The organism is Desulfatibacillum alkenivorans DSM 16219 (assembly GCF_900142135.1).
GTDB classification, from domain to species: domain Bacteria; phylum Desulfobacterota; class Desulfobacteria; order Desulfobacterales; family Desulfatibacillaceae; genus Desulfatibacillum; species Desulfatibacillum alkenivorans.
The window spans coordinates 57672-115342 of record NZ_FQZU01000005.1; the positions used below are offsets into that span (position 1 = coordinate 57672).

The 57671-nt window shown below is 54.5% G+C and carries 38 protein-coding genes (2 of these 38 cut by a window edge); 23 read left to right on the forward strand and 15 right to left on the reverse strand.

Going from position 1 to position 57671, the window contains the following annotated elements; genetic code table 11:
* The 5 genes in view from BUE18_RS06090 to BUE18_RS06110 are tightly spaced (at most 56 nt apart) and all read right to left on the reverse strand, a layout consistent with a single transcriptional unit that may run on beyond the window.
* Window positions 1-226, reverse strand: partial view of an ATP-binding protein gene (locus BUE18_RS06090; RefSeq protein ID WP_073473950.1) — the 5' end (the start) only. It extends 230 nt beyond the left edge of the window; the window shows 226 of its 456 coding nt (coding positions 1-226); the start codon lies at window positions 224-226; its stop codon lies off the left edge, out of view.
* Between the two features lie 29 nt (window positions 227-255).
* Window positions 256-807 (reverse strand): cyclic nucleotide-binding domain-containing protein, encoded by a 552-nt coding sequence (locus BUE18_RS06095; RefSeq protein WP_073473952.1) that lies wholly within the window; start codon window positions 805-807, stop codon window positions 256-258.
* Window positions 776-3295: an ABC transporter ATP-binding protein/permease gene (locus BUE18_RS06100; protein WP_073473954.1), complete on the reverse strand. Its 2520-nt coding sequence runs from the start codon at window positions 3293-3295 to the stop codon at window positions 776-778. Before BUE18_RS06100 ends, BUE18_RS06095 begins: the two co-directional genes overlap by 32 nt.
* 56 nt (window positions 3296-3351) lie before the next feature.
* Window positions 3352-4743, reverse strand: a complete 1392-nt coding sequence (locus tag BUE18_RS06105) for a glycosyltransferase (protein ID WP_073473955.1) — start codon at window positions 4741-4743, stop codon at window positions 3352-3354.
* Window positions 4743-5471: a hypothetical protein gene (locus BUE18_RS06110; protein WP_083610813.1), complete on the reverse strand. Its 729-nt coding sequence runs from the start codon at window positions 5469-5471 to the stop codon at window positions 4743-4745. The genes BUE18_RS06105 and BUE18_RS06110 overlap by 1 nt, the downstream gene beginning before the upstream one ends.
* 186 nt (window positions 5472-5657) lie before the next feature.
* On the opposite strand from BUE18_RS06110, the gene BUE18_RS06115 reads away from it, so the two are divergent.
* The 3 genes from BUE18_RS06115 (at window position 5658) to BUE18_RS06125 (ending at window position 8669) form a co-directional block, all read left to right on the forward strand.
* A complete protein-coding gene (locus BUE18_RS06115; RefSeq protein WP_073473957.1) occupies window positions 5658-6380 on the forward strand; it encodes a class I SAM-dependent methyltransferase in 723 nt (240 codons plus the stop codon).
* Window positions 6381-6389: 9 nt separating this feature from the next.
* Entirely contained in the window at window positions 6390-7784 is a 1395-nt protein-coding gene (locus BUE18_RS06120; RefSeq protein ID WP_073473959.1) for a glycosyltransferase, read from the forward strand.
* A gap of 237 nt (window positions 7785-8021) precedes the next feature.
* Entirely contained in the window at window positions 8022-8669 is a 648-nt protein-coding gene (locus BUE18_RS06125; protein ID WP_073473961.1) for an OmpA family protein, read from the forward strand.
* Between the two features lie 256 nt (window positions 8670-8925).
* Here BUE18_RS06125 and BUE18_RS06130 read toward each other — a convergent pair whose 3' ends face one another.
* Window positions 8926-10104 (reverse strand): THUMP domain-containing class I SAM-dependent RNA methyltransferase, encoded by a 1179-nt coding sequence (locus BUE18_RS06130; protein ID WP_073473963.1) that lies wholly within the window; start codon window positions 10102-10104, stop codon window positions 8926-8928.
* 171 nt (window positions 10105-10275) lie between these two features.
* On the opposite strand from BUE18_RS06130, the gene BUE18_RS06135 reads away from it, so the two are divergent.
* The gene (locus BUE18_RS06135) at window positions 10276-10737 is read left to right on the forward strand and encodes a PaaI family thioesterase (protein ID WP_073473965.1); all 462 of its coding nucleotides are present in this window, start codon (window positions 10276-10278) and stop codon (window positions 10735-10737) included.
* 75 nt (window positions 10738-10812) lie between these two features.
* On the opposite strand, the gene BUE18_RS06140 is transcribed toward BUE18_RS06135, so the two are convergent.
* From BUE18_RS06140 to BUE18_RS06160, 5 genes are all read right to left on the reverse strand, one after another.
* Complete coding sequence (locus BUE18_RS06140; protein WP_073473967.1) at window positions 10813-12621, reverse strand: acyl-CoA dehydrogenase; 1809 nt, start codon at window positions 12619-12621, stop codon at window positions 10813-10815.
* A gap of 237 nt (window positions 12622-12858) precedes the next feature.
* A complete protein-coding gene (locus BUE18_RS06145; protein WP_073473969.1) occupies window positions 12859-13623 on the reverse strand; it encodes a Smr/MutS family protein in 765 nt (254 codons plus the stop codon).
* A gap of 176 nt (window positions 13624-13799) precedes the next feature.
* Window positions 13800-14003: a hypothetical protein gene (locus BUE18_RS06150; protein WP_073473970.1), complete on the reverse strand. Its 204-nt coding sequence runs from the start codon at window positions 14001-14003 to the stop codon at window positions 13800-13802.
* A gap of 258 nt (window positions 14004-14261) precedes the next feature.
* Entirely contained in the window at window positions 14262-14666 is a 405-nt protein-coding gene (locus BUE18_RS06155; protein ID WP_073473973.1) for a hypothetical protein, read from the reverse strand.
* 503 nt (window positions 14667-15169) lie between these two features.
* Window positions 15170-15532, reverse strand: a complete 363-nt coding sequence (locus BUE18_RS06160) for a hypothetical protein (protein WP_073473976.1) — start codon at window positions 15530-15532, stop codon at window positions 15170-15172.
* A gap of 130 nt (window positions 15533-15662) precedes the next feature.
* Between BUE18_RS06160 and BUE18_RS06165 the strand changes: the two genes are divergently transcribed.
* The 4 genes from BUE18_RS06165 (at window position 15663) to BUE18_RS06180 (ending at window position 21052) form a co-directional block, all read left to right on the forward strand.
* Complete coding sequence (locus BUE18_RS06165; protein WP_073473980.1) at window positions 15663-16382, forward strand: enoyl-CoA hydratase; 720 nt, start codon at window positions 15663-15665, stop codon at window positions 16380-16382.
* Between the two features lie 172 nt (window positions 16383-16554).
* Window positions 16555-17001 carry an ATP-binding protein gene (locus tag BUE18_RS06170; RefSeq protein ID WP_083610814.1) on the forward strand — a complete coding sequence of 149 codons (447 nt, stop codon included), beginning with the start codon at window positions 16555-16557 and terminating at the stop codon, window positions 16999-17001.
* Between the two features lie 116 nt (window positions 17002-17117).
* A complete protein-coding gene (locus BUE18_RS06175) occupies window positions 17118-18311 on the forward strand; it encodes a hypothetical protein (RefSeq protein WP_073473983.1) in 1194 nt (397 codons plus the stop codon).
* 266 nt (window positions 18312-18577) lie between these two features.
* Window positions 18578-21052: a PAS domain S-box protein gene (locus BUE18_RS06180; protein ID WP_073473986.1), complete on the forward strand. Its 2475-nt coding sequence runs from the start codon at window positions 18578-18580 to the stop codon at window positions 21050-21052.
* Here BUE18_RS06180 and BUE18_RS06185 read toward each other — a convergent pair.
* From BUE18_RS06185 to BUE18_RS06195, 3 genes are all read right to left on the reverse strand, one after another.
* Entirely contained in the window at window positions 21049-23019 is a 1971-nt protein-coding gene (locus BUE18_RS06185) for an ATP-binding protein (protein ID WP_073473988.1), read from the reverse strand. The genes BUE18_RS06180 and BUE18_RS06185 overlap by 4 nt on opposite strands.
* Window positions 23020-23067: 48 nt before the next feature.
* The gene (locus BUE18_RS06190; protein WP_170868284.1) at window positions 23068-24198 is read right to left on the reverse strand and encodes an ABC transporter substrate-binding protein; all 1131 of its coding nucleotides are present in this window, start codon (window positions 24196-24198) and stop codon (window positions 23068-23070) included.
* A 100-nt stretch (window positions 24199-24298) separates the two neighbouring features.
* Entirely contained in the window at window positions 24299-36148 is an 11850-nt protein-coding gene (locus BUE18_RS06195) for a right-handed parallel beta-helix repeat-containing protein (RefSeq protein ID WP_073473994.1), read from the reverse strand.
* Between the two features lie 745 nt (window positions 36149-36893).
* Between BUE18_RS06195 and BUE18_RS06200 the strand changes: the two genes are divergently transcribed.
* From BUE18_RS06200 to BUE18_RS06225, 6 genes are all read left to right on the forward strand, one after another.
* A complete protein-coding gene (locus BUE18_RS06200; RefSeq protein ID WP_083610816.1) occupies window positions 36894-37328 on the forward strand; it encodes a BLUF domain-containing protein in 435 nt (144 codons plus the stop codon).
* Between the two features lie 450 nt (window positions 37329-37778).
* Window positions 37779-39959 (forward strand): acetate--CoA ligase alpha subunit, encoded by a 2181-nt coding sequence (gene acs / locus BUE18_RS06205; protein ID WP_073473997.1) that lies wholly within the window; start codon window positions 37779-37781, stop codon window positions 39957-39959.
* Complete coding sequence (gene pgi, locus BUE18_RS06210; protein WP_073474000.1) at window positions 39913-41562, forward strand: glucose-6-phosphate isomerase; 1650 nt, start codon at window positions 39913-39915, stop codon at window positions 41560-41562. The genes acs and pgi overlap by 47 nt, the downstream gene beginning before the upstream one ends.
* Window positions 41563-41604: 42 nt before the next feature.
* Window positions 41605-42705, forward strand: coding sequence for a 6-phosphofructokinase (locus tag BUE18_RS06215; RefSeq protein ID WP_012610163.1), 1101 nt, complete (start codon window positions 41605-41607; stop codon window positions 42703-42705).
* Between the two features lie 447 nt (window positions 42706-43152).
* Window positions 43153-43836, forward strand: a complete 684-nt coding sequence (locus BUE18_RS06220) for a DnaJ domain-containing protein (protein WP_073474003.1) — start codon at window positions 43153-43155, stop codon at window positions 43834-43836.
* Window positions 43837-43946: 110 nt separating this feature from the next.
* Entirely contained in the window at window positions 43947-45359 is a 1413-nt protein-coding gene (locus BUE18_RS06225; protein ID WP_073474006.1) for a citrate/2-methylcitrate synthase, read from the forward strand.
* A gap of 264 nt (window positions 45360-45623) precedes the next feature.
* Here BUE18_RS06225 and BUE18_RS27445 read toward each other — a convergent pair whose 3' ends face one another.
* Window positions 45624-45893: a hypothetical protein gene (locus BUE18_RS27445; protein ID WP_139264631.1), complete on the reverse strand. Its 270-nt coding sequence runs from the start codon at window positions 45891-45893 to the stop codon at window positions 45624-45626.
* A gap of 133 nt (window positions 45894-46026) precedes the next feature.
* Here BUE18_RS27445 and BUE18_RS06230 point away from each other — a divergent pair, with 133 nt between their 5' ends.
* The 9 genes from BUE18_RS06230 to BUE18_RS06275 form a co-directional block, all read left to right on the forward strand.
* On the forward strand, window positions 46027-46818 hold the full coding sequence (locus BUE18_RS06230; RefSeq protein WP_073474009.1) for an MASE3 domain-containing protein: 792 nt from the start codon (window positions 46027-46029) through the stop codon (window positions 46816-46818).
* Window positions 46815-47714, forward strand: a complete 900-nt coding sequence (locus BUE18_RS06235; RefSeq protein WP_073474011.1) for a sulfite exporter TauE/SafE family protein — start codon at window positions 46815-46817, stop codon at window positions 47712-47714. The genes BUE18_RS06230 and BUE18_RS06235 overlap by 4 nt, the downstream gene beginning before the upstream one ends.
* Window positions 47715-47989: 275 nt before the next feature.
* Window positions 47990-51631, forward strand: coding sequence for a flagellar hook-length control protein FliK (locus BUE18_RS06240; protein WP_073474013.1), 3642 nt, complete (start codon window positions 47990-47992; stop codon window positions 51629-51631).
* A 17-nt stretch (window positions 51632-51648) separates the two neighbouring features.
* The gene (locus BUE18_RS06245) at window positions 51649-52341 is read left to right on the forward strand and encodes a flagellar hook assembly protein FlgD (RefSeq protein WP_073474015.1); all 693 of its coding nucleotides are present in this window, start codon (window positions 51649-51651) and stop codon (window positions 52339-52341) included.
* Window positions 52342-52418: 77 nt separating this feature from the next.
* A complete protein-coding gene (locus BUE18_RS06250; protein WP_073474017.1) occupies window positions 52419-54500 on the forward strand; it encodes a flagellar hook protein FlgE in 2082 nt (693 codons plus the stop codon).
* 391 nt (window positions 54501-54891) lie between these two features.
* On the forward strand, window positions 54892-55653 hold the full coding sequence (locus BUE18_RS06260) for a motility protein A (RefSeq protein ID WP_073474021.1): 762 nt from the start codon (window positions 54892-54894) through the stop codon (window positions 55651-55653).
* A gap of 63 nt (window positions 55654-55716) precedes the next feature.
* Entirely contained in the window at window positions 55717-56502 is a 786-nt protein-coding gene (locus BUE18_RS06265) for an OmpA/MotB family protein (protein ID WP_170868285.1), read from the forward strand.
* A gap of 12 nt (window positions 56503-56514) precedes the next feature.
* Window positions 56515-57294: an OmpA/MotB family protein gene (locus BUE18_RS06270; protein ID WP_073474025.1), complete on the forward strand. Its 780-nt coding sequence runs from the start codon at window positions 56515-56517 to the stop codon at window positions 57292-57294.
* 15 nt (window positions 57295-57309) lie between these two features.
* Window positions 57310-57671, forward strand: the 5' portion of a protein-coding gene (locus BUE18_RS06275) for a flagellar basal body-associated FliL family protein (RefSeq protein WP_073474027.1). It continues 139 nt past the right edge of the window; 362 of the gene's 501 nt are visible here — the first part of the coding sequence; it begins with the start codon at window positions 57310-57312; its stop codon lies off the right edge, out of view.

The window sequence follows — 57671 nt, forward strand, 5'->3', positions numbered from 1 at the left end:
TGTGAGGAGGCGTAAAGGAGAGGGTCATGTTGATGTCATGCTCCTTATCATCTTCAAACCCGTAGTGGACGATGTTTACAAAGACCTCTTCCAAAGCCAGCTTAAGTTGAAAAAGCGCCTTGCGGGAGCCCCCCTTGGATGCGAGAAACTCCTCGATTTTCTCATGCAGTTTTTCGAGTTCGGCCAGTTTGTTCTTTAATGAGACTTTGATTTCGCCGACTGTCATTAGCTGGACCTTTGTTCGCGATAAAGGGTTCAGTCAAAGATGACGCCCAGGTTTTTTTTGCACGCTTCGCAGTCCGGATTCCTGGAGGTGAGAAACACCTTTTCCCTGGCATGGATTTTTTGGACCAGCGTTTTAATGATTTTGGGCAATATGGCGGGGAACTGCTCCAACGTGGTACGGAACTTCTCCCGCTCCATTAAAAAGCATTCCAAGTCGGTTACCGCCCGGAAGGAGAACAGCCTGGGCGTCTCGCCCAGAATGGCCGTGGCGCCGACCATTTGTCCCGCCCCCACGGTGCGGATCACTTCCTCCGGTCCGTCGCCTTTATACACAAGCTCTCCCGTGCCTGCAAAAATGTAAAAGGCCTGGCCGTCGTCCTCGCCCTGCTGGAACAAGACGTCGCCGGCCTTGTATTTTTCCCTGGAGCTCATGAGCGCAAAGACTTTCAGGCTTTCTATGGGCAAAGCCGAAAACAAGTCTATCTGGCGAAGGATATCCAGGTTTTGGGAGAACTCACAAGTCAGGCCTGATGAGTCCTGGCACTTGTGATCAGGAGTCTTGTCTACCATGTGCGAGCTCATACAGCATTCCTTTCTTGTCCATGAGTTCCTGATAAGTTCCCATTTCAACGATGTTTCCGGCCTTCATCACGGCTATTTTATCATAATTGACCGTTATGTCCAACCGGTGAACAACTGCGATCAGCGTGCTCTTGCCCTTCCAGCGCCGCTCTATCTGATTTTGTATGCGGGCCTGGGATTTGTTGTCAAGGGCCGAGGTCGCTTCGTCCATGATAAGCACGGGCGGCGCTTTGAGGAAAGTCCTGGCGATGGCGATTTTTTGACGCTGGCCGCCGGACATGTTTTCGCCTCGGGTGCCCACCCGGAATTCCATGCCGATTTCCACCACCGTTTCCAGCAAGTCTTCTTCCACAAGGAAGCGAATGATGCTCTGGTTGATCTTATCCTGGACTTCAGGCCGTGAGGTGGTGGTCTTCCCGAACAGGATGTTGTTCAAAATGGTCTGGGAGTATATGTACTGGTCTTCCTGGAAAAAGGAGACGGCTTTGGGATCGTCTTCCATGATTGCGTCTTTGAACATGGCCCGGCCTTCCAGGATGAGATTTTCCAGCATGCCAGGCAATGAGACCATTTTGTGCTTCCCCGGGATGTAGCGCAAGCCAAGTTTAAGGAACATCCACTTGTCTTTGGCGTCCATTTCATGAAGCCGCTGCTTTTTGGTGCGCTCCAATAGCTCTTTGTACTCCGCTAATTCCAAGGGGGATAAGGGGCTTAATTCGAAAAACACTTTGTCGGCCGGCATATTCCCCAAAATATCCACCGTCTGGTTGGCCAGTTGCTCTCCCAGGCTGGCCAGGGGCCGGAAAATATCCGCCTCCTGGAGGAACTGATAAAAGTATTCGTTCTCCTCAAGCCCGTCTTCGGTCAGGGAGTCCTTGTTCGGCGCGCCGAATATCAGGTTGTCCAGGATGCTGGAGTGGTACAGGTATCGATCCGGATGAAAGAACTCCACATAGTCGTCCAAAATATCCCCAAAGTTCTCCTTGAACTTCTTTCGCACGTCAACCAGTTTGGAAACCAATTCAGGGTATTGGTTCGGGGCGACCATGGTGTTGAGGCCGAATCGAAGCACGTCTACGAAAACGCCCGTCTGTTGCAACACGTTGATGATCTGGTCCAGATTGGGCATGTTTTCCTTGTCGCCCCCGATATTGGCGGCGGCCTCGCACGAGTAAACCACGTTCTCGCGGATAGTGCCGTCGAAAATGAACGGCGACTGCGAGACAAGCCCCACATTATTGACCATGTCGGATTTGGTCAGCTTTTCTATATCCTTGCCGTCAAGCGTGGCCTTGCCGCCTGTGAATTTGTACAACTGGGCCAGGCACATGGCCAGGGTGCTTTTTCCCGACCCGGAGAACCCGACAAGGGCCAGGTGCTCTCCATGCTTAAGCTCCAGATTGATGTTGTCAATCAGTCGGATCCCTTCTTCCGTGACAAAAGAAAGGCGTTCAGCCTTGATGCTGCCGTCCAGGGTGTAAGGCTTTCTGCCGTCTTCCGGTATGATCTCGTGCTCAGGCATGAGGTCAAAATAGCTCATGGTCTTCTTATAGCGGACAATGGCGTCCTGATACACCTGATAAAAGGCGATCAACTCCTTCCAGGGGTCGTAGAGTTTTTCCTGGGCGGATAAAAAGGCCACCAGGGCGCCCAACTCCAATCTTCCGGACATTGCAAGATAACCGCCCAGGAGGAAGATCAGGAAAGGGCTCATGTTGGTGAAAAAGTTGTTCACAATGTTAACCGCTTGTTTGTACAGGGTCCAGACAATGCGAATTCTGAACAACTTGTCTACGATGGAGTCGTAGCGCTTGTTTTCAATATCATAGGAGCCGTTTCCGTGGATCTCGTGGATTCCGGTAATGGTCTCCGTGATCTTGCTGGAAAGATCCCGCGTGGCGTCAACCCGTTGTCTATTGGCGGTGTTCACCTTTTTTTGCAGCAAGGGCACCAGAAACAGCACTACCGGATAGATGCTGAGAGAGATAATGGCTAACCATGGGTTGAGAATAAAGAGATACACGGCGAAAGCCACAAGAGTCAGAATGTTTGTCACGGGAATGGCTATGGACGTGCCGACGAAATCCCCGGAGGACACCAGTTCGGTAACCAGGGAGGTGACTACCATGCCTGGCGGGGTTTTGCGGAAAAAGCTCATGGGAAGAGTCAGGATATGGTGGTAAAGCCCTTTTCGCATGCCTTCCAAAGCACGCTGACCGATATAGGTCTGGAGCATGTTGATGGCGAACTTCATGCCCGTAGCCAAAAGCACCGCTGCCAGGTATATGCCGCAATATATGTAGAGCATGTCCATCTTTTTCAGGGCGATGGCGTCATTGATGATCCGCTTTTGCATTTCCAGAGGAACCACCCTGGCGGCTACCGTGATTGCAATGCACAAAACGGTCAGCAGATGCCATTTAACGTTGCCGGGCAGAATCCAGGAGTAAATGGAGCGTTGGATGATGGGCTTTTTGTTTTCCGCCATGATATGTTATTTCTCCCTGTTGAGAGTATATGTGGACCTGACTCGCGTCGGCCGGCCTATGCAAGCAGGTCGCTCAATAGGCGTTCTGCGCATTTCCGGTAGGTGTACTCTAAGGCGGCCTCTTGGCCTTTTCGCCTGAGCGCCTCTCGCTCCTCCGGATTATTCAGGTAATACACGGCCAACTTTTTAAGCTGCTCCGGCCTTTCATATTCGGGGACGGAATCGCCGAACAGGGGCTTCAGCCCCGCATTTGGTTGTGAAATGACAAACCCTCCGCTGGCCAGGATGTCGAATACCTTGTTGGACACGAAACCTTCCCGGGCCATGTCAGGGTGGTGGTCGTTCAGGGTGATGCGCGTTCCGGCGTATAGTTCCTCCAGCCGGTCGTATTCCCAATACTTGCCGCCGTAGTACTTTTCGGGCAAAAGCCGGTCCCAATAGTAGCCCCAAACTTTAAAATCCAGACCCGCGGCCAGCATGTCCGCCACCACGCCTCTGCCGTCCGGTCTGCTTAATCGGGCGTTGCCCAAAAACACTATGTCGTAGACGGGCTCTGTTGTGTACGGCGTTTTGGAAGTGCAGGCGGGCAGGAGTTCCGGGTTTAAGTATCCGTATGCCTCCAGCTTGGGTATAAAATTTACAGCAGCGCAGGTTATTTTGTCAAACCGCCTGAGGATTTCAGAGTCGATTATATCGGGATGGCTGTAATTCCATACAATGTTGTAGGTGTGCTCGGGCATGGATTTCGGCGGCAGGCCCAAAAAATGGAGGATGATGTCCGGGTTTTCCTGCGAGACAACCAACCCCATTTGTGTGAACTCCTGCTCCAGCTTCACCTTCACCCAATAGTCGCCCCATAAAGGCAGCATTTCCGGGTCTTTTTCCTTGTCCGAAGGAGACCGGACGGCGATAACCAGGGGCCGATCCTTTTTTCGGAGCCTAAGGAGTTTTTCTTCCGTCTCAGGCCGGACGCTTCTCCCTTCCATTAGCAGCAAAACGTCCTTGGCGCCCTTGTGCTTCGGGTCCGTCTCCAAGATGCTTTTCAGCAAGGCCGCTGCTTTGTCCGATTCCCCCAAAACGCGCAAGGACAAAGCCTGCACAAAGGCCATGGAGCAATAGTCAAATCCAAGCTCCAAGGCCTGGACGGCCCTTTCCAGAGCTTTTTCAGGGTTTCCAAAATAGAAATTAAGCTCCGCAAGACAGGCCAGGGCGTGGGGCTTGAGGGCTTCGCTGAATGGCTCCTCTTTCAGGATTTGCATGGCCTGGGGGGCCCGCCCCTGAAACCTGAGTTTTTTCACCTTCTCAAGAAGTTTTCTTTGATCGCCGAGATCCTTGTTCATAGCTTCGTTCAGGCTTCTTTTAAACGCCGATAACTCCCGGGCCAAACGCCCGCATATTCTTTGGTGCAGGCTGCGGCCGGAGGGGGGCTTATTCAGGAATAGATTCATCAGCCGGCGCGCCGCTTGCTGAATACAAACGCATGATTATAAAAATGTTTCAGGTTTTGAAACTGTCCGCAGTTTTTATAATATTGCAGGCCGAAACCCATGGCTTCCATTTTTGCAATGAGGTCCTTGTCCGATATTCCCCATTGCCAGATATTGTGAATGTCCCGGATTTTTCTCTCATGCTGGGGATGTATTTCGTCCAGCCTGTCAAACAAGCCTTTATAATTGGGATGCTCCGGGTCATGGGGAACGTTGGCGAAATACTCTTTTTCGCCAAGGTCCAGCAGACGGACCGTATGCCCCTCCCTGGTCCATTGCTGATTGAATATGACGAAACAGGAGCAAATCCGGGAGTACATTTCCAATATCTGGTCCCAATCCGGGCTGACCTGGTGCAAAAGCACGTCAAACATAAATACGGCGTCCACCGGGCCGATTTTTTCCACGACCTCTTGTCTGCCGAAGTTATCCTGGATGGTTTGCAGGGCGGGATGTTTTTCGGCTTTGGTCAGGGCCTTGTCCGTAAAGTCCGTATCCACGAGAAAGGCTCTTTTTATGTCGTGGTTTTTAAATGCGTGAAAAGTATATTCTCCGTCTACGTCCCAAATGCCGCCAAGGTCTGCAAAGGAGCACGGCGAGGGGGACAGCCTGCCCAAAGCAAAATCGATGATTTCCTTCTTATCCAGGACGGTTAACTGCGCGGGCTTCAGGTTTTTGTATAAACTCATGTTTTTTCCGAAAGATCGCTCCCTTGACGGGAAGCATGACAAATGTTTCCGGCTGTGCTAAGCCTTGGGCTTCATGGAAGTTTTGAGCTTTTCTAATAGTCCAATGGGCAAGGAAAGGCAAGCATTGAACCGATTTGTTTTTAGGACCTGCATGACGGCCCTGATTAAAGGCAAGGAGGCCGAATTTTGGCTCTGCAGCAAGGCGTGGTTGAATTTTTAATCCGGGAGCTTTTACCCCGGGTCAACAACAAGGGCCGGGTCATGTCCCTTTCCCGGCAAAAGGCGACCAGCCCGGTCAAGGATATGGCTGCGTTGCTGGAATCCGAAGGGTTTTCGTCCAAGCCCCTGGAAGGCAAAAACAAGATCACTTCCCTGGAAATTTTTCAGGCCTTGGGATTTGACCACTACGATGATGTGGATTTTACGGAAAGCGAATCATGCACCATAGTCCACGACATGAACACGCCCATCCCGGATCATATGGCCGACTCCTACGACCTGGTTTTCGAGCACGGAACCCTGGAGCATATTTTCGACATCAAGACCGCCTTCGCCAATATCGTCAAAATGCTGAAGGTGGGCGGGACGGTCTTTCATCTGGCGCCTCTTGATCTGGTGAATCACGGATTTTATAATTTTTCGCCCACATTGTATTTTGACGTATACCGGAAAAATGGATTTTCGCCGGTGGTTTTTTTTATGGCGGAATCCCCGGAAAGATGGTGGAAAGACCCGAATTTTTACTATGAAAAAATGGAGTTCGAGGTCGGCAGGATGAAGCCGGCAGCCCGGAAAAAATACTATCCCATGCTGGCTTGCATAGCCAGGAAGGAACAAAGCCTGGGCCGGTTTAACATCCCCATCCAGGCCATTTACGACCCTGAAACGGATTTTGACCCCGTTTTTTAAGAGAGAACCATGACAGACAATAATATTGCGGTTTCCGTTATCATGCCCACATACAACCGGGCCGATCTCATCGGGCGCTCCATCAAAAGCGTTCTGCGCCAGACCATGCCCGATTTTGAACTGATCATTATTGACGACGCCTCCACTGACAACACCGAAGAGGTGGTCAGGAGCTTTGAGGACGACCGGATTATTTACATCAGGCTGGAGGAAAACCATCTGCAGGTCCATAAAGAGACTGGCAAGGGCGACAATCCCCGCAACGTCGGGCTGCGCCGGGCCAGAGGCCGTTATATAGGATACCTGGACAGCGACGACATGTACCGGGTGAACTTTATGGAGGAGATGGTCCAGTTCATGGACCAAAACCCGGACCTGGGCCTGGCCTATTGCGACGCCTACTGGCACCGCAACCTGGACGGCAAGGGAGAACTGTCCAACTGCAACCTGTCCATCGAGTTCGGCCCTAAAATCATGACCATCCGGAACATCATCCGCACCCCCACCGTGCTTCACACCAAAGAAGCCGGGGAGAAGGTCGGGTTTTTTGCGCCCATCAAGACCCGGGTTCCTCATGAAGGAGTTCCTTACATAGGTCCCGAGGATTGGGATTATTGGCTGAGGATTTCCAAGCATTACAAGGTGAAGCATCACGCCGTAATTCTGGTGCACAAGATCAACGAAACCAGCGATTATTACAACGACCCGGATTTCGACCCGGAATTTCAAACCCCGGATCCGCCGCCCATCCAGGTCTTGCCCGAGTCCAGGGACATCTTTCATAAAATGTCCACGGCCTACGAGTTTGTGCAATTGTTCGAGAAGCTCAAGCACATCGAGGGCTGGCTGAATATGACCGACGGCTACGTGCTGCACCTGCTTGCCAAGGCGGGGCGGGGGAACGGGGAAATCGTGGAAGTGGGCAGCTTCCTGGGATTGTCCACATGCTGGCTGGCTTTGGGGGCCAAAGCCGCCGGGCGGGAAAAAATCACCGCCGTGGACCATTTCCAGGGGTCGGCCGAGCACCAAAAAGGCGCCAAGGCCGAATGCAAGGTCCTGGTCAAACAAGGCACCACGTTCAATCAGTTTCAGGAAAACCTGAAATCCGTGGAAGTGGACGACTACGTGAATCCCATCGTCGCGTCCTCCACGGAAGCGGCCAAAACATGGGATAAGCCCATCCGCCTGCTGTTTCTGGACGGAGGCCATGAGTACGAGTCGGTCAAGGCCGACTGGGAAGCCTGGTCGCCTTTCATCATCCCCGGCGGATACGTGGCCTTTCACGACGTGGACACCTGGCAGGAAGTGTCCAGGTTCTATTATGAAATGCTGGACCAAAACCCGGAATACAAGCCGGTCATGGCCGTCCATAGCCTGCGCATCGTGCAAAAGGCAATGGACTGAAGATATAAAAAATTGAAAAAGACAGTTTTTTTTTGCCTCCGGCGGTGTACTGCTAAACTGCGCGCCTCCGGCGGCAAACTTTTCAATAGCGCTCTGCGCTGGAGTTCTCGTTCCCATGCTTTGCGTGGGAATGCATACAGAACTATTTGAAATTAAAACTTTTCCATCTGACTATCAACTTCTTGAACCCCATGTTTCAAAGGGAGCCCTCTTACACACAATACAGGAGGAAATACCATGAAAAACAGTCGACTCATCATCCTGACCCTGAGCCTTGGCGTTCTTCTCCTGCCTGCCTGCGCATCCAACAAGGAGAAACAGGCTCAAACCCATGTTGCGCCGCCTCCGGCCCAAACCGCGGAAAAATCCCAAGACCGAAACGGCATCGGCGAAATAATTGATGCGTATGAAGGCAAGGTCGTGGCGAAAAGCGCTCACGCCACTCTTGTCAGGGTGGATAAAGACCTGGATCATGACGGCGTGACGGGCAAGGCCGACAAATGCCCCGGAACCCCCAAAGGCGCTCCCGTGGATGAAAACGGCTGCTGGAACATCCAGGTCATTCAGTTCGACTTGAACTCCACGGAACTCAACCCCGCCGGTCAATCCGTCCTGGACGCAGTTTCCTCCGTGCTGCACGTCAACAAGGCCGTGAAACTCTCCATAGAAGGCCACGCCTGCTCCGCCGGCGACAACGCGGCTTATAACAATTACCTGTCCCTCCAACGCGCCCAGGCCGTAAAGGACTACCTGATTTCCAAAGGCGTGGACGGCGCCCGCATGTCCCTAACAGGCTACGGCGCCAACCAGCCCGTCAAGGACAACAAGACCCGCGCCCACCGCATCCAAAACCGCCGGGTGATCATCAACCCCATTACAAGATGAAAAGCATAAACCGCTTAAATGCGAAACTGCAAAACTGCAAAACTGCTGCCTCCGGCGGCAAAAAGCAAAACTACTGCCTCCGGCGGCAAACTTTTTGTAAAAAGTTTGATAAAAAACTTTTGAATGGCGCTCCGCGCACGGGTTTCTTGGGCTTTGGAAATGCATGTAATTCGCCGCTTGACTTGGAACACGCGGACGACCGAGTTGAATCTTTTTTTTAAGTTTGCCGCCGGAGGCGCTTTTTTCTTTTTCTCTTTTAGTGTTTGTCCGTGATTTTTCCGATGAGCAGTGGGATTTTAAGGCCGCCGTGGTGGAGGATTTTTTGAAAGGGTTTGCCGGAGAAGGGCAGGAGGGGCGTCCAGTCTTTATGGGGGACAAGGACGGCCAGTTTCCAGCCGGGGAACTGGCCGGCGAGGCGATTGCAGAGGGATGCAAAGAGCTCTTTGGCCTGGGGGACGGTTCCCAGGCGCAGTCCGTAGGGCGGATTGACGACGATGAGGCCCGGATTCGGGACCTGTTGGGGCGGCGTGAGTCTGAGGATGTCCTCATTAGAAACCTTTACTATCTTATCCAGGCCTTGACGTTCAAGGGTTTCTAGTAAAAGGGCGCAAGCCTCTTCATCAATGTCCGATGCAAAAACAAGGGGCTGGGTTATGTTTTTAAATTGCTTTTCAGCCTGGGATCGCAAGTAAAGCCATTGCTGCTTTTTAAAGGCCGGCCAGGAAAAAAAGGCAAAGTCCCGATTCCAGCCCGGCGGGATATTGGCGGCAATGAGGGCAGCCTCAGTAGAGAAAGCTCCGCTGCCGCACATGGGGTCCATCAGGGGCTGGCCGCCGTCGTATCCGGCGAATTCCAGGATGGCCGCAGCCAGGGTTTCCCGGATAGGCGCCCGGCCCTCGCTTTCCTTGAATCCCCGTTTGTGCATGAGTTCCCCGCAGGCGTCGATGGACAGGGTGAATTTGTCGGAGACGGCCCTGACAAAAATTTCCTGGGGGACGGACTCATCCCCGCCATCAACCCTTTCTCCATATTTTTCAAGCTGTTGCAGGATCGCCTTTTTCACGCGCTCTGCAATGGCCTGGGAGTGATAGAGCTTGGACTTCCGGGCTGTAACGCGGATATTCAAAGGACAGGATGCCGGCAAATAAAGCTCCCAGGGGATGCCCTCGACAGCCTTTTCCAATTCCGCAAAATGGGTCGCCCTGAACTCATGAATCCGCATGAGCACGCGGTTGGCCAGGGAGAGGTGCAGACAGGCCTTGTACATGTCCGTCAGTTTGCCTTGAAAGGTCACGCCGCCTTCCCCCGAGGGGGTGGCCCCCAGGCCCAGGGACCGAACCTGTTTGGCGCAGATTTTTTCCAGGCCCAGGGAGGCGGGGATAAAAAACGTGTGCTCCCTTGCAATAACCTGTCTTTTTACTCGTTTTTTCAGCATGGCTTTTTCTAATTATTGACAATCAAAATAAGAACATACATAATTCATGCTTCGATATTTATACACTTCGCGGCCTTGCATTGGCAATAGGGTTATCACGGGAGGGATTTTTCCTCAATATAAGGCTTTTGCTCGTGCGGGTGCGCTTAATAAAGGAGCCGGCCTGAAAGAATGAGAAAGCTAAACCCAGCCTATGTGGATTATTTTTCGGAGTATGTGAATTCCTGCCCGTTTTTTCAGCTCATGTCCATCCATTTGGACGGGGTGAGATACGGGAAATCCTACCTTGACCTGGAGATTCATCCCAAGCACATGCAGCCCTTTGGGATTATCCATGGCGGTGTCTGCGCGTCGCTGGTGGAAGCCGGCGTGTTTTGGGCGGTGCATTCCCAGATTCCCGACGACGTGGGCCTGACCACTGTGGAATTGAAGCTGAATTATATGGCGGCTGTTTCCGCCGGCAGCCTGCGGGTGAACGGGGATTGCCTGAAGGTGGGCAAGACGTTGTGTCTCGGCCAGGCCCATGTGACGGACGCCAAGGGCCGGGACGTGGCTCACGGCACGGCCACGTTGATGCTATTGCCCAACAAGCCGGTTGATCTGCCCGACCTTCCCCGGAAGTTCATTGATTGATCGTCATTTCCTGATAATCCAATAAAAAACCCCCCGCCTTACGGCAGGGGGCTTTTTTTAGGGTCGGCATCGCTGTTATTTACCGGCGAATGCGTCTTCCGTCATATCCACAGCGGCGGATTCCATGGCTTTGATGGAATTTCTCTTGCCCTCGGTGATGGGCAGGAAGCTGTTGATATAGAAGTTAGCGGTCTTGATCAGGCCTTCGTAGAAGGGTTTGTCCTTGGATTTGGCTTTTTCCACCTTGTTGGTTGCGATGGTGGCGCGCCACAGGTGCATCCATCCCATGATGGTGTCGCCGAGGACATCCTGGAAAGGACATGCGTGGGCGAAAGCGGTCAGGACTTTTTCGGACATGGCGGTTTTGCCCATGAGCATGGCGATTTCGCCGGCGCCGTTCACGGCGGCTTCCACCTTGGCGGCCAGGTCTTCCAGGCCGGCTTCCTTGGCTTCGGCCACGGTCTGCATCATAACGCCCATGAGTTCCATAAAAGGCTTGCCGCCCTTCATGCCGAGCTTGCGGCCCAGGAGGTCCATAGCCTGGATGCCGTTGGTGCCTTCGTAGATGGCGGTGATTTTGGTGTCCCTGAGGAGCTGCTCGACCGGGTATTCCTTGGTGTAGCCGTAGCCGCCGTAGGACTGGACGGCCAGGGAGCACACGTCAAAGGCGCGGTCCGTGCAGTAAGCCTTGATCACGGGGATCAGGATTTCGATCAGGTTCATGTATTTTTCGGCTTCTTCTTCGTTGCCTGCGGTCTTGTGCTTATCAAAGCAGTTGCCCACAAAGTACAGGAAGGAGCGCATGCCGTCGATGTAAGCCTTCATGGTCATGAGCATGCGGCGTACGTCGGGATGATTGATGATGGTCACGGACTGGGCGTCGGGATTGGCGAATTCCAGCAGGTTTTTGCCCTGTTTGCGCTGCCTGGTGTAGTCCAGGGCGTACATGTAGGCGCAGCTTGCCATGGCGAAGCCCTGGAGGCCCACGCCCAGGCGGGCTTCATTCATCATCTGGAACATGGCGCGCATGCCCTTGTTTTCTTCGCCCAGCAGGGTGCCCTTGCACTTGCCTTTGCCGCCCAGGGTCAGGACGCAGGTGCAGGATCCGTGGATGCCCATTTTTTCTTCGATGCGGTCGCAAACCACGTCGTTGTCATCGCCCAGGGAGCCGTCGTCGTTCACCCAGATCTTGGGCACTGCAAACAGGGAGATGCCTGCGGTTCCTGCGGGAGCGCCTTCGATGCGGGCCAGCACGGGGTGGATGATGTTTTCGGTCAGGTCATGCTCGCCGCCGGAGATGAAGATCTTGGTTCCGGAGATGGAGTAGGTGCCGTCGCCGTTGGGCTTGGCCGTGGTGGTCAGGGCGCCCACGTCGGAGCCGGCTTCGGGTTCGGTCAGGAGCATGGTGCCGCCCCATTTACCGGTGTACATGTTCTTCAGGTAGAGTTCCTTCTGCTTGTCGGTGCCGAACACCTCGATAAGGTGGCCTGCGCCGTGGGACAGGCCGGGGTACATCATGAATGCGCAGTTGGCGCCCACGAAGTATTCGCCGGCGGCCTGGGCCACCATAGCGGGCATTCCCTGTCCGCCGACTTCGGGATCTTCCTGCATGGCCACCCATTCGCCTTCGCACAAAAGCTCGTAAGGTCTATGAAAGGACTCAGGCACTGTAACTTTGTTGTTCTCGAAAACGCAGCCTTTGTCGCCGTCCGCGTTGGTGGGCAGGATTTCCTTGATGGCCAGGTTCCTTGCCTCGTTTACAATCAGATCGATGGTTTTTTTGTTGAACTCGGCGAACTTGTCGGTCTTTGCCAGTTCGTCAGCCTTCATCTGCTCAAAGAGCACGAAGTCGATGTCTCTTCTATCTGCGATTAGTTGTGCCATGTTTTCTCCTTTCAGGCGCCATTTTATTTTACAGCGCCGGGGCGGAATTCAAATGAATTTGGGCTGTTGAAGCCGACCGTTCACGTCCCCGGATCGCCGTGTATCCCAGCAAATGAGTATTACCTCATTTTTCAACAGGTGACAAGAAAAAATTGACTGGATTATAATAATCCGTATTTAAAGGAGAAACTGCGTAGTCGGTATCTAGAGGGAGGAAATTACCCGCTGAATGGGTCGTCAAATCCGGGGCTGAACCACATACCCGGGGCCGTAGCCCTTCTTGGCCCAACGCTTCCTCTGGCCCGCCCCCACAGGACGGTTGCGCAGCAAAACCAGGGTCGCGCCGGCCCCGCCGTCGCAGGCCCGGGCGCTGGCGAAAGCAAGGACCCATTTGCGCCATTGGCCGGTAATGAGCCAGGCCAGGACCTTGGACTTAAGCACGGGTTTGCCGGGGGAGGAGAGGCCCCTGCCGTGAATGACAAGCACTGTGCGCTTATGAGAGGCTATGGCCTGCCCGAAAAAGGCGTCAAAGGCTTTTTGGGCGTCTGCGGCGTCCATGCCGTGGAGGTCGATATGCGCCTGGATGGAAAAATCCCCTTTGTGCAGGCGGCGGGCGACGTCGGAGGACACTCCGTAGCCCGTCCCGGCCACGTATTCCGAAGTCTGGCTGACCTTGAATCCCGATCCTCCGGCCACCAACGACTCCAGCTCCTTGCGCACCTGTTCGTCGGGGTCCATGACTGTTTCGGAAGGGGAGGAGGCTGTGAGAGGCTCCTCATCCAGGCGTTCGTCATGGGGCAGGCGTTTGACATCGGACATCCACAGGGCGAAAAGTTTGTCATCGTCCATATCGCGGGTAAGGCGCCCGGTTGGGGCGTCCTGGCCCGCATGGGGCTTTTCGCTGTTTTTCGGCTCTTCAGGAAGGCTGTAGCCTCTGTCTTTTATGATTTTGGTCAGGCCTTCAAAGGGGCGATTGATGGATTGATCTTTGCTTTTTTTCATGATTCACCTGCCGTTGGAAAGAATTTAGGTCAGACATACAGGATGGGCAGGCAAAAAGGAAGGCCTAAAACAAGAGCGCGGAAGACCGCGACATTAGACTGCACTGCACGCGGGCGCCTGAGCAGGGAAAACGGCGCCTCCGCGGGATGCGGGAGTTCTTTTTTAGAATCCGGAGCCTATGAGGCTTTGGATTCGCCGGCGGCGGCCAACACGGGAGCCCCGGACCCGCCTTTATCTCCGGAGGAGGCTTTGGCGGCTTTAGCCTTGCGTTTTTTCAGACAAACCTTGTCTGTTCTCACAACGGCGCAAACCTTGGGATTATAATACTCCCTGCAATTGACCGGATTGTAAAGGGGGCATTCGGGATGCTTTCCAGCCATGAATAAAGCGACTCCTTTCCCGCAACCAAGAGGGATTGTCTGATAATAAGGGATGAGGAAACGGGCGTGCTTCTTCAGGCAGCCGCCCATCCCTGACTAATATGCAAATGGCTTAATAACCATTTAATATCATTATATCAAAAAAAATCGAAATGTTCAAATAACAAATGATCAGGAAAAGATTAGGGGATTGCAACGAGGAAAATAACAGGGGAATTAGTGAGCGCTACTTGATAAGTGGAAAGACGGAGGAAAAGGCTATTCCTCCTCGGGGGGCAAAAATTCCGGATAAAAACTCTTGGCGCAGGCGGGACACAGGCTGTGGGAAAAAACCACCTCGCTGTGGGCCTGGATGTAAGTTTCCAACTGTTTCCAGACGCCGTTTTCCTCCCGGATGCGTTTGCAGCGCGCACAAATAGGCAGGTAGCCGGCCAGCACCTTGGTCAGGGTGTCCGAAAGCTCCTGCTCCAGCTTTTTTTGCTGGCTTTTATATTTTTTAAGAGCCCGGTTTTCCCGTTCCAGTTCTTCAACGCGCGCCTGCAACTGCTCATAGGTCGGCTTGATGCCGGCGAAAGCCCCTGCTGCGGGCGGTTCTATCCCGGGACAGGCTTCTTCGCCGTCTTCAATGGAAATGGGAGACGCTGGGAGAATAGACTCGCGCATGATTAACAGTTCCTTTAAATGAATAGCACCCCGCCCGAAGGTTTACTTGGGAGGAGTTGAAAAGCATCAAATATGCCAAAAACAGACTCGGCTTGCACTAAAAGAAAAATTTCACATGACGGCCCGGCGGCTAATGACGGAAAACCCTCTTGATTAGGGCGTTTCAACTGGCCGATCGGAAAAAGCCTGCAAGGCGTTCAGCATGCCGGAACACATCCGATTTCTGTTTTTTACAAAATCTATCAGGAAAAAAGGCCGCATATTGCGGCAAAATGCCGCAAACGGGTCCGTCGCCAACTACCGGCCGGCCGCAGGAGGAAAAGCCGCTCCGCCTCGCCGGCGGACGACACCGGTAACCCGGGGGCGGCTTCTTCCGCGTCCTCTTTGTCCCTGGGGAGAGGAAGAGAGGGCTTCGTCAGCCCTCGCCCCTGGCGGCGGTTTTCAAACCCGGCCCGCCGGGCCGGATATGGGGGGGGAATTGTCCAACTTCTTGAAAAAATACCTTATGGAATCGAAACTTCCGTAAAGCTCTCTCCGTTATCCCCCATGAACATGCTGTCCATGTTGGAGAGGCTCAGCCCCATGGACCCCTGATGCAATAGAATCCTTCCGGCCTTGGCCAAAGCGTCCAGGGCGTCGTCAAACTCCTTGGCGTCCCAGCCCATTTCGTCCCGCAGTTTGCCAATTTTCACCCGTTTTGAAGCAGCTCCGGCCGACTCGCACGCGCTTAGCAATGCCTCTTCGTTCCCGGACATGGGGGCTTTTTTCCCCTTGTCGCCGGATAGTCCGGCGGCCTTTTTCAGCTCCGCCACCTCCTTTTCCAGTTGATTGATCCGGGCTTCCAGTCTGGCAATGCGATTTTCCATGATTTCTCCTTTGAAAAGGGTTGGTTTAACGGTTGCCTGAAAAAAATGAAAAGGTTATGGTCCGTCCCGGAGGGGTCCCAAAAGAACATTCCTTTGTGAAAAAGATAATCCTTATCGAGCGGGAGACAAGATGGACAAACCAGTTTTATTCAGAAAAGAAGACGGCGTCGCCATTCTAACGCTGAACAGGCCTGAAAAACGCAACGCATTGAACCAGGATTTGCTGACGCATTTGTACGGACATTTGGACGAAGTGAAAAGCGACGACTCCATTCGGGTTGCGGTCATTACCGGCGCCGGATCATCCTTCAGCGCCGGCCTGGATTTGAACTGCATCGCCACGGACAATATGATGGATCCAAGGGGGGACGGGGTGTATCTGACGGATTTCATGAAATCCTGCAACAAGCCTTTTATCGGCGCCATTAACGGCCCGGCCATCACCGGCGCTTTTGAGATCGCCCTTAACTGCGATTTCCTCATTGCCGTTCCTCAAGCCCTTTTCAGGGACACCCACGCCCTTTTGGGCATTTATCCCGGCTGGGGCATGTCTCAACTGCTTTCCCGGGCCGTGGGAATCCGCATGGCCCGTCAGATCAGCTTTACCGGAAAGGATATCACCGCCCGACAAGCCTTGAACCTGGGGCTGGTGAACGAGATTGTGGAGCCCGATCAATTGATGCCGCGGGTTATGGAAATAGCCCGGGATATCTGTAAAACCAAGGCGGATTTTCTGCCCGGCTACAGAAAGCTGATCAACGACGGCCACAACTTGACCGCAGGCCATGCGCTGGATTTGGAAAAACAGGTTTTTACGCGTTTTTTAAACGGTTCGGCCGCCCTGATATAGTCTGTTTTCCCAACATGCAAATGGGCGGGAAAACCTGAATTGCTTTCACTTTTTGATCGGTCCGCCGGTTTTCCGGCGGACCGTCATTGCCTTTGACCTGCCGGATTTTTTGTGGCATTCTTGATTAGCGCCCGGTTGATCGTCGTTGCTTGTATAATCACAGGAGATAGGCGTGGCCGTGGAAATCAAAATGGTCGTGGAAGCGGATTTGAAGCAGGTCTTTTTGATAGGGCTCGCCGTGAACGGCATTTGCTCCCACTACCCCTTTACCAAATTGGAAGGATACCTCATTGAGACCTGCGTGGTGGAAGCGGTGATCAACGTGGTCAAGCACGCTTATAAGGATCCCAAGGGCAAGGAGTTGGCCGTAATCTGCCGGGCTGACAAGGAATCCATGGTATTTGAAGTGTGGGATTGGGGCAAGGGCATGGACGGCCTGAAGCCGGCGGCCCTGGATTTTGACCCTGAAGACGTGACCAGCCTGCCTGAGAGCGGCATGGGACTCTTTATTATCCAACAGGTGATGGACGAGGTGAATTATCTCTCCCAGGACACTAAGAACGTTCTGACCATGACCAAAAAGTTCACCCCCCAAGAGCCGCCTCACCACGCGGCTTGATTATTTCCGTCTTTATTGATTCAATTGCTTAAACGGATTGGCCGGCGGGCCTTCAGGAGGACACGTTCGGCCGGTTGGGCTAAATTGCTCTGACAAATTGCGAAAGGTCATGCGAGATGCAGCCTTTGACTTTGATTCTGCTCCTATCCTTGTTTGTCTGCTTCATTATCGCCATATCCGTAATCGCCTATCAAAAGCAGCAGAAGCGGCTTGTCAAGGTCTTGGAGTCATTGGCGGGGCCGCTAAGCGGCGCCGTCCAGGGCAAATGCCTGATTGCCCGCCTGGAAGAAACGCCGTACAAGCTGCAATTCGCCAAGCAGGGCAAAGGGCCTGCACTGGCGGTCATCACCATTCCGGGAAACGCGGGTTTTATTATGGCCGTCAGAAAGAGGATGTTTTTGGACTCCTGGGGGGAGAGGCTTGGGCTTACATCCCCGCCGGACATCCCGGACAAGGACTTTTTAAAAGATCATTACGTGCACGCGGATAATTTGGAAAAGGCGGCCCAAGTGTTATGGCGCCAGGATGCTTTGAATGCAATCCGGGGGCTTCTGGAAACCAAAATGCATTATTTGCGCCTGGATGAGACCGGGGCTTCCCTGGTTATTCCGCTGGCTTCCATGGCGGAAAAAGACCTCTTGGCCCTGACTCCGGGCGAAATAAGGGGCAAAGCCGCCAAACTGTTCGCCGCTGTCGGCGCTGCGCTGCAACCCGCCCGAAATCCTGTTGGCGAGGTAAAGCCGTTCAGTGCGTCCGCCCTGTTTTTCGACAAAAAACAAAGCATGATAATGGCCATGGCGACCTCGCTGCCCCTCATCGTTTCCTTGATTCTCATGATCCTTGCGAAAAAAATGTACACCCCCTTGAGCGGTCAGGCCATGATGTCGGGCGCCTTTCGTTTTTCTATCATGCCCACCGTAATAGGCGTTTTATTGTTCCTTTTCGCCGGTCGTCTTTGGTTTCGCAAGACGCCTGAGAGCCATCGCCTGTTTATGGTTTTTTCGCTTCTCATTCCCATGACGTTTTTTATGGCCTGCATCGCGGGCTTCATGTTCACCAACGGAGCCCTGGATTCTTCGCCGGCGGTCTTTTACACCACGGAAGTGGCGGGGAAAAAGGTCTATCACGGCAAGGGCGCCCACTATTCCCTGTCTTTGGCGCCGTGGAGCGGAAAAAAAGGGGACGTCCGCTTTTCGATTTCGGAAAAACAATATGAACAGTTTGAAATCGGCCAGAAGGTAACCCTGGGAGTCCGGTCCGGAATGTGGGGCTATGAATGGGTTTCCTCTCCGCCGATAGCAGCTCAATAAACGCATTCTCGTCCCGGGGTTTATGGATTTTTTAGCAGGCAAAGTCCACGCATTGAGGACGATTCCGAAGGTTAAGGTTTTGAAATACTATTCCACCCTCCGATAACCTTTCTTGTTTGTATTTTGCACGATTATTGCATCCTACGGCTTTAGTCGGCTCATACTCGTTGTTGGCGTCAACATGCTGTTTTTTCGGTTCTATTATAATTCGCCGACAATTCGCGCCATACCGTGGATAAAAATACTCACGCCGGAGTACATTAAAAATGCCCGAAATTTTGGATCAGGAACAACTTGAAAACGCATTAAGGGATAACCATCCTGAAAACGCCAGGCTGGAAGAGCGGATAAGGGAACTGGAAGCTGAGAACCAATCCTTGCAGTCTAAGCTAATCGAAAAGCAAAAAAAGGAGTTAGCCGGCCTGGAGAGCGAAGCCAAGTTTCAGGCCATGTTCAATCAATCCGGAGTGGGTGTGGCTTTGTTCAACCTGCAGGGTAAGTTTGTAGAAGCCAATCCGGCCATTGTGGATCTATCCGGGTATTCCGCGGAAGAGTTGAATCGTATGAGCTTTAGCGACATCACCTTTCCGGAAGACCGGGAAACCGGTGTGAAGCAGTTTTTGGACATGCTGGAAGGAAAAATCAGCCGCTATACGGTGGAGAGAAGGTATCGCCATAAGGACGGCTCGACCATATACGGCATTTCCCAGATTTCCATGGTGCGTATTCCTGGTTCTCCGGAGCCATTTGTCATGGCCCAGGTTGTAAATATTTCAGAGTTTAAGGCCATACAGAGGGAACTCCGGGAGAAAGAAAAAAAGCATAAACTGGTCATGGATGCTTTGGGCTTTGGTCTATGGGATTGGGACATTGCAGGGGGAACTGTATACTATAATCCTGCATGGGCCGCCATCGTGGAAGAAGAGGCCGTTGATCCCGCATACGAATCCTGGGAGTCAAGGATCCATCCTGACGACAGGGACAGGGTTTTGAATTCTCTAAACAACCATTTGCTGGGTTTAACTCCGGTCTGGTTGGAAGAGCACCGTTTGAAAACCTCCAAGGGGCGTTGGAAGTGGGTGAAAGGCCAGGGCAGGGTGGTGGAGCGGCTGAAAAACGAGGCGCCGCTTAGAATGATCGGAACCATGGCTGACATCAATGAACGAAAGCAAGTCGAAAACACCCTGTACAAAACCACTCGGATCCTGGAAGAAACCATCCAGCAGGCGCCTTACGCCATGTTTATAATGGAGGGCTCGGTTGGAAACGCCAATCTTTTGATCGCCAATGAAATGGCGAGAGGTTTTATGAATCAATTCGCAGCAGAGGACGCTGGCGGCCGGCCGCCCGATCCCACGGAATTGGGCTGCCATTTGTATTCGTATATTGACGGAAAAGAAATTACATCTGAGCGTAAACCCTTAAATCGGGCGCTGGCCGGCGAAAGCATCAAGAATGAGCGGTTTTATGTCCTTGATGCGCAAGGCGAAAAAATTCCCATGGAAATCAATGCTTTTCCCGTCTATGGAAAAAGCGGGAATATCGTGGCCGTCCCCGTCACTTTGTTCGACATTTCCAAAACTCTGGAGGCTGAAAAAGACCGGCTGCAAATGCACAAGCTCGAGGCTGTCGGCACCTTGGCCGGGGGCATTTCCCATGACTTCAATAATATTTTGAGCATCATAATCGGGCACGCCGAAATCGTATCGGATGAAGTCTCCAAAGACGGCCAGGCCTATCAGAGCATAAATGCCATCCTTGAGGCATGCTTGCGGGCCAGGGACGTGGTCAAACAATTGCTGGATTTCGCCAGAAAGGCCGAAATCGACCTCAAACCCATGGCTGTGACGCCAGTAATACAGGAGTCCCTGACCCTGCTGCGCTCCTCCATTCCTGCAAATATAGAAATCAAGGCGCAACTGACGGCTAAAAACGATGTGGTCATGGCTGCGCCTCCCCAGATCAAGCAGGTGCTCGTCAACCTGTGCACCAATGCCAGTCAGGCCATAAAAGGGCGGGGTGAAATCAAGATTTCAACCGATAATCTGGAGTTAAGCTCGCCGTGGCCCGGATGGGGTGAGGACGCCACGCCGGGAGCCTGCCTGCGCCTTATGATCGAAGATTCAGGGGAGGGCATGGATCCCGCCATCGCCCATCGCGCCCTGGAGCCGTACTTCACGACAAAGGACGTGGGCAAAGGAACTGGAATGGGGCTCCCCGTGGTTCACGGCCTCATCAAGTCCATGGGCGGATTCATGAGAGTAAGCAGCGGGCGTAAAAAAGGGGTGAAGGTGGAAATCATCCTGCCTCTGGCCAAGGTTAAAAACCCGGCCAAAACAGTTGCTGCCAAGGAACGCCCGGCAAGAAAAGCGATGAATGTTCTTGTTGTGGATGATGAAAAGGCCTTGATCGCCACCCAAAAGGTGATGTTGAAGAGGCAGGGCTATGACGTGGTCGGCGAAACCGACGCCTTAAAAGCCCTGGAGATCTTTCGCACTAATCCCGGGCAATTCGACTTGGCCATCGTGGACATGAGCATGCCCGGAATCAATGGGGATGCGTTCGCCAGAGAGTTGAAAAAACTTCGGCCTGACATTCCCATCATTCTGGCCACCGGCTATTCCGACGAAGCGACCATGAAAAGAATCAGGAGCCTGGAAGTGGATGTGGTGATAAACAAGCCCATGACAAGAAGCGATTTATCCCAAGCCGTCAATGCGGCCTTGAAACGGCATGCCTAAAGGTTTTCGCTGGGTTCAGGCTGTATGGGTTCATAAGGCAGCCTGATGACAAACCGGGCGCCCTGGCCGAGCGAGGTGTCCACATGCATGGTTCCCCCATGGTTGTCGGTAATGATGAAATAGGAAACCGAGAGCCCCAGGCCGGTCCCCGCCCCCGGAGGTTTGGTGGTGTAAAACGGCTCAAAAATTCTTTTTCGGATGTCCTCATGCATTCCCGGTCCGTTATCCTGCACTTCTATCCTGGCAAATCCCGGCTCCGGCCGCACCCTAAGAATGATTTCCTTTATGCCGGCGTCGTCGACGTCCGTCTCGCACAATGCCTGGGCGGCGTTTTTCAGCAGGTTGAAAAAGACCTGTTGAATCAGGTTGCCCTCGCACAGAACCTCCGGCGTGCTCAGGTCGTACTCCCGGATGATCCTGATCTTTCTGAAGTCGTAATTGGTTTTCAGGTCGAAATCGCTGGCCGAAAGCTCCACCATGTTGTCCAATAGCTCCATTACATTATGTCTGGAGTACTCCTGAGTGGATTTTCTGCTGAAGCTGAGCATGTTGGAAACCACGCGGGCGGCCCGAATTCCGGACGTGCGAACCAGGTCCAGAATCCTGTTCACCTCGCGCAATTCCAGATATTTTTTCAGGCCCGCCATGGTGATTCCGGACTCCTCCGCAGCCGCCTGATTCTTGGACATTTCGCTGTTCAGGCGGGTTTGGGCCACCTGGATGTTTTGGACAATGCCAGCCAGAGGATTGTTTATTTCGTGCGCCATGCCCGCAGCCAGCCCGCCGATGGAAACCATTTTCTCCGATTGAATCATCATTTCTTCAATTTTAACCCGGCGGGTTACGTCGTCCAGGCGAATGACCGCGCTTTCGTTTCCATCCATGGCTATAGGGTACACGATGAGGTCGCAGGTTAACATCCGGCCGCTCCAGTGAAAGGTGATTCGTTTGGAAAACTGGCCCTTGCGCTTTTTAACCGCCTCTTTAATCTCCTCAACCAATCCTGAAATTTGAGGCAGCACGTTTTCCAGTCTGCGGCCCACGGCGTCCGAAGCCTTTATGCCTGACATGGACTCGGTTTCCTTGTTCCACAGATTGACGAATCCGCCCTTATCCACCCCCACAAGAACGGAAGGCATGGAATCCAGGATGCTGTTCAGGAAGATTCTGGTTTTATTTAACTTTTCCCTATTGCTCTGCAACTCCCGGTACTGGTCCTGGATGCGGCGATAAGACTCTTCCAGGTCTCGGGACATTTCATTGAAGGCCATGGAAAGGTCGCCTATTTCATCCAGTTCCGATACATCCACCTGGCCGCCAAGGTCGCCCTGGCGTATATTGTCCATGGCGTCCCTCAGACGGGTGATAGGCTGAGTTATGCCTTTGGAAAGCAACAAGTTGAGAAAAAGGCCGACGCAGCCCAAAACCGACAGCATCATGGCAATGCTCAGCAACGAGAAGTAGTTATGCTCTCTCAGCACCTCGGACAGGTCGTATATAATGGTAATATAGCCAATATGTTCGCCTACTGCGTCGATGGTTCGGGTGAACTGCAGGGCTTTCAGGCCGCCGAAAGTCATTTGCCGAATGTCGGTGGCATGCGCGGGGCCGACTAGCCGGGCCGGAGGGATGAGCGGACTTAACAAGGGCAGGTCGTCTGAAGCCAGCAGTTGTCCGCGTTTGTCGTAAACCGAAATATCCAGGATGCCGGGAATATCGCTCATTTGATTGGTGCGAATCTTAATCGCTCTGACGCTGCGCTCAAAAATTTCGTTGGCCAGCGGCTCCCGGTCTCGTTCCACCAAAGTGCGGAGAATCGTGTCCACCTTGCCCATGGTGGAGTTAAGCCTCCGCTGCTGCATGGGAATTTGTACGGCGACGAAAATCAAGGCGGCGATAATGGAGGTCAGCAGGATGGCGCCATTGACTTTGCGGCGAATGGTTGATTTCAGTCGTGGATCTTTCAAAATATTTCCAAGTAAAAACAGGCTGCAGCTAACCCGAGGGAGAAGTCATTACCTGATGGTCATATAGTACATTGGCTGGTTATTTTCAAACCTAAGTATGACGATGGGCTTAATCGGGTCGCCAAACTGGTTAAAGGAGATGTTTCCCGTCACCCCTTCATAACCCATTGTGGCCGCTATAGCGTCCCGGATAGCCGCCTTATCCATAGTTCCGGCCTTGTTTATGGCATTGACGATCACCATAAGCGAGTCGTGGGCCAAGGGCGCCAGGCTGATTTTCACTTGGAACCCGTCTTTGTTATATTCTTCCAAAAAGGCTTTGCCTTTTGGGTTGGGCTGGCCTGCATGCCACAGGTCGGAAAAATAATGTCCGTTCACTGCGCTGCCGGCGTATTCCGTCATAAGGTAGTTCCAACCGTCCGCTCCAAGAAAGGTTGATTTAACGCCCATGTTTTGGGCCTGACGCAAAATATATCCGGAATCCCTGGGGTAGCCCGGCACGAAAACCACCTCCGGCTGCAGGCTTTTAACCTTTTCCAGTATCTGGCTGAAATCCGAAGCGTCCTGCAAGTAATCGCCTTCCCAAAGGACTGCGCCCTTTTTATTGAATTGATCGATGAAAAAGGCCGCCAGGTCGCGGGAGAACTGGGAGTTGGCATTGGTCAGCACGACAGCTGTTTTTGCGTTCAGGCGTTCAGACGCAAAATCAGCCAAAGCTTTTCCGGAAAACTCGTCTGAAGCGCACACTCTAAATATATAGTCGCCGATTTTTGTTAATGCAGGATTGGTCGAGGCGGGGCTGATCATTGGAATCTTCGCTTCCTGCATCAGGTGGGCAATGGCCAGGGAATGTGCGCTCCAACTGGCGCCGACCACCGCGGTCGCCCCATCCTGGATGGCTTTTTTCCCGGCCGTCAGGGAGCCCAGAGAAGTGCTTTGGTTGTCGTATTCCAGCACCTCAAGAGGTTTGCCCAACACCCCCCCCTGGCGGTTGATCCGTTGGCAGGTCCAGCGCAAAGCCTCAAAGGCCTCCTTGTCCATGGGGGCTGCGGCGCCGGTTTGGGCGAAAATAGCCGCTATCTTAACGCTTTCGCCCGTCTGAGCGATTCCAAGGGATGTGCGCCCAGCGAGTAGGATCAGGAGTATTAATACGAATATCTTGCCGCCTGCTTTTATCATCTTTTGATAAGTCGCCGTCTTTCCGGAAAAAGGCTGTTTAATTTGCAAAAGGGCGGCCCGTATTGACGGACCGCCCCTGGCGCCGGTTCCATAAAGGCATTTAGTTCTTTTTGGCTTGCCCAAATAGTTCAAGCGCAGCCAGCCCGAACAACAGCGCAGCCAGCGTCTTGGCGCCCGAGCCGAAAGGCTTGGCAGGCCTTGCGGCGTCCACGAAACAGCCGCCTCCGCCGCCGCCGTCAGCCACGCCGATGGAATTGGAGCCTGATCCCGCATTGGAACCGCTGGAGCCCGGAGGGGAGGGCGGACGATCTTCGTCCGATACCGCCCAGGCGACCCTATCGATCATCCGGGAGATCGTTCTGGCAGCCTTGGACAACAGTCCGGGCTCTTCGTCTGCATCTCCTTTGCCCACGACGGCGTAAATAAATGCGCTTACGGGCAGCTTGACTGTGAGCGGCGCTCCGGTGTCGTTTTTAACCCAGTAGCCGACATACGGCTGCATCACCGTGGTTTCCACATAACCGTCCGGGTCGGCCTTGCGGGTCTGAGGCTCGTAGTAAAACAGGTTTCTGTCCTTGAGCGGGTTGTCCGCATTGGCCGAATCCTGCCGGTAGAAGGTTTCTCCGTCCACGGAGCTTTCCACCTGAGTCCAGTACAGGCTTGTGGTGAAGGGATTGCCTATCAGGTTCCAGCCGGGCTGCAGGGTGGTGTAATAATCCTCGGTCGAGTCCACATGCAGGCCTCTTGCCTCCACCTCTTTGGCGTAGCGGGAGATGACCCAATAAGCCTGGCACGGTCCGAACGGGAATTTGTCGTCAAATCCGTTGACGTTGCCCTCCAGGTAATACTCTTCGGGATCTTCCGTATACTGGGCCAGAGGATCGAATCCGAACAGGCGCCACTTGGAGTCATCGTACTCGTCCAGATTATCCGGATCGCTGAGAATTTCCATAATGGAATCCATATCCGCAGCGTAAGCCGGGAAGCTGATCAGCCTGTAATCCTCCACCTCGGTTCCGCCGGTTAATTGGGTTGTAAATTCCGTGGGCTTAGCCAGGGTGTAAAGCGAAAGGTGGGCCAGAGGCACAGTCACCGTGTCGCCTGTAATTACGGCGCCCGGAACGTAAACCCATCTGCCAAGTTCCGTGTCGTAAGTAAAGACAAAGAGCTCGTCCGTGGGAACGGCGCTGTTATTGGGGAAGGCCAGCGACGCCGGAATGGCGAAGGTGGTTCCCGAAGGTCCTATTTCCACAACCGGGCTGCTCCGTTCTTCCATATAAGGCTGACCCGCGTCCACCTGGCTGATGGTGGGGGTAATGACGGAAGAAGTCGATCCTACGGGAATGCTGAAGCTCAGGCCGTTCAGATCGCTGTCGGGCTCGTTGACGGTGAGTGTGGCGCCTTCTCCGGCGTTAACCTGGCCGCCGTTGACCAGCAGCGTCGCCTCAATGTAGTGGACGTTGAACATCCCTGAAGTCAGTGTAAAGCCCAAGGAATCCGTGACTGTCAATTGGGTGCGTCCCGAGGACAAAGGCATGAAGGTGAAAGTCCCGGCCCCGGCGTCCAGACCGGAAACTTCGCCGATGGTCTCTTCAATCACATCCACGCTGTACGGCGGCAGACCCCCTTCAATCCGGCAGGCGATTTCCACCGTCGTGGTTACGGGCGCCGCAGCCCCGGAGTAAGTGACCATGATGGCCGGGCTGCCCTGTGCGGGCGCCAGTTCCAGGGCGGGAACCACGGTGACGTCCAACACGCCGGAACTTACGCTGTTGGCGCCGTCCGAGGCCAGGACCGAGAAGGCCGCCGTCCCCGTATCGCCGGATTGGGGCGTCCATTCTACAACGCCGTCGGTCGGAACCGGGATTTCCATACCGTCAGGACCGGAGCCCAGGGAGTACTGCAAGGCCGCCGTTTCTTCATCATAGCTGTAGAATTCCAGGGAGAACAGCCGGTTCACCATGGCTCCGTAAGGCTGAGACTCCACCGAAGCGGGAGCTTCCGGCGGATCGTTGACCGCGGTTACGGTGAAAGTGAACTGCTGAGTCACGGTCCGGCCGTCCGCGGCCATAGCCTCTATGATTACCGTGTACGTTCCGGCTTCATCGTCATACAAGGGATTGTAGTAGATTTCGCCGGTGGTTTCCGAAATGGTCATGCCGGCCGGCTGATTGGATCCGTCCGCAAAGGCATAACTGGTAATGGGGCCGGAAACCGCAGGCTGGTATGTGTATATGTCATTTTCATCCACCGCGCCGCCCGGGGTGGAGGTAAAAACCAGGGCTGCCTGGGTTTCGTAGCAGCCCGGGTCGTAATACCCGCCAATGGGACGGCTGGCGTTATCCAGGTCGTCCGTCGGGAAAGCTACGCCCGTAACATTGGCGATGCTGGGGTCGATGGAGTCCACGGACGGGGACGTTTCCTCCAGATGGTAATCGCCGTTGGCTGCATCCACAAACAGGGGATCCGTATTCCAATCCCCTTCATGGCTGAGGGGGCCGGAGTAGTTGGCCTGGCTGTTTCCGGATGCGTTATTATGATAGATGGCCAAGGTTGAGCTGGCGCCATCCCTTCCCACGCCCCACATGCCGTCGGCAATTATATTATAGGCGATTTTGGGAGACGTATCGCTGGAGAAAACGCCCGTGCGGAAACCGACAATGGTGTTGTTGACGATTTCAGGAGAAACGTTCACCTCGTTCGCCGCGGCCCAGACGTTAATTCCTATGCTTGCTGTCTGATTATCCACAAGCAGGTTGTTCTCGACCCGGTTGCCCATCCCCGTCGCGGAGATTGACAGAGCGTCCAAAGCGCTGCTCGAATCGCTGGTAATCCTGTTTTTCTTGATGAGCACGTTTTCTGCATCGTACTGCAGCAGGATGAGTCCTTGCGTCAGGTCCCCGCTTTGTATGTCAAATCCATCCAGGGTGAAGTCCTTGACTCCGTTAAGGTGGACGCCCCATCCATTGCTTCCGTTAAAGGTGAGGATGGTGGAGTCCGGGCCTTCGCCGCTGATGTGAATTCCGCTGTGGCGCTCTTCAACCATCAGGCTTTCTGTGAGGGTGAAGGTTCCTCCATGCACCAGCAGGGCGTCGCCGGCGGTTAAGGCGTCCAAGGCGTCTTGGATGGATTCGCCGGCGTACACATGGTTGACCACATTGTCGCGGATAGTGTAGGTGACGCTCTCTCCGCCCATGTTGCCTGCAAAATCCTGGAATACCGCGGTGGCCGTCACCACGGCGTTGGCCGGCCAGGGAGCTTCCGGGGTGTAGCTGAAGATTACGCTGGTCAAATCCGAGTCGTCCACAACCAGGGTGTTGGTGATGACCAGAGGGTAAGTTGTCTGGTCTGACGTCATGGTCAGGATTACAGAACTGGAATCCACGCCGAAGTCATCGCCTATGGTGAATCCGAATTCGCCTCCTGGCAGGTTGGCGTCATAACTCCAGGATTCGATGTAGGGGCTGTTCTCATCATAGAACCATGTTTCATAACAGCCAATATCGTATCTGGAGCCGTCGGGCCTTAAGGCGCCGTCCAGGTCCGTCGCCGGAAATTCCACGCCGGCGGTTGCGGCTGCGGAACTCTCCAGGGCGTCCACGCAGGGAGAGATTTCCTGCAAATGGAAGTCCTTGCCGGCGGCATCCACAAACAACGGATCTTCGTTGATGTCCGTGGCGTGCGTGATGGTGGAGTCGTAGTTGGCGCCGTTTCCGTACACGCAGTTGTAATGCACGGTTACATTGTAATCCGCGTATATGCCTTCACTATTAAAGGCGATGATGTTGAAGGCAATCAGCGGATTGGCGCTGTTTGCGCATTCAATGCCGTTGATAAGGTCGCTCAGGGTGTTGTTGACGATTTCAGGGGCCGTGGTGAAGCCCGTCAGGTAAACGCCTGTCCCGGCATTGTAGTCGCTGGTCATGATGTTGTTGGCGATCCGGTTGCCGCCGCCGGAAGCGCCCACCCACAACAGCGGGGTTCTTGCAGAATGCGTAACGCCGAAGACGTTGCCTTCAATGAGGACGTTTTCACTAAGGCCTTGCAGATACAGCAGGGTCGCATCATACATCGTGCCTATGGAGAAACCCTTGATCGTGAAGCCGGAAACGCCGTTGATGCTGAAGGCCCAACTCTGGCAATCAATGATTGTATTTTTCGGTCCGTCGCCTAGCAGTGCGATTCCGCTGTGCTCCGGGCCAACCGTGATTGAGCCGTCGGTGAGAGTGTACTCGCCGGCGTTCACATGCACTGTGTCTCCCGAAGTGGCGCCGTCCAGGGCGTCCTGGATGGAATCCCCTTCATAGACCTCGTGGGTTACAGGGCCCCGAACCGTATCCACTATCACGTAAGGATTCGGGTCCGTGGGGTTGGCCAGAGCGTCGTCCGCATAGATGGTGGCTGTAATCACCATGCTCGCGGCAAAGGGATTGTCCGGAGCATAAGTTACACTAACGTCGTCAGGGTAGGTATCGTCTATGCTTAAATAACTCGTAACATCCGTCTGCACGCCGCCCTGGGTTTGCAGCAGCACTTGGATGGAAGATGTATCCACTTCCGTCGGATCTTGCAGCCTGAATTTGAAGTGGGATGGATATAGCGCCCAAGACGTGACGTCCGGCCCTGTTACGGAGTCGCACTTGGTCCAGGGGCCGTGGTGAAGGACCGTGTCCGCGGGGTTGCCCGCCTCGTCCATAGCTACGATATGCAAATAATTGATATTGTAGTCGAACAGGATATTGCCCGGAGGATTAGAATCAACTTCCGGCGTTCCGGCCAAAGGATTGGTGGATTCGTTATCGTCCACAATCCAGTAGTAAGTTACATCGCCGCAGTTGTCCGACCCGTAGCTCCAGGTGAGTGTGGTTCCCGCGTTGCTTGTGCAGGTGTCCGTGAGCACGGAGGTTGCGCCCAGGACGGGGTTGGTTGGAGGTGTGAGATCTCTGACCCAGGGGCCGATGTGCATGGCTTCGGAAGCCGTGTTTCCGAGTGCGTCCACTGCGATCAAATGCAGGTAATTGTCGCCTTCCACAATGGGGGTGGAGGTGGGAGGCGTTTCCGTCATTGTCCCGTAGGTCAAAGGATCGGTGTCCGGGGCGGCGTCCACTATCCAATAATACCCGGCCAACTCGCAATCGTCCGAACCTGCGGCCCAGCCGATGGCGATGATTCCGTTGGCCGTGCACGTATTTGTCGTCACGGAGGAGGACAGGAACCTGGGATTTTCAGGCGGCGCCTCATCCCGGCGCCAGGGGCCGAAGTGGACGGTCGAGCCGGCCAGTTGTCCTGACTCGTCCCTGGCGCGCACATGCAGGTAATTGTCGCCCACGGACAAGTCAATGGATGCGGGCAAATCTCCATAGTCGCCGTTAGTCGCGGCGGTTAAGGGAGAATTGCTCACCAGCCAGTAGTAACCGTCCAGTTTACAGTCGTCCGTGCCGGGCGTCCAGGTCAGGGCTGTGCTGGCTGCATTGGTGCACGCGCCCGTGACGACGTCCGATCCGATCAACTCCGGGTTCTCCGGCAGATGGAGGTCTCTTTTCCAGGGGCCTATATGCATGATGTTGTCAGACAACCGGCCCACAGAGTCCTTGGACCTGACATGGAGGTAGTTGTCTCCGGACTCCAGGGCCATTTCCGTCGGCAGGCCGCCGTAATTTCCGCTGATGCTGGGATCGGTGTCCGGCGCGCCGTCATGGATCCAGTAGTATCCGTTCAGGTCGCAGTCGTCCGCGCCGTCGGTCCAGCCCAGGGTGACGCTGGTGCCCAGGGTGCATACCCCGGTGAGCACGCTGTTGCTATAAAGCGTCGGGAGTGTGGGCGGAGCGTCGTCCATTCTCCAGGGGCCGATGTGGAGCGTGCCGGCGGCAAGCTGTCCGGCTTCGTCTTTAGCCCGAACATGGAGATAATTGAGTCCCGGCATAAAGGAAATATTGCTTGGGGGCGTACCGTCCAATACTCCCGCCAAAGACGGGTCCGTATCAGCTATGCCGTCCACAACATAATAGTATCCGTCGATTTCACAGTCGTCCGACCCCATATTCCACAACAGGTTGACGCCGGTTTCCAGAGTGCACGTTCCGGTCACGACGTCCAGGGATGTCAGTTCCGGGTTTAAGGGCAGGGCGGCGTCCTTTTTCCAGGGGCCGATGTGGAGAGTTTCCTCCGCAAGCTGTCCCAGTCTGTCCACAGCCACGATGTGGTAATAATTGTCGCCGTTGGAAAAGCCGATATTGGCGGGCAGTTCGGTAATTAAGACTCCATCAGCGTAGGGATCGGAGTCGGGGCTCGAGTCTATCTTATAATAGTAGCCCTGCAGGGCGCAGTCGTCCGAGCCCGGGGTCCAGGTCAAGGCTGAGCTGGAACTGGTCATGCACGTTCCGGTGGCTACGGAGGTGGAATCCAGAACCGGGTTGGTCGGCAGGGCTGCGTCCACGGTCCAGGGACCGATATGGAGGGGATCCACCGGGGTTTGCCCCAGGCTGTCCTGGGCCAGGACGTGCAGGTAGCTATCGCCTTCAGGCAAAGCGATGGCTGCGGGAAGCGTATCCGTAAATACGCCGCCCAGAGAAGGATCTGCCACGGGATTGGAGTCTATGATGTACCAGTAGCCCTCCAGGTCGCAGTCGTCCGAGCCTGGGGTCCAGGTAAGGTTCGTCGTTGACGCCAGGGTGCACGTGGCTGTGGGTACGGTTGTGGCCGTCAGTTCCGGGTTGACAGGCAGGGAGACGTCCTTGCGCCACGGGCCGATGTGGAGGATTTCCGAAGCCGTTTTTCCGGCCTCGTCCTTTGCCAGCACATGCAGCCAGTTGTTTCCGTCGCTGAATGCAACCTCTGTGGGCAGGGCGCCGAAATCGCCTTCGGCGCTCGGGTCCGTGCCTGTTGCGGAATCCACAATGTAGTAGTAGCCGGCCAGAGCGCAGTCGTCCGAACCTTCGTTCCAAGATAAATAGGTTCCGTCATCCAATACGCAGGAGCCCGTAATTACGGAAGTATTAGCCAGGATCGGGTTCTCGGGCGCGGCGCCGTCGCGCTGCCACGGGCCCAGGTGCAGGACCTCCGTTGCAAGCCGGCCTGCGGAGTCCATGGCGATTACATGCATGTAGTTGTCGCCCACGGCAAGGTTAAAGCTGGCCGGCAGGGCGCCAAAATTTCCGTCAATGGTCGGGTCGGTATCGGAGATTTGGTCCACATACCAGTAGTAACCGTCGATGCCGCAATCGTCTGTTCCGGCGTTCCAGGTGATATCGATGTAAGTGCTGTTCAGGCAGGTGCTGATAGGCTGACAGCAGCTTGCCATTTCCGGATTGGTCGGGGGAGCGTCATCCATTTTCCAGGGGCCGATATGCAGGATTTCGGAAGCAAGCTGCTCCGCGCCGTCCTTTGCCTGGACATGAAGGTAATTGTCTCCGGCCGTGAACGAAATGTCCGAAGGCAACGAGCCGTAAGTCCCTTCGCTTGTGGGGTCTGTGGAGGGCGAGGAGTCCACAATCCAATAGTAGCCGTCAACTGCGCAGTCGTCCGAGCCGGGGGTCCAGGTCAGGTAGGTCATCGTCTCCACGGTACAGGTTCCCGTGGACACGCTTGCGGCGTCCAACACCGGATTTACCGGGAGTTCGCCGTCGCCTTTCCAGGGGCCGTAATGCAGGGGCTGGCCCGCGCTGTTTCCAGCCTCGTCCTTGGCGATCACATGGAGATAGGTATCCACGCCTGGGCTGATGGTCAGCGTCTCAGGCAGGGCGCCTACCAGGGTTCCGTATATTTCAGGATCCGTGGAAGGCTCGTTATTGATCAGGACGTAATATCCTTCCAAAGCGCAATCGTCCGAACCAGCCGTCCAGTTTAAAGAGGTGGATTCAGACGTTGTACACGTATTGGTCATTATTGTAGTGGAGTCCAAGACCGGGTTGGCAGGCTCCGCCCCGTCCACTTTCCACGGCCCGATATGCAGGATTCCGGAAGCCAGCTGTCCGGCTTCGTCCATGGCCTGGACATGCAAATAATTGTCGCCGCCGCTGAGCGTGAGAGCCAAGGGCAGTTCGCCGAAAGATCCGCCCGAAGTCGGGTCGGTGCCGGGAGAGCTGTCCTGGATCCAATAATAACCGTCTATGGCGCAATCATCTGCGCCGGGCGTCCAGGCCAGATTCGTATATGTAGCATTCGTGCATTCGCCTACGTTGACAGTTGTGGAGTCCAGAGTTGGGTTGCTCGGCCGATTCGCGTCTTTGAGCCACGGCCCGAAATGCAAAATCTCGGAAGCGGAGTTGAAGTCGTCCTTGGTTACCAAATGGAAGTAATTGACTCCCGTGGACAGGGTGTAAACGCTGGGCAGGGCTGAACTCTGGGTCGCCGCCCCGGAAAGTTCCGGATCCGTATCCGGGGTGGAGTCCATAACATAGACGTATTCCACGGTTCCGCAGTCGTCGGAGCCCGAACTTTGCCAATTAAAATACACGTTGGCGTCCGTCACGCACGTATTGGTGATAACCGTAAAATTGTCCAGGACCGGATTGACCGGCAGTTCGTCGTCAACGTACCAGGGGCCGATGGTCAGGGTTTCGTCCGCCAGCATGTGGCTGTTGTCCTTGGCCCTGATATGCAGATAGTTGGCGCCTTTACTTAGGCTAATGGATGTGGGGGGCTCGGAGGAGTATGTGTCGGACGTCGTGACGCTGCCGGTGGGATCGGAGTCCACATAGTAGAAGTAGCCGTACATACCGCAGTCGTCCACGTTGACGTACCAGGACAGGGAGGTGCTTGTATCCTGGACGCAGGTGTCGGTCATCACGGAAGTGGAGAGCAGGGTCGGGTTGTCGGGCGGGGTCGTGTCGTAATTCCAGGATCCATAGTGCAGGGCCGAAGCTGCAAGGTTGCCGTCCATGTCTTCCGCAATAATGTGCAAATAATTGTCCCCGGAACTGAGCGTAATGGCGTTGGGCGGATTTTCCGTAAAAAAAGGCGATCCGGTTGTGGGGTCCGTGTCGGGGAGGGAGTCTAATACCCAGTAATATCCAGCGATGCCGGATTCATTGTCCAATCCTAATGTCCAAGTGATGACCACCGATGAATCAGTGGTGCAGATGCCGGGAGCAGGATCGCTTTCATCCAGAATGGGATTGGTGGGATTGGTCTGGTCCATCTCATAGGCGCCCATGTCCCAATTGGAGTTTTGGGGGCGGCTCAGGTTGCGGGCGTCTATGGCGACCGTATTTGTAATGGCAATGGCGTCAATGGCCGTGGCGCCGGAGGACAGGCGGAAGTCGCCGCTTCCCCGGTTCCAAAAGGGTTGTACGTCGGAAATATTGGCGCCCATGTCCGTGACTTGGTGCAATTGGCCGCTTCCGTTGTCGGAAAGGACGTTGTAAGCCGCATAAGCGGCGCACGAGTTGCACGCGACCACGTTTATGCCGTACCCGTCAAAGCCCTGGATGATGTTGAAATTAAATTCCACAACGTCGCTGTACAAGCTCGCAGCCCGAATGCCGTCGCCAGATCCGCCGTACAGCGTGTTGTGATAGATTGCAGGGGCGAAGGCGGCCAATCCGCTCCCCGTAAGCGAGATTCCATTCTCCAGGGCGTAGGTCCCGCTGTTTAACTCCGCAATGATATTGTTCGTGATTTGAGGGCTGGCGACTCCGCCCTGCGCCTGATCCACCGAGATGCCCGTGGTGCAGTCGAAAATCCGGTTGCCGTCCACCTCGGGGCTGCAGTCCTGAACGGCAATTCCCACCGTGCTCGCGGTTTCCACCGTGGAGGAAATTACGTTTTGAACGATGGAGTCGTTGTACGAGCCGTTGCCGTCGAAGATTCCGGTAAGCTGCTGATATAAGGAATCGCCGGTATAGTAGATTTTGTTCTGTGCAATTGTGTATTCCCCGTACATGGCGCTTCCGATGTAAACGCCGTATCCGGGGGCCACGGCCAAGCCGCCGTTGTCGTAAATGCGGTTTTGGTTAATGTCCACCAATCCCGAATTATGCAAGTACACGCCGTAAAGGCTGTTGTTGTAGATGTCGCAGTTATAGACCCAGTGGTCCTGTCCGCCGGAAAATTCAATGCCGTAATTATTATTTTTTATTGCACAGGCAGCCACGCCGCCGTAATAGGCGTTTTCAAATTTAAGGCCTGCGCCGGAGAAGTTTTCTATCGTGAGATTTTTGACCGACACGTTCATCGCTTGAATCTGGAGGCCATTGGTCCAGTAGCCGGCCCCCACACCGGAAATAAGTGTGGAATCCGGGCCAGCGCCGATAATTGTCAGGTCGTCGAAGTACCCGCCGGAAACATAATGTCCATCATCGGGCTCGATTCCTCCGTTGCCGCTCACTGTGTAAGCGCCCGCCTCTAAATGCAACTCAACCGATCCCGAAATGCTGCTGTTTGTGTTTATTTCGGTAAGAGCCGTGTACAGGGTGTTCCATGGGTTCGCTTCGGACCCGTCGCCTCCCTCAGGTACATAAGGAGCTACATATAATTTGGTGGGGGGCGGAGCAACGTACTCGTAGGCGCCTACGTCAAATCCTGCGTCCACGGGCCGGGCGGTCCCTTCAATATCTTCAGTCACCGGATCGCCGCTTCCCGCCGGGATGAAATCAATGCAGGGCGAACCGCTTGACAGGCTGAAATCTTCTCCCGCGTAGTTCTTAAAAGAAGGATACCCATACATGTTATTGGTTTGTTCGATGAAGCCGTAAAAACTGTTGTAGACTTCGTATGTGATATTATAATCGGCGTATATGGTTCCTGACCCGGAGTTCAGGACAATTCCATAATAACTGGAGAAATAGGCCAAAATATTATATTGGACGTCGGCGGTTCCTGCGAAATTGGAAAATTCAACGCCGCTGCCGGAGCCCGTGGCGATGGTGTTATGGTAAATGACCGGGTTGAGGGTCCCCCCGTTTTCTCCGTTGAAGTAAATGCCGGAATACATGTCCGATGAAACTTCGGCGTAGATGAGGTTGTTGGTGATGGTGGGGGAGGCTTCCATGCCCGCTCCGCTGGTGCTGCAGGAGACGCCGTAGTAACAGCCCTTGATGATGTTCCTGTAAACGGCCGGGCTGGCGTCCACGATGGTTACGCCGTAAGTGTCTAACGAATAGGAATCCTGGATGATGTTATTATAAATTTGATCCTGGGTGGTAGACCCCTGAATGTATATCTGATGTATCTGATAGCCGTCCCCTCCCGCGGGAATCCAGTTGTCGTGGATGGAATGGCCGCCGCCGCTGGCTCCGGTGATTTTTATGCCATAGGGGCTCATGCCGTTCCCGTTGTTATTGATGCCGCCGGATGAGGCGTTTCCGTAAATTTCGCAATTGGTGGATTCGTTCAGGATGACGCCCGCGGAGGTGTTGAAGGCCGCGACGCAGTCTCCGGTCACGGAGCCGTTGGTGGAGCCGGAAAACTCCACGCCCACGAGGTTGCCTGTGATTGTGCAGTTGACAACGCTTCCGTTATCGGCGCCGTTAAAAAAAACGCCCCGGCCGGAGGCATAACCCGCTATGCCCAAGGCTTCCACCGTGACATTATCGCCCGTGACGATCATGGCGTCCAGCCACGCGGTTCCGGTATAGCCTTCAAACAGGGTGGTGGAAGGGTCGTCTCCCAATATGTGCAGGCTCGTGATGGCGCCGCCGTTGTCTTCAACCGTTAGGACCGTGTCAGGCTCATGCCCGTCATCGGTCGAGTACACTCCGGCAAGCAGGTTCAGGACGATATCGCCCGATCCGTTGGCGTTTAACCATGTGACCGCCGAATGCAGGCTGTTCCATGGCGTGGCCATGGCGCCGTCGCCGTCCACGGACGCGTTGGGATCGACGTAATAGGCGGTGGTGGTTGCCATGGCGCCGCCTGGCGCAATAATTGCCGCCAACATGAGGGTTAACAGCAGCAGCATAGCGTTACGAATATGGCCGAAATGACTGGATTTGCGGATGTATGTGCACATGGTTGAAGGCTCCTGGAAAGAGCTGCGTCTCCTTCCTAAGTAGAATTATGGAACGCCTGCCCGGCCCTAATTCTTCAAGATATTAAGAATCAAGAAAGAGGCAGGCTGATCGCCGATAATTACAATTGGCTTGCTAATGTTTTTCTAACAAACCGCGCCTCCTTTCCTTACAAAAAGGCAGGAGGAGTTATTTCGTCAAATAAATGGTTTAGGGTTTTACCTCGATGAAAAAATATAGCAAAAACGGTTAGGGGAAAACAAGACGTAATGGAAAAAAGGACGCAAGACTCTTTATAATTGCAGAAAAATTGACTCTTGAGCGTAGAAATACGATACAGAATGGATGGCATTTGGTTGGCTCTGTGATCTATTTCACAGCCCTTTCCCCAAGGGGCGCCGCCTTTTGCCCGCTATTCCCGCACTGTTTCCATAAGGAGTTGATCGTGAAAAATCGTCTGTTCGACCTATGGATTGATTCCTTCTTGGAGGAAAAAAAAGGCGGAGGGGGCCGCCTTGCAAAGACCGCCTGCTCTGCACAACCTGTTTAGAATTGGAGGGGATGCATTGAGTTTGAATGCGGGTCTATTCTAAAAACGGAAAGGAGAATCAATTTTATTGCATGAACAAACAACATGCGTTATGATCTTTCCATATATTTAAAAAAGTTCATTTCTACGGTCGTATATTGCTTGGGAAGGAATAGCCCCCGCATTCTTTGCGGGAGAGTCGTTGCCAGGAGGCGTCCATGACAATGGTCCGTTTGATTTACACCAGCCAGTTGAGCGAAAATTGCGGGGTTCCTGAAGTGCGGAGTATTCTTAAAGCCGCTCGCGGCAACAATCCCAAGATCGGCGTAACAGGTCTTTTGTGCTATGATCCAAGCCATTTCATGCAATGGATCGAGGGCGAGCGCAACACCATTAGCCGTCTTTACCATTCCATTGCGGCGGATCCTCTCCACGCCAACGTGGTCTTGTTGGATTACGGGGAGATTTTCCGGCGGGAATTCGCCAAGTGGTCCATGGCATACGTTAATCCCAGTGATGTGAGCCAAGACATCATCTTTCGTTATTGCTCCGGCAATGAGTTAAATCCCTATTCCATGTCCGCGGAAGCCGCCCGGAACTTCCTGATTGACATCGCCAATGTGAAGCGCTCCTCTCTTGATAGCGACATTTAGACCTTGGGGGTCCCGTTTAAAAAAGCGTTTTAGCGTCTTTCAAACTACATGCCCGGGCCCTGTTCAAGGCCGCCGCATGGTGCGCCGAGGAACGGGCTCTTCCTATTGGGCCAATAGCTTTCCTGAACAAAACCTGCACCGCCGTAATTGCCGGCAGAGGGTGATCCTTTGCGTCCTACACTATTTTTCATGGAATTTTAAGGCATTGCAACCACCGGCGCTATTGCCGGGAGTTGAAGCGGGGCTTGTCCTGCAAGGGCGGTTTTCTTTGCTTTTTTTCCAAAAAACGGCCCTTGTCTAATGGATTTTTAACCTTGACCTACAATATTCCCCCGGTCTACTATTTTTTCGTTTGACATAAAAATGGTTGCTGTTACTAACTGATTGAATTGTCCCCTGAAGGCAGTTCCGGAGCGGACAATGCATTCTACATATGGCAGGAGGAAATACATGCCAGCGACAATCAAAAACATAATGGAGCCCAAGTCTATTGCGGTTATTGGAGCAACGGACCGAATCGGCAGCGTGGGCAGAGCTGTGGTGACCAATATTATCGAAGGCGGGTTCACCGGCGTGTTATATCCGGTCAATCCCCGCGCACGGTCCGTGGTCGCCAATAGAGCTTATCCCACGATAAAGGATATTCCGGACGACGTGGACATGGCTGTGGTTATTGTTCCCGCCCCTATGGTCGTGGACGTGGTGGAACAGGCCGCGGACAAGGGCGCCAGCGGCGTGGTGGTGATCACCGCCGGATTCAAGGAAGTGGGCGGAGAAGGCGTTAAGCTGGAAAACGAGCTTAAGGCTGTGGTCAAGGAGCGGGGAATCCGTTTGATCGGCCCCAATTGCCTGGGCATCATCAATACGGCCCCGGGCATGAGCATGAACGCCAGCTTCGCCCAGGCCATGCCCAAACCGGGCAATATCGGCTTCATTTCCCAGTCCGGCGCCATGTGCACCGCGGTTTTGGACCTGGCCCAGGGCCGGAACATCGGCTTTTCCAAGTTCATATCCTTTGGAAACAAGGCTGACGTCAGCGAAATCGACCTTTTGGAATACCTGGGGCAGGATCCGGACACGGACGTCATCCTTATGTACCTGGAGGACATCACGGACGGACGGAAGTTCATGGACGTCGCCCGGAAAATCACCTGGATGTATAAGAAGCCCATGTTGGCCATCAAGTCCGGCCGTTCGGAAGAAGGCGCCAAGGCGGTTTCCTCTCATACGGGCTCCCTGGCCGGCAGCGACGCTTCTTACGACGCTATTTTTCAGCAGAGCGGCATTCAGCGCGTGGAGGACGTGAACGAAATGTTCCATTACGCCACGGCCTTTTCGCAAATGCCTTTGCCCAGGGGAAACAGAATCGCCATTGTCACCAACGCGGGCGGCCCGGGCATCATGACCACGGACGCGGCTGTGCGCCACGGCCTGAAATTGGCGGAATTCGGCGAGCGCACCAGGCGCATCCTAGGGAAAAACCTGCCTCCCACGGCCAATATCAACAATCCCGTGGACGTGATCGGGGACGCGGACTACCAGCGTTACGAAGCGGCTTTGCGGGCCGTTGTGGATGACGGCGACGTGGACGGCGCCATTGTGGTGCTGACCCCGCAAAAAATGACCGACGTCCTGGAAACCGCCCAGATGGTCCCCAGGGTCCTGGAAGGGGTGGTCAAGCCGGTGTTGTGCGCATTCATGGGAATTGTGGACGTTTCCGTGGGCGTTCGCTACCTGGAGGAGAACAATATCCCCAACTACAGCTTTCCGGAAGAAGCGGTGCGGGCCTTGAACTCCATGGTGCACTTCGCCAAGGACGTGGAGCCCAACGAAAACATCCGGCGCGAATATGTGAATTATAAAGTGGACTCCAAGGCGGTGGACGCCATCATCAAGGAAAAGCTGAAAGACGTGGAAAGGGTGACTCTGCCCCAGTCCGAAGCCAACGAGATTTTGAAAATTTACGGATTTCCCGTGCTCCGGAATCGGGTGGCGACCTCTCCGGATGAGATCAAGCCCATCATGGATGAGCTTGGCGCTCCGGTGGTCATGAAAATTATTTCCCGCGACATCGTGCACAAGTTCGACGCCGGCGGCGTGATCCTGAATATCGAATCCCTGGAAGAGGCCCAGGCCGCCTACGACCAGATTCTGGTTAACGCCAAGGTCTATAAGGAAGACGCGGTCATCGACGGAGTCCTGGTGGAGCAAATGGCCGAAAAGGGCGTGGAGATCATCATCGGCTCCCATAATGACCCCAGCTTCGGCCCCATGTGTATGTTCGGCCTGGGCGGCACCTTTGTGGAAGCCATCGGCGACGTTTCCTTCCGCTTGGCGCCCATGTGGGAGTCCAGCGCCGTGGAAATGATAGACTCCACCAAGGCTTCCATCATCCTTAGCGGGCTCCGGGGCAAGCCGCCTTCGGACATCGACGCCATCAAGGATTGCCTGCTGCGCCTTTCCCAGTTGGTCACGGATCATCCTGAGATCGTTGAAATGGACATCAACCCTCTGATTGTATATCCTAAGGGATGCAAAGTGGCTGACAGCAGAATCACCCTTGCCAAGAGGGAGGATGCAGACGATGAAGAAGACGAATCCGGTGAAGACCCGGGCGTGGCTGTTTCTTGAGAAGCATTATGAGGATATAAAAAACCGGCATATGCGGGACTTCTTCAAGGAAGACCCGCGCAGGTTCGATAGCTTTTCCCTGGCTTTGGACGACATCCTGGTGGATTTCTCCAAAAACAGGATCACCACTAAAACCCTGGAGCTGCTCCTGAATCTGGCCCATGAGGCAGGACTCAGGGATATGATAAACAGCATGTTCTCCGGGGAGCATATCAACGAAACCGAAAACAGGGCGGTGCTCCACACCGCCCTGCGGCGTCAGGGCGACGAACCCGTCTTAGTGGACGGCAAGGACGTCATGCCGGACGTGCGCGCGGTGCTGGAGCAAATGCGGGTTTTTTCCGGCCGGATTATTACCGGAGAGTGGAAGGGCTTCACCGGCAAGGCCGTAACTGACGTGGTGAACATAGGCATCGGCGGCTCCGACCTGGGGCCTGTCATGGTCACGGAATGCCTGAAGCCCTACGCCAAGCCCCACATGAACGTGCACTTCGTCTCCAATGTGGACGGAACCCACATCGCCGAAACCCTCAAGCGCCTGAATCCCGAAACCACCCTGTTCATGATCGCCTCCAAAACCTTCACCACCCAGGAGACCATGACCAACGCCTACACGGCCCGGGCCTGGTTTTTGGAAAAAGCCGGGGATAAAAAGCATGTGGCCAGGCATTTTGCGGCCTTGTCCACCAACAAGGAGGCGGTGGAGGAATTCGGCATCGATTCCCAGAACATGTTCGAGTTCTGGGATTGGGTGGGCGGACGCTACTCCCTGTGGTCGGCCATTGGCCTGTCCATCGCATGCTATGTGGGGTTTGAGAATTTCCACGAACTCCTCAAAGGCGCCTACGCCATGGACGTGCATTTTCAAAAGGAGCCGTTTGAAAGGAACATCCCGGTTATTCTGGCTTTGATCGGCATCTGGTACAATAATTTTTTCAACGCCCAGACCGAGGCCATCCTGCCTTACGACCAATACATGCACCGCTTTCCCGCGTATTTTCAGCAGGGAAACATGGAAAGCAACGGCAAGTCCGTGGATCGGGACGGCAATCCCGTAACCTGGCAAACCGGCCCCATCATCTGGGGAGAGCCGGGAACCAACGGCCAGCATGCCTTTTATCAACTGATCCACCAGGGAACCAAGATGATCCCGGCGGATTTTCTGGCCCCGGCCCAATCCCATAATCCCATAGGAGATCATCATAAGATTCTCCTTTCCAATTTTTTCGCCCAGACTGAAGCCTTGATGAACGGCAAGACCGCCGCGGAAGTGCAAAAAGAATTGGAAGCGGCCGAAAAATCGCCGGATGAGATCGCCAAAATTTTGCCGCACAAGGTTTTTGAAGGCAATCGGCCCACCAACTCCATCTTGTTCAAAAAATTGACCCCCCGAACCTTGGGCAGCCTCATCGCCATGTACGAGCACAAGATTTTCGTCCAGGGCGCTTTGTGGAACATCTACTCTTTTGATCAATGGGGCGTGGAACTGGGCAAGCAGCTCGCCAAGAAGATTTTGCCGGAGTTGGAAGACGAAAGGCCCGTGAACTCCCACGACGCCTCCACAAATGGATTGATCAATGCGTACAAGCATATGATGGGGTAATTTTATGGTCCTGGCTTAACCACTCCTTGAAAGGAGCTTGTTATGAGCGACAGAATGCGGATAGCCATCAACACGGGCGGCGGAGACGCTCCCGGCCTTAACGCGGTCATTGAGGCCGTGGTTTTGAGCGCCTATAATAAAAACTGGGAAGTCTACGGCATCAAGCAGGGCTATCATGGGCTGCTGGATACGGAAGACATTATTCGCCTGGACCCCAACAAGGTTCGGAACATTTCCAACCTGGGGGGCACGATCCTGGGCACCACCAATAAGGGCAACCCCTTTGAAATGCCGGTGGAAAACATTGCCGGGGAAGTGGAAAAACGGGATCTCTCCGACCGGGTGGTGCAGAATTTCCACCGCCTGGGCCTGGACTGCCTCATCGCCGTGGGCGGCGACGGCAGCCTGAAAATCGCCCATGACTTTCACAAAAAAGGCATTCCGGTCATTGGCGTGCCCAAGACCATAGACAACGACCTCTCCGGCACGGTGGTCACCTTCGGTTTTGATACCGCCGTAAGCATCGCCACCGAAGCCATTGACCGGCTCCATTCCACGGCCAAATCCCACGACCGGGTGCTGGTGGTGGAGGTCATGGGCAGAAACGCCGGCTGGATCGCCCTGAACAGCGGCGTGTCCGGCGGCGCCAAGGTGATTTTGATCCCGGAAATTCCCTTTGACATGGATTTGGTTTGCGAAAAGATCATGGAAGGGGAGGTCATGGGGGAACGCTACGCCATCGTGGTGGTGGCGGAAGGCGCCGTCCCTCTGGGAGGCCGTATCGTTCACAAAGGCTCGGGAGAAGCCGGACGCCAGGAAGTGGTGCTGGGCGGCATCGGCGAGGTGGTGGCCCAGTCCATCGCCGCCAAAACCGGCAAGGACACTCGTTCCCTGGTTTTAGGCCATCTCCAGCGGGGAGGCTCGCCCACCACATTCGACCGCCTTTTGGCCCTGCGTTTCGGCGCCATGGCCATCCGGTTGGTGGAAGAGGGAAAGTTCGGCCACATGGTGGCCCTGGCGCCTCCCAATGTGTCTTCCGTGCCTTTGGAAGATGCCATCGGCACCAGCAAGCAGGTTCCCATGGATTCCGACACTCTCCGCACAGCCAAGGATATCGGCATCAGCTTTGGCGCGCCCGAATAATGAGTTAAACCGGGGGGATTTTTATCCCCCCGGCTCCTGCACCCGCACAGTATTGTCGTTTGTTCTCCATTGCAATCCCGCCTCTTGACAGTTTAATTTTTTGCTTTAAATTCTTGTCAAATAAAGATTAGTTCATGATATCAGGGTATTGATTAAAATATTGCATTCCTTTTTTTGTGTGTAGAGGAGGCAAAAATGGCAAATCGTAATCCCCCTAATTTTTCACTTGTGCGCTTTGGAAGTAATAGGGGCCTCCCGTCCTATGGCTGAGTTTTTCCGCAGCAAAGGGGACCCAAGCCCTTAATTTTTTCCGGCAGCGCAAAATTCAGAATACTTTTTTAGGAATAGTCGGGCGATCCCCGCAGATTGTCCGTAAAACCGCTTTGTCCAGGGCAGGGGATAATTGCGTCCATTGGGAGGCTTAAAGCGGATAGGAGTGAAGCAGTCATGAAAAAACGCGATTATTATATGGTGTTGGGAGTTTCCAGGGATGAAAGCCCCAGGGGAATCAAAGAGGCGTTCCGAAATTTAGCCATGCGATATCACCCGGACAGGGCAGGGCTCAAATGGACGGAACGGTTTCGCGAAATCATGGAGGCCTACGAGGTATTAGGGAATGCAGAGCGCAGACGGGATTATAACGACGGTTTGGATCACGCCAGTTCGATTCCCATTCGTAGAAAGTCCTCCGTGGCGCCGGAATACAGGGCGCAGCCAGAGCCGCTGATTCCGGAAAAGGTTCCGTCAATTGCTGAATATCTTGGCTTCAGCGACGCCTTTGACGCCCTTTTGAACCGGTTTGCCATGAATTTTTCCGGGATCGGCATTCCCAAGGCGGAGACGGCTCAAAGCCTGGATGTGGAGTTGATCATTTCAAAATCCCAGGCGATCCGTGGCGGAATGGCTGTGTTGATGGTTCCGGCATACTATCCGTGCCGCTATTGCAGGGGCACGGGGTATCGGTTTCCTAACATCTGTTCCTGGTGCGGGGGCGGCGGCATGTTGGAGGAACAAGAAAAGGTGCGTCTGATGATCCCCGCAGGCGTCAGGGACGGGGCTGTTTTGGAAATTCCGTTACGTGGAATGGGCGTACATAATTTGTATTTAAAGGCGGTGGTGCGGGTTCAATAAAGCGCAGGCCGGCTTGCTTGCAAGCCTTAGGCTTTGATTGCGAATAGCGAGAGAGTTTTTTCAACCTGATTTCTCTCTGACCCATTCAAGTTAAGGCGAGGAACGAATTTATGAGCGAAAACGTAGACAAAATTAAAGATCTGATTCTGGAAGCCGCGGAAAAGGCAAAAAAGGACACGGCGGGGGAGCCCGCCCCCGAAACCCCTCAAAAGCTGGAGTGGCCCATCCAGGCGACGCTTGGCCCGGGTTTGGAAGGGGCCATCGCTTGCGAAACCAATGTGGGCTACGTCAACGGCGCCAAAGGCTGGCTGGTATACAGGGGTTACGATATCTTCGATCTTGCAGCAAATTGCACTTATGAAGAAACTGCGTACTTGCTTCTCCACGGGGAGTTGCCCAATCCGCAGCAGCTGAATTTATTTAAGAATAAGTTCCTGGATTACAAAAACATCACGGAAACCCAGCGGCTGCTTATGAGCTTTCCCATCGAAGAGATGCATCCCATGGCCGCCCTGCGATTCGGCGTAGGCCTGTTACGGCAAAAACAGACCTACCGGGACAAGGACAAGGGCATCTCCACATTTCCTGAAGCGGTTTCTTCAGACGATGATTCCATCGCCATGGAAACAATTCCCAGGGGCGACAAAACTGCGACCTATGTTTTCCCTAATCAATCCTACCAAAAGCTCCAGGGCGTGGAAACCAACCTTCTGGGCTCCGAAGACGTAGAGTCCTGCTACCATCTGATCGCCGGGCTCGCAGCCATCGCCGCCACCGTGGCGAGAATTCGATCCGGCCATCTGCCCTTGGAGCCGGATCCCAGCCTCAGCCATGCCGGAAACCTTCTTTATATGATGACAGGCCGGAGGCCCACTCCCGTTGAGGAACGCATCATGGACGTGTGCCTGATCCTGCATGCGGATCACGGCATGAACGCCAGCACCTTCGCCTCCATGGTGGTGGCGTCCACCCTGTCCGACATCTATTTCGCCGTGGACGCCGGCGTAGCCGCCTTGAGCGGCCCCTTGCACGGCGGCGCCAACGAACAGGCCTTGTTGATGCTGCAGGAAATCGGCGGTCCGGAAAATGTGGATGCATGGTACAAAAAAGCGGTGTCGGAAAAACGGAAAATCATGGGCATCGGCCACAGGGTGTATAAAACCTATGATCCCCGAGCCAGAGTTTTAGGTCCCATGGCCGAATTTCTCGCAAAGGAAAACAGCGGGGTCCAGCCTTTGATGGAAACCGCCAAGGCCCTGGAAAAACAGGCCTCTCAGGATCTGGGAGCTAAAAAGAATCTTTTTCCCAACGTGGATTTCTATTCCGGCCTGGTTTATCACGCCATGGGCGTCCCTTCGTATATGTTCACGCCCCTTTTCGCCGTCAGCCGCGTGGCCGGATGGACTTCCCGCATCCTGGAATATCTGGAGAACAACCGCATCTTTCGTCCCAGAGCCTCCTATACAGGATTTTTTGGAAAGACCGTCCTGGATTTTCGGCAAAGCACGCCTGCATCCAATTGATTCCTTTCCTGCATTTCGAAAAAACAACGGCCGTCGCACATGCCCATGCGGCGGCCATTTTTTGCCTGCAGGCATTTCAAAAAAACTTGAAGCCTCTGAAAATCATGCTATATATCAGTATGCTTGGTAAATTTAAGGGCTTTTTTCGTAGAAATACAAGATGAGTCTGTGAATATATTTCCAAAGGACTGAAATTGCGCTTTCTCATCAATATATACATTTTTCCTTACGGAATCTGGTTGTTTCAGCCTCGCATGCAGGCCCTCATGAGGAAGTTGGACCGGGCAGCCGAGCAAGTGGAGAAAGACGCATAATTTTTTGATTCAAAACAGCCTGCTTACTATAAAGATTTAATCCGTGGTTCTGGTCATGCTGAGCAAAGGCGGTCAAATCGTTCTGTAGAAGGCTTTGCCCCAGGCCTTGGCGATGTAGTGGATAAAAGAAATACCGCGAAGCGACCCGACGTTTTTTCTTCCCATAGCTTTTGCGCCCGGGCAACTCAACAAAATGATGTTTTTCACGCTCGGTTTTCAAATTCCCCCTGTTTGATAAACAATCCTTTGGCACAAAAATTGAATGAAAAAATACTTGGGGTCAAATTTGAGGCTCTCGGCTGTATCATGTATTATATTAAATTGTTATCATTTTAATTTGGAGTTCTTGTTTTATGTTTTCCTCCCGACCCGTAAAAATCTGGATCGCCGGAGTTTTGCTCATCGCCATTCCCGTCATCCTGTTCTTTGACAGGCTGTACGCCCTGCATTTTCAGCACATTCAATTGCATTCCACCATCGAGACCTTTGGCGGAATTACGGTCTGCCTGATTTCCTTGATGCTCTATCTGGAATCCCAGGCAAGCCTGAACGCCCAGTTGATTATGTTGGCCACGGGCTTTGCGGCCATGGGAATCCTGGACATCTCTCACGCCATCAGCAAACCGGGGGACTCCTTCATCTTTTTACACAGCGTGGGAAGCCTGTTCGGCGGATTTTTTTTCGCCTCCGTCTGGTTTACCCACGGGCGGCGCATGAGAAACCTTTTTGAGTTGCGATTCATCTATTTCGGCTTCGCCATATTATCCGCCTCCGTAGGATTGCGGGCCTTATTGTTTCCTGGGGACGTGCCCAGGATTTTGCCTTTGTACGACGAAGGCTTCACCGTGATCGCCGTTTTGATTAACCTGACCGCCAGCTTTTTGTTTTTTCTTTCCATGATGAAATTTTACAAAATTTATCGGCAAAGCGGGGCAAAGAGGGACCTTTTATTCGTCTACCTATCCTGTTTGTTCGGAATCGCCGAGTTGATCTTTCCCTTTTCCAGCCCGTGGAACGGAATGTGGTGGGTATGGCACCTGGTTCGCCTCACCGCCTTTACGGCGACCCTGGTTTTTGTTTTCAGGCGCTATAGAAGGCGTTTGAACGAGGACGGCTTTGGCGCCGGGGAGCGCGGAGAATCATGAAGACCGGCGCATATCTATTGAGGCTTCCCAGGTTCATGCTGTTCTGGCTGGCTTTGGATGGAGTTTATATCGCCGTATTGTCCCAGTATTTGGGCGGCCGCATTCCTCTTGCTTTTACGGAGTTCATCCTGGTTCATTTGCTGGGAGTCGTTGTGGGAACCATGGTCATGTTCACCGGCCTGGGAGCGGGAATGCTTTGGATTCCGGTCCTGACCGTGCTTCACATCCGGCCCAGCGAGGCGGTTTCCATCTCCATATTCACCCAGATAGCCGGAAAAGGCGCCGGGTCCATCAGCTATCTTGTAGGCGGAAAGGTAGACCTTAAAATTGCAGCCCGTTTCATCCCCATGGCGTTGATTGGGGTGACTATAGGATATATCTCCGGGTATTTCATCCCCCAGGAATACGAACGCGTTCTGCTGTACATTTTTCTATTGGTGGCCGGCTACCTTCTGATGCAAATGATTCAATCCCTGAACGAGCCCGAGGAAAAGAAAGCTCTGCGGCCTCCCGAACAAGGCCGCTCCATGATTAAAAGCTGGCCTGTGGTTGCGGTTTCCTCTTTTTTCACCGGCCTGTTAAGCATCGGAAATACCGACTGGATCATTCCCCATATGGAACAGAAACTCAACCTGCCCACATGGAAGGCCGTGGCCACAGGCCTTTTCATCATGTTCATCACTATCCTTTTTTATCTGTTTCTGGTCTGCATGAGCGTATGGCTGGACTACCGCGCCTGGCCCCAGGGGGCGCCTTTGCTTTTCGCCACATGCAGCGGCGTTGTTTTAGGCGGCCAGATCGGAGTGCGCCTGACCCGATTCGCCTGGTTTCGCAAGCATCAGAAGCACGCCTTTATCCTTCTTCTGGCCGTATCCATGATTCATCTTTTGTGGTAGCTCCTTTTGCCCTGCGTCCCCTTTTTCCGCTTAAAATCCTGTCGGCAAAATTTTCCCTTTCGCCCGCTATTAGGGAAAAACCTGCATGCCCGAATTGCCGCTCCGGCAACTCTTTTCGATAAGGCGATAATTTTAACAATCTGTAATTAAAGATAATTTTATCTATCCTTCAAACTTGGCACAGGGGTTGCGTTTTAGGCGGTCAACTCCGGCGCCAAGCGCGCCGGCGGGAACAAAACAACCGAAGGATGGTTTTGACCACGAAGGGAGATGCAATGATAACGCAAATGCTGGCAGCAAACGGGTTTTTGGACGGAATCGTTTCCAGAAAGGCGGGGATAACCCGGCAAGGGGATTCCGTTGGGCAGAACCTGTTTTCTTCGCTGCTTACAAAAGCAGGCTCTTCCGTAGACGCCGTAACAACCGGCGTAGCCAAAGCGTCCGAGCAGGCCGCAAGCAATGTGGATCAGTTAAAAAACAGGATGCTTCGCTCCGGAACCGCCCTGGAGGAAATAACCATAGAGCCTGAAGCCGAAAATCACGTGCGTGCGCTTCTTCTTTTGGACGGCTACTCCCCTGAGCAAGTGGGGGAGATCATGGCCGGATTCGGGGAAGACGGCTCCGGCATGACGGCCTCCGAATTGTTCTCCCGGATATCCCAGTTTGAGCCCGAAGAGGCCATTCTGCAGCAAAGCCGGACCCTGGACGTGAGCGCCATCCCCCATTTGGAAAAAGCGCTGTTTCTGGCCGGTTTGGACGTGGAGCAAAGCCAGGCTGTGATCAACGATTCTTTGACCGCGGACGGCAAGATCTCCATGAAAATGCTGGTCCAGAACCTCAAGCAGGTTGCGGGCGGCGAAGACCAGGGCCAGGCGGCGGGATTGGAAACCGCCCTGGAGATCATGGAAGCCCTGAACGCCGCGGGGATTGAAATCAGCGAACCGGCGAAAGCTCCTGCAACTTTGAAGGAACTTCTCAGCGTTCTGCAAGCCAACTCCTCTGAAAACGTGTCCGGGCTGCCCAAAATTACCAGGGAGAGGCTTTTGAGCCACCTGAAAGGCGTGATGGATAACGCGGTGGTGGAGGATGAGGACGGCGAAGGCCTGGTTCCCTTGGCCAAGCTCATGGAAAGCAAGCTCAAGTTCATCGATGAAGAGGATTTTGAAGGCGTTCCCGTCGTGTACGTGGAAATGGCTCTCCGCAGGATGGGCGTGGATTCCGCCGAAGCCGGACGCCTGGCCTCTCAACTATCTTCGGCCGGTGAAGGCAAGGGCCGAATTCTGGTGAACAATCTGGGCGCCGCCGAAAAATTCAAGGAAAGCCTTCCAAAGGAAAGCGTTCCGGCCTTTGAACGTTTGATTCGGGAAATGGCCGCCAACGGCGAGCTTGCCGGAAACGCAATGACCGTTAAGGATTTTTCCGAGGTCTTCGCCTCCATGGACGTGGAGGAAGCCATGGAGGGATTGTCCCTCAAAGGCTCCGACGAACTGGAAACCCTGGCCGCGCTTCTGAGCCAAAGCCTGGAGGCGGATGGCGAGGACGGCGTTCAGACCGCTTTGTATGCAGAGAAGAAATCCGTGCCTCAAACCCTGGTGGAATTGCGCGATCTGCTCCAGGGATTGGCTAATAACGGGAAAACCCTGCCCGAGGCCGCGGCCAAGGATCTGGCAGCAGTCCTCAAGCAGTCCGGCGCTGACGCCACCTTGGTGGATGATCTCATTGCGGAGGCGAAAATCGCGGAAGGGGAAGTGGACCCCGCCAAACTGGCCAAAAGCATGGAGCGCGTCGCCCAAAGCGTTTTGCTGGTGGCTATAGAGGAAGCGGGAACCAGGATTGATACGGCATATAAGAGCGCCGAGCTTTCCCGGAACTTCGTGGGAGTCATGCAAGTGCTGCAAAACACCCGCAACGGCTTCCTTTCCGAAGAGGCCGCTCAGTATGTCGCCAAGGCTCTGGAAGAGATGGGGGCCGACGTTCATGAATTTAATCAGGCCCTTTCCCAGAATCGTTTTCCCTCCCGGGGCGTGGACCCTGTCCCCGTGATTCAAGTGGTCAAAAATATTGCAGCTAAAATGGGAATCGACTCCGAAACCATCGTCAACGCCTCCATTCAAACCGGCGTCCAGGATCCTGACGCGGTTGTATCCAGGGTGAAGGCCAAGAGCCAAGCCTTTGGATTTACAGGGCGGGACGATGCGGGAAACAAACTTCCTTTTGGGGAGGTCATGAACGGCAAGGCCGAAAACAAGGCTGCAAGCGCTGCGGTTTATCAGCCTAAAGAAAAAATTTCCGAACCCGTCGCCGCAGTTCAGGTGGAGCAAAGCGCCTCCAAGGCGGACAAGGGGACGGTTGTGACCATTCAGGATAGCGACGCCCCTGTCGTTGCCGTGAACGATAAGTCCGCCCGGAAGCCGCAGGCGGCTATTGTAGAGAGCAGCCGCCGGGACGTTCGTATTGACGTCAAGGCGCCTCAGGCCAACGCCGGCCAGGATGTGCAGGAAGAGACGCTGACCGCCGACGAAGCCAAAATTACAGTCAGGGCTGGTGAGCAGGCGGATTCCGCCCGGCAAGCCAAAGGCGCGCAGGTTCAGTCGGAAGCCACAGCCCGCGTGGGCGTGAAAGCGGATGCGGAAAACGCCGGGCAATCTGCCGCAGCCCGCGAGGGAGCGACAGTGGATGCGGAAAAGGCCGGACAATCCGCCGCTCTCGGCGCGGTGAAAAATACGGAAGCTCCCAAGGAGGCCCCAGGTCCTATGCAGGGCGTTCAGCAGACGCAAAAAAACGCTGAAACGGCGCAGGCCGAACCCGAAATTGTCGTTCGCGGGGCGGACAGGGTGCATACCCAGGGACAGGCGTCATCCGGCGCCTCCCAGACCGGTCAGACCCAGGTGAAAACCGTAGAGAACGTCGCCGTGGAAAATCGCGACGGCCAGAAGGTTCAGGTCCGCAGCAATGACGTATTTGTCCAGGCGCCGGCCAATGCTAACGCAGATGAAGTTGAGCAAGCGCAAACGGCGGCCAGAAGCGCCGCGGGCCTGAGGGCGGATCTGGGCGCATCTCAGGCTGTCAGGGAAGCCAGGACAAAGGACGGCGTCCAGGCGAATCAAACGGCCGCCGCCCAAAGCCAGGGCCAAAAAACCGGCGAGGCCGGTCAACCAATTCAAGTAAACGCACAGGGCAAAGCCGCCGCAGCTCCGGAATCGGAGTTCGGGGACGCCCTGCAACATGCCGCAGCCCGCAAAAACGACGCCGGAGTCTCCGCGCAAGCCAGGGAAGAAGCGCCGGCCGGAGAAATCCGCACGTTCGCTAAGCTGGCCGCTTCAGACAAAGGCGTCGACGGGGCTGAGGCCCAGGCTGCAGCAGGCAAGGGCTCTGCCGCTTCTCAAACCCACGAAGCGCAAGCTGCGTCTCAGTCCTTTCAGCAGGAGCCGGCGCAAGCCTCCCGCACCAGCGAAGCCGTCCCTCAAAGGCCTGTGCTTCGGCCTTATGAGGGTCAGATGGCTCAGCAGTTGGGCTCCCAGGTGGTTCAGGCCCTGAACCGGCGAGACAATAAAATCCGGCTCCAACTCCATCCTCAGCAACTGGGCAAGGTGGACGTGAACCTTAACCTGAAGAAAAACGTCCTGTCCGTCGGCATGAGTGCGGAGACCGAGGCGGTCAAGGAAATACTCATATCCCATGTGTCGGAATTGAAGAATGCGCTATCCGATCAGGGGATTGTTGTGGATAAGATCGAAGTCAATGTCAGGCAGAACCCGGAGCAAAACCTCGCCCAGCAACAGCAAGGGCAGGGGCGGGGCAGGCAGGCAGGAGGCAACGGGACTTCCACCCGGGGGGAAAACCAAACCCCGGAGGGATTCGTTGGAATGAACCCGCCCAAATATGAGACGGAATCCGGCCTGAACGTCGTGGCTTAAGTATTAGGAGAATCAACATGACAACATCAATCAACACATGGTCGGTAGGCGCCGGGGCTTACAGCAACGCCACCACGGAGAGCACCGGCACCAGCCTGGGGCAGGAGGATTTTCTCCAGCTTCTCATCGCCCAGCTGAAAAACCAGGATCCCCTGAATCCCATGGAAGGCACGGACTTTACGGCCCAACTGGCCCAGTTCTCCAGCCTGGAGCAATTGTTCGGGATCGGCGATTCTCTGGAGGAAATGCTGGCCATCCAGTCCAATAACGGGACCGGCGACGTGGGCTATTTGCTGGGCAAGGTCATTGTGGCGGAAGACGATTCCCTCACCGTCAACGGCGGCCTGTCTTCCTCCGCCAACTTCACCATTGAAGAAGACGCCGCAGTGTCCATCAGCATATTCGACTCCTACGGGATTGAGGTCAAGACCATCAACGCCGGCTCCCTGGAGGCCGGGACCTACTCCGTGGGATGGGACGGACGGGACGACTCGGGCGTTTCCGTGGAAGACGGCACCTATTCTTACGAAGTATCGGCCAAGGACAGTTCCGGGCTTCCCGTTTCCACCTACACCGTAGTGTCGGGAGAAGTAACAGGAATCACCTATGAATACGGAGCCCCCTATCTGCTCTTGGGGGATCAGATGGTATCTGCGGGCAGCATCCTGGAGGTTCATATGCCTGAAACCGCAACCGACACTGAGAGTTAAAATGATTTGCAAATAAACAACTTTGAACGAACAGTTTAAACAAATAGCCGTTTCAGGCGACATTAAGGAGGCGTAACATGTCTTTATCAAGCGCACTTTTTTCGGGCATCAGCGGAATGAACACCCTGGGCAATTCCATGACCGTTATCGGCGATAACATCGCCAACGTGAGCACCGTGGGCTTCAAGTCCAGCCGGGTGACGTTCCAGGACGTTCTGGCTCAAACCGTGAGCACCCAGTCCGGAACCGGACAGCTGGGTCGCGGCGCAGCCATGGGCGATATTACGGGCATTTTTTCCCAGGGGTCGCTGGAAACCACGGATTCCGCAACAGACCTGGCAATTGGAGGCGAGGGCTTTTTCGTGGTCAGGGATCCGGAAAACGTGAACCTGGAGTATTACACCAGAGCGGGCGAATTCCGCTTTGACGAAGACGGAAACTTTGTGAATCCCTCCGGGTATCTGGTTCGGGGTTGGAGCCTGGACCAAAACGGCAATGAAGAGGGCTCCATCGGAGACATCATCCTGAACTCCTTCACTTCCCCTCCGGAAGCCACGGACAAGGTCACCCTCATCACCAACCTGGATTCCGACGGCGAAGACAACTCCCTGGACGCGGACGTGAAAACCGCCTCCCTGGGAACCGTCACCCTGGGCGGCGATGCGGTCAACCATCCCATTTATTTGACCCTGAACAACCAGACCGCCGTCAACACCGACGTCAGTCAGTTTGCAGTGGCCTGGAACAGCGGCGCCGGCACATGGTCCATCACCCATGGGGCCACGGAATATCCCGCTGCAGTCATTGCCGGGGACGCCGCCGGGTTCACCATAGACCTGGATAACGACGGAACCACGGACATCACCGGGCGCACGGGCGGCAGCCTGACCGCCGACGGAACCGGGTCTTTTGATATCGAAGCCCCCGGGGCATTGGGCGTGGTCACCCAGGGCGGCGACGCCGTGAATAACAACATCATGGTGACCGTCAGCGATTCCGAGGCCATCCTGGCCATGGCCTCCGGTTTTGAAGTATCCTGGACCAACGCCACGGCCACCTGGTCCATTACAAACGGATTGGCAAACTATCCTTCCGCCAGCGTTTCAGGCAACGCGAATAGCTTTGAAGTGGACCTGGACGGCAATGGAACCACCGACATCTCCGGGACCGTGGCGGGCGGCGGCATGACAGCCGATGCAACCGGCTCCTTTGACATCTATCCCCCCAACGGCATGCTGGCCCAGACCTGGGACGGGACCGCAACGCCTCCCCTGGGAGACGGCGCCTATGAGTACCAGGCCATCCTGAAGGTTTACGACTCTTTGGGCAATACCCACGACCTGACTGTCTATTACGACAAGGGCGACAATGAGGGGGAATACGAGTTCATCGTGACCGTGGCCCCCGATGAAGACGCCAGGGGCGGCGGAACAACCGGCCTGCCGGACATTGACACCACCATAGACACCGGCGCAGGCCTTCTGGCCAGGGGCGTGCTGAACTTCACTTCCGACGGCGAGATCAACGATCTGCAGATGTGGGAGTTCAACAGCGACGGAACCGATTGGTCCACTGACAACGCCGACAACTGGACGGCTTTGAACCCGGACAACGCCTCGCATATCAGCTCGGACGGCTACTTTTACCTGAATCCATCCTTTGCCGAAGACCTGACCTCCCCCATGGAGTTCAACCTGGGCATGGCTTACGACGGAACCGCGTGGGTCCAGGAATCCCTGTCCACCACCCAGTACGCCTCCGCCGGCAACACCACGTACCAGGCCACCACCGGGTACGGCGTGGGCGATCTGGACGGCATCAGTGTGAGCAGCGACGGCGTCATCACCGGCAGCTACTCCAACGGCCAGATCAAACCCCTGTTCCGCATCGCCCTGGCAAAGTTCAACAACGTCCAGGGGCTGCAAAAAATGGGGCAGAACATGTTTGCGGCCACCAGGAACTCCGGCGACGCCATCACCAATAAACCGGGCACCAACGGCCTGGGAACCATCACCTCCAACGCCCTGGAGCAAAGTAATGTTGACCTGGCCAATGAATTTGTTAAAATGATCACCACACAGCGCGGCTACCAGGCGAATTCCAAGGTGATCACGGTAACGGACCAACTCTTGCAAGAGGTGATCAACTTGAAACGCTAATATGGCTTCCTAAGCATCCGGCTGCGGATGTTGTTTGCGACTGGCGGGATGAGACCCATATTAAAATTCCTCGTTTTAAAATGTCTCCTGCCATTCCCGGGAAGGCAGGGGGAGAGGGGTTGCGCCCTTTCCCCCTGTATTTTCCACAATCCTCCGGTCAACTCTGTCAAGCCCATGACGTTTTTTCCAGGCCTAAATTGAACTTGTGCTTCTCCTTATAAGACACGGCGGCTTGTTTCGGCTGCCTGAGCCCTCCTTTTTTTAAATTTTTTCCATAAAATCAGTATAAAAGAACCTGCATGCACCCTTTGCCCAACCTATCCAAGCCTTTTGGCACGAAGGTTGCCTAATGTATTGGCCAGGCAACTTGGCATCATATGGAGATTGGTAAATGGATATTGCAACAATTTTAGGCGTGGTCGGATCTTTCGTTCTGGTCGTCCTTGCTATCGGACCAAGCGGTCTTGGAGCCTTCATAAACGTGCCCTCGCTGATTATCGTTGTCGGCGGAACCATGGGCGCCACCATGATCAACTATCCCCTCAAAGAGATATTGGGCATCGTGGGCGTGGCCATGAAAACGGTTTTCGCCAAAGAGGCTTCCGCCAAGGACACGATCGCCAAGTTCATGGATTTCGCCCAAAAAGCCCGGCGCGAGGGCATCCTGTCCCTGGAAGGGGATATTAAGGAGTTGGAGGATGAATTCATGAAAAAGGGCATCCAGCTGGCCATTGACGGCCTGGAGCCCAACGCCATCCGCGAAATTATGGAAACGGAAATCAACTACACCATGAACCGGCATAAGCTGGGCGCCGACCTTTTCACCACCATCGGCACCTTTGCTCCGGCTTTGGGCATGGTGGGCACGCTCATCGGGTTGGTGCAGATGCTTCAGTCCATGGAGGACCCAAGCAGCATCGGTCCGGCCATGGCCGTGGCTCTGCTCACCACCTTTTACGGGGCCATTTTGGCCAATATTATTTGCATGCCCGTGGCGGGTAAGCTCAAGATGCGCTCCACGCAGGAAATGGAGGTGCGCGAACTGGTGGTGGAGGGGGTCCTTTCCCTGTCTTCAGGGGAGAACCCGCGTATCGTCGAGCAAAAATTGGCCTGCTTCCTGCCGCCAAAACAGCGGGAGCTTTCCGAGGATTAAGCCATGCCCAAAGAAAGACCGCCGGAACCGCAAGATCGAAGCGCAGAAAATGGCAACCGGACCATGAACGTATCTCTGTTTATTATTCTGTTGGCCTTTTTCATCGTGCTCAATTCCATCGCCGTGGTGGACGAACAGGCCAAACGCGAGGCTTTGGGGTCTCTCATAGGCAGCTTCGGCATTCTGCCGGGCGGCCTTTCCCCCATGGACGCGGAAGGCAAGGGCAGGTCCCTCAAGCCGCCCATTCATCCGTTGATGGATGCCGTCGATGAATCCCTGCCGGACTTTGTGGGCCTGAGTGCAGAGTCCTCCAGTCAGGTGGACATCCGGTCAACAGGCAACGGATCGCTCATCAGCATCCGGGACCAGCTCCTTTTTGAAGACGGCGCCTCCAGCATTAAGCCATCGGCGAAGGCCTTTCTCACCAGGCTGGCGGAAATCGTCAATGCAGACAATTTTCCCGTGGTCATCACCGGCCATACGGACGACAGGCCGCCTGAAGAAAAAGGCGTGCAATCAAACTGGGAACTATCCGCCCGCCGGGCCATGGCGGTTTATCGGTTTTTCTACGATCAATACCTGGAGCAGCTTGCCGCCAGGGAAAGGGGGGCTAACGGAGGCGTCGCGCCTGTTGAGCTTCCCAACAAATACCCTAAACGCATTGACGTGTACGGCTGCGGCCCCAGCCAGCCGGTGGCCAGCAATGACACTCCCCAGACAAGGGCCTTAAACAATCGGGTGGAAATCCTTATGGATAAAAGGGCTAATTACAAGCTCCAAAGAATATACAAAAACAAGTCATCCGGGCTGTTTGTGTTTAAGAAATTCGTATTCAGCGTGCTGGATTAGGAAGAGCCAGGTATGGGAAAACAACCAAAAGAAATCGAATCCCCCGACACCACCATGTGGATGGTGACCTTTGCGGACCTGGTGACCCTGCTCATGACCTTTTTTGTGCTCCTGCTCACCATGTCCTCCATGGACACCAAGGCGCTCCAGACCATGTTCACCCTGTTCGCAGGCGCCAGCGGCCCCTTGGACTTTTCCCCTTACGGAAAAGTCTCCCCCATGCAGGGGGACGCGGACATGACGCCGGGCCCCTTGGACGGCATGAGTCCGGACAATGTGGACATGCTGACCACCCTGACCGAGATTCTGGACAACTCCGACTACATCAAGGAGCCGGAGACGATTCTCAAAAGGTTGACGGTCAGGTCGCGAGATATTGTCAAACAATTGACGGAAAGATACACGGACCAGATTTACGTGAACGAGGACGAGCGGGGGGTCGTCCTGACCTTTGACGAGACGGTCATGTTCGATCCGGGGAGCTCCCGGATACGGCCTGAAATGTATCCCCTGCTGGATGTGTTGGCTCAGGTGCTTAAAGCGGTCTCCGGCAGGGTGCTGATAATCGGGCATTCGGACAGTACGCCCATGCACAGCGTGCAGTATGATTCCAATTGGGACCTGAGCCTCTCCCGGGCTTTGAACGTGCTTTATTATTTTACCACGGAGCACGGATTGGAAGAGGACAGGCTGGGGGTGGGAGGCATGGGAAACACCAAGCCCATCGCGTCCAACCAGACGCAGGCGGGACGGGACAAAAACCGCCGGGTTGAAATAGTGATTACCAAATAGGAGGCATTCAAGGAAATGGCAGACGAAGCGCAAGCAGAAGGCAAAGGCGGAGGCGGATTAAAGCTGATTCTCATAGCCTTGATCGTGGTGGTTCTTGGGGCCGGGGGCTTTATTGGCTTTCTGCTCATGTCCGGCGGCGATGACGCTCAGCCGGCCGCCGTTGCACCGGCGGCGCCCCCGCCGCCCGCAGCGGGCAATCCCAACGCCGGAGCGCCTGGCATCATGGTTGAAATGGATTCCTTCATCGTCAACCTGAGGGACCGTGAAGGAAAGCGCTACTTAAAGGCGAAAATCAACTTTGAGGTTCCCTCGGAAGCGGTGAAAACGGAGTTTACCACGCGCAAGGCTCAGATTCGGGACGTCATCCTTATTTTACT

Coding starts and splice junctions, on each gene's coding strand:
- BUE18_RS06135 (WP_073473965.1), top strand. CDS start 10,276: ATGAGAAAGCTAAACCCAGCCTATGTGGATTATTTTTCGGAGTATGTG.
- BUE18_RS06150 (WP_073473970.1), bottom strand. CDS start 14,003: ATGGCTGGAAAGCATCCCGAATGCCCCCTTTACAATCCGGTCAATTGC.
- BUE18_RS06165 (WP_073473980.1), top strand. CDS start 15,663: ATGGACAAACCAGTTTTATTCAGAAAAGAAGACGGCGTCGCCATTCTA.
- BUE18_RS06215 (WP_012610163.1), top strand. CDS start 41,605: ATGAGCGACAGAATGCGGATAGCCATCAACACGGGCGGCGGAGACGCT.
- BUE18_RS06100 (WP_073473954.1), bottom strand. CDS start 3,295: ATGGCGGAAAACAAAAAGCCCATCATCCAACGCTCCATTTACTCCTGG.
- BUE18_RS06190 (WP_170868284.1), bottom strand. CDS start 24,198: ATGATAAAAGCAGGCGGCAAGATATTCGTATTAATACTCCTGATCCTA.
- BUE18_RS06180 (WP_073473986.1), top strand. CDS start 18,578: ATGCCCGAAATTTTGGATCAGGAACAACTTGAAAACGCATTAAGGGAT.
- BUE18_RS06245 (WP_073474015.1), top strand. CDS start 51,649: ATGACAACATCAATCAACACATGGTCGGTAGGCGCCGGGGCTTACAGC.
- BUE18_RS06270 (WP_073474025.1), top strand. CDS start 56,515: ATGGGAAAACAACCAAAAGAAATCGAATCCCCCGACACCACCATGTGG.
- BUE18_RS06240 (WP_073474013.1), top strand. CDS start 47,990: ATGATAACGCAAATGCTGGCAGCAAACGGGTTTTTGGACGGAATCGTT.
- BUE18_RS06120 (WP_073473959.1), top strand. CDS start 6,390: ATGACAGACAATAATATTGCGGTTTCCGTTATCATGCCCACATACAAC.
- BUE18_RS06110 (WP_083610813.1), bottom strand. CDS start 5,471: ATGAGTTTATACAAAAACCTGAAGCCCGCGCAGTTAACCGTCCTGGAT.
- BUE18_RS06225 (WP_073474006.1), top strand. CDS start 43,947: ATGAGCGAAAACGTAGACAAAATTAAAGATCTGATTCTGGAAGCCGCG.
- BUE18_RS06130 (WP_073473963.1), bottom strand. CDS start 10,104: ATGCTGAAAAAACGAGTAAAAAGACAGGTTATTGCAAGGGAGCACACG.
- acs (WP_073473997.1), top strand. CDS start 37,779: ATGCCAGCGACAATCAAAAACATAATGGAGCCCAAGTCTATTGCGGTT.
- BUE18_RS06235 (WP_073474011.1), top strand. CDS start 46,815: ATGAAGACCGGCGCATATCTATTGAGGCTTCCCAGGTTCATGCTGTTC.
- BUE18_RS06230 (WP_073474009.1), top strand. CDS start 46,027: ATGTTTTCCTCCCGACCCGTAAAAATCTGGATCGCCGGAGTTTTGCTC.
- BUE18_RS06265 (WP_170868285.1), top strand. CDS start 55,717: ATGAACGTATCTCTGTTTATTATTCTGTTGGCCTTTTTCATCGTGCTC.
- BUE18_RS06140 (WP_073473967.1), bottom strand. CDS start 12,621: ATGGCACAACTAATCGCAGATAGAAGAGACATCGACTTCGTGCTCTTT.
- BUE18_RS06160 (WP_073473976.1), bottom strand. CDS start 15,532: ATGGAAAATCGCATTGCCAGACTGGAAGCCCGGATCAATCAACTGGAA.
- BUE18_RS06175 (WP_073473983.1), top strand. CDS start 17,118: ATGCAGCCTTTGACTTTGATTCTGCTCCTATCCTTGTTTGTCTGCTTC.
- BUE18_RS06145 (WP_073473969.1), bottom strand. CDS start 13,623: ATGAAAAAAAGCAAAGATCAATCCATCAATCGCCCCTTTGAAGGCCTG.
- BUE18_RS06095 (WP_073473952.1), bottom strand. CDS start 807: ATGAGCTCGCACATGGTAGACAAGACTCCTGATCACAAGTGCCAGGAC.
- pgi (WP_073474000.1), top strand. CDS start 39,913: ATGAAGAAGACGAATCCGGTGAAGACCCGGGCGTGGCTGTTTCTTGAG.
- BUE18_RS06105 (WP_073473955.1), bottom strand. CDS start 4,743: ATGAATCTATTCCTGAATAAGCCCCCCTCCGGCCGCAGCCTGCACCAA.
- BUE18_RS06200 (WP_083610816.1), top strand. CDS start 36,894: ATGACAATGGTCCGTTTGATTTACACCAGCCAGTTGAGCGAAAATTGC.
- BUE18_RS06125 (WP_073473961.1), top strand. CDS start 8,022: ATGAAAAACAGTCGACTCATCATCCTGACCCTGAGCCTTGGCGTTCTT.
- BUE18_RS06195 (WP_073473994.1), bottom strand. CDS start 36,148: ATGTGCACATACATCCGCAAATCCAGTCATTTCGGCCATATTCGTAAC.
- BUE18_RS06155 (WP_073473973.1), bottom strand. CDS start 14,666: ATGCGCGAGTCTATTCTCCCAGCGTCTCCCATTTCCATTGAAGACGGC.
- BUE18_RS06220 (WP_073474003.1), top strand. CDS start 43,153: ATGAAAAAACGCGATTATTATATGGTGTTGGGAGTTTCCAGGGATGAA.
- BUE18_RS06250 (WP_073474017.1), top strand. CDS start 52,419: ATGTCTTTATCAAGCGCACTTTTTTCGGGCATCAGCGGAATGAACACC.
- BUE18_RS06260 (WP_073474021.1), top strand. CDS start 54,892: ATGGATATTGCAACAATTTTAGGCGTGGTCGGATCTTTCGTTCTGGTC.